We start from the raw sequence: 57671 nt of genomic DNA, 5'->3' as shown, positions 1-57671 counted from the left end.
GAAAGGCTGAGATGACGTCATAGTGGGCATCACCATCCTTATCAGCCGAAAGCGCCTTTTTCTGGAGGCACTCTTCAATAACGGCTAGAGAAATTGTGGTCGTGCCTTGCTTATCTGCCGGCGTTGAGCGAACCGCGAGTTCCAAGGCATTTAAAGCGCTTCGTAAATCACCGTTGGTTGCAGTCACTAAATGATAGCGTGCATTGTCATCTAAATGGATTTTTGTTTGACCCAAACCATTTGTTTTATCTGACAAGGCTCGATCAATTGCTGTACTAATATCAGTCGGTGTCAGGGGATATACTTCAAAAATTTGTGTGCGTGAACGAATCGCTGGATTGATGTTGATGTAGGGATTTTCAGTAGTTGCCCCGATCAAAATAATGGCGCCACTTTCCAGCAAAGGTAGCAGGAAGTCCTGCTTTGTTTTGTCAAGACGATGGATTTCATCCAGCAGTAAAACGACGGTGCCACTCATTTTAGCTTCTTCAGCAACAATTTGAAGTTCCTTCTTACCGTCGGTTGCGGCGTTTAACATTCTAAATGCATACTTAGTTGAGCCAGCGATTGCGCTGGCAATACTCGTCTTGCCAGTACCGGGAGGACCATATAGGATCATTGAAGATAGCATTTTTGCAGTGACCATTCGATTGATAATCTTGCCAGGGCCGACCAAGTGTTGTTGGCCCACAATTTCCTCAATCTTTTGTGGACGCATGCGATATGCGAGGGGTTGCATAGCAAATTTAACCTCCTAGTTAAAAAGAACCCCTTTTAACCGGTCTGGTTAAGTTGGGGGGATAATTTATTGATTAAATAACCGTTGCCAAAAGCTAGGCTTTTTACTTGATTTTGTATTGGTAGGCGATTGTGGGTGTTTAGCAGCGACGTCAATCGGACTAACATCGACGGCCGCTTTTGCGGTGATGACAAGGGCTAAATCGGCATCATCGGTGCCATATTGAGGGTCATTTTTAATCGTAAAAGCAACAGCATGCATCGTTGCAGCGCGAATATAGGGGCCCAGTGTATCCTGACCAAGATTACCATTTAAAAGAATCGTATTGTTTTGCTCATCTTGTTGTTCTAACTCTGTCGTAAAGGCATCTAGGTACTGGCCACTTTTTAATTCGGCAACAGACATGGAAAGTGTCACGCGCTCACGAAATGTCCCCAGATAGTGGCGCTGTTCATCAGGATTTACTTTTGGTGCGCCGTAGATGGCATTGGACAAACGTTGATTAGGATCAACGTTTTGATCAGATTGATCAGACATATGGCGAACCTCCCTCAAATAGTTGTTCATCGGTGAGTATACCATAAATTCAAGCGATTCAGGCAAATCTAACTCGTGAACTTGACCATAAAGCAAAACAACAAAACCCCAGTTACCAGCTGAGATTTTGCTGTTTTGTTTAGACTTGAGTTTCACCTAAATTGTTATCTTATTAGCTACAGATATTTTGCTGGGGCAACAAGGCCACCGAATTCATTGTCATTTGGGGCATCACGTTTAACAACTAACTCCTGATTTGCAAAGCTAAGAATGCCACTTTCGCCCATTTCACGGCCATATCCAGATAACTTAACACCGCCAAATTCCAACTCAGGCAGAGTAGAGAAGAAGGTGTTTACAAAGACCATGCCAGTTTCAATCTGCGAAGCGATTTTAGCACCACGTTCTTTATTACCGGCAAAGACGATCCCCCCAAGACCAAGTTCAGAGTCGTTAGCTAATTCAATGGCCTCTTGGTCATCTTTAACTTTATAAACCATTGCCACTGGGCCGAAGAATTCTTGATAGTAGGCCGGATTATCCTTGGTGATATCGGTTAAAATCGTTGGCAGGAAGAATTGGCCGGTTGAGTCAACAGGATCATGGCGGAAGTAAAGAGTGGCGCCAGCATCGATGGCAGCATCGACTTGTTGCTGGAGCTTTTCTTTAGCCCGAGCAGAGGACATTGGTGCTAATGTGGTCTGAGGATCCATTGGATCGCCCAGCTTGGCATTGCCAAAAGCCTGCTTCAAAGACGTTAAAAATTCATCATAGTGATTTTCAGTCACAATGAAGCGTTTTGAAGAAGTACAGACTTGACCACAATTGTATAACCGCGCGCGAGGTGCGATGGCATTAACTTGAGTCATGTCAGCATCACTAGCGACAACGAACGCATCCGCGCCGCCCAATTCCATCGTGTTTTTCTTCAGATTTTTTCCAGCTGCTTCCGCTACGGAACGGCCACCCCGTTCGGATCCGGTGAGTGCGACGCCAACAATGCGTTTGTCGGCGATCACATCAGCAACCTGATCGTAAGATAGAAATAAATTTGCGAGCGCATCGACTGGCGCACCAGCTTCAATGACAGCTTTTTCAAAGGCTAGTGCGGCACCCGGAGTGTTCGCCGCATGTTTATAAACGATCGGATCGCCAACCGCATAGTTTGGAGCGAAAATTCGCATCATTTGATAATAAGGAAAATTCCATGGTTCAACGGCCAATAAAACCCCTAGGGGATGATTTTCTAATTGCGCTTCGCCAGCAATCGATTTGATCTGACGAGGGGCTAGCAGCCGTTCGGCGTTTTTAGCGTAATATTCGGCGATGTCTGCACAAAGCAGTACTTCGCCTTTAGCTTCGGTGAATAGCTTACCCATGTCGGTTGTTAATACCGTCGCTAGTTCGTCGACTTGGTCACGAAAGAGATCGGCCAATTTTTGTAGGGCCGCAGTCCGACTGCTGACTGGATCATTACGCCACTGCTTGTAACGAGCTTGCGCATTTGCCAACGCTTGTTCAATATCGGCGTTAGTTGCATTTTCATAGGTGTGAATTGTTTTGTTTGTATAAGGATTAATGGTTTGATAAGCCATGATCTGCCTCCTGGTGGTTGCCTGTGATTGAAATCGCTTACATAATGGATATTGTAATGACAGCTCTGACAGAATACTAGCAAAAGGCTTGTGATTTGGTGAATGATCAGCGTTGTTTAAGATTTGTCTAGGGGTGGTGAGGGGCCAAATCGGATGAAATGAGCTACAGTTGGTAGATTCAGATCTAATCGTCTTCACCGAAAAGCCAGCTAGTTGCGCTTGAATATCAGCGAACCGATCTTAACCGGCAACGTAGTGAATTGATGATAGTGGGGTAGGTGGCTTACGAGGAACCAATACTGACACCATCCAACAAAAAAGCAACCTCAACGGATTGAGGTTGCTGCAAAATAGTGTATTTAAATTACAACTTGTTGTAGTATTCAACGATCAGTGATTCATCGATATCAGCATCGAGATCTTCTCGTTCTGGTAAACGAATCAAGGAACCCTTTAAGTTGTCGGCATCAAATTCAACATAAGCTGGGCGACCAACAACTGCTTCAACAGCAGCTTGGATAACAACCAACTTCTTGGATTTGTCGCGAACAGCGATTTCTTGGCCAACTTTGACTTCATAAGAAGGAATGTCAACACGCTTACCATCGACAGTGATATGACCATGATTAACAAGTTGACGAGCCTGACGACGAGTCGTGGCCAAGCCAAGACGGTAAACCATGTTATCAAGACGACGTTCCAATAAAATCAGGAAGTTCGTCCCATGAGTCCCTTTACGAATTTTGCCAGCTTTAACGAAAAGATTAGCGAATTGACGTTCACTCATTCCGTAAGTGAAGCGAAGCTTTTGCTTTTCACGTAGTTGCGTCCCATATTCAGAGATTTTACCACGACGGCCTTGACCGTGATCACCGGGTGCATAAGGACGACGAGAAAGTTCTTTACCAGTACCTGAAAGAGAAACGCCCAAACGACGTGAAATCTTCCAGGAAGGTCCTGTATAACGTGACATAAATAATGTCCTCCAAAGATTTTGTTTGGAGTAAAAAATGCGAATTATAGGCTCGGTATTCGTGCAGCTTGTTTTTACCAGGTTCACCGGAGCAGCCCCGGGTACTAGTTGAACTCATGCTTAACGCATCAGTACCAAGCTGTTGACGAGCTTACCACCTACTGCTGCAAATTTTACAACTAAAATAGTATACCGTGGTTTAAACGGTTGTGTCAAGGTGGGCCACCATCACTTCAGCAACTGCCTCTAAGTCTCGTTGATCTTGTTCAGTAAAACGAGCCAGTGTTGGCGAGTCTAAGTCGATGACACCGACCACTTGATTATTTTTAATGAGTGGCACGACGAGTTCTGAATTACTTTGTGAATCACAGGCGATATGGTCGGCAAATTCATGAACATTGTCTATGCGTTGTGATTGCTTCGTCGCTAATGCAGTTCCGCACACGCCGCGGCCATTTTTTATATGCACACAGGCAACGTTGCCCTGAAACGGACCTAGGCGTAATTCATCGGCATCAGCGTGATATAAGTAAAAACCGGCCCAATTTAGATCAGGGAGAATCTGCTTAAGTAGTGCAGAGGCATTGGCCAAGTTAGCAATATTATCGTGTTCGTCGGTTAGCAGGGCATCAAGTTGTTGGGCAAGTAAAGTGGTTACTGGCATAAGAACCTCCGAGAAATTTAATAAAGGATTGGTAAAGTCATCGAAACGTAATCTAAAGCAAAAAACGCGCTATGCTATACTTTTCGTTAGTAGTAGAGTTTACGGACTTTTCTATTAAAATCAAGTCATGAGATCGTATTGGACAAACGGGGCGGACATACATAATGGTTCAAGTTTTAATCGGTATTATCATATTAGCAGTTATTCTATACGGATCAGTCTTTATCTTTCAGCGGTTTACAACACGTAAAATTCGTAATGTACGCGAACAGGTTAACGTGCTGAAGCAGTTACCGTTGGGTCAAGATATTGAAGCAGGTCACCAAATGAGCCTGACGGGACAGTCATTGACCGCATTTAATGCCTTAGTTGATGAGTATCAACAGGTTAATGAAAAGACTTTCGACGATCTAGATCATTTGATTGATCAGGTTTTATTTGATGTTCGAGGAATTAATTTTGTTAAGACGAATCGGGAGCGTCACCAAGCCGAGGCATTGTTAACCGAGGCGAGTGATCATTTTGATCACGTTCGTAGTGGGCTAGCCGAGTTAAAGAAAGTTGATGGGGAACATCGGGCGGCAGTGGCTCGGTTAGAAAAAAAATATCAGGACTTACGTAAGGTATTGCTATCACAGAATTTAAGCTTTGAACCAAGTATCGATCGACTCGAACAGAACTTAGCCGACTTAGAAGCACAATTTGATGAATTCACCACCTTGTCCCAGCAAGGAGATCATGTGGCGGCGCAAAAAGTTCTAGATACCTTAACTTCTGGCACCACAGCCTTGGAGAATTTGATTGAAACAATTCCGCCACTATATGCGGATTTAAAAACAGGTTTCAATGAACAACTGATGGATATTAGTGATGGTTACCAGCAAATGACTGCCGATAACTATGTATTTGGTAATTTAGACCTACCAGGACAAATCAATCGTGTTCGCAGCGAAATTCAAATGGCAACTAAGCAATTAACTAATCTTGATTTAGCAGCAGTTAGCGCGGCTAATCATAATATAGAAGTGCAAATTGATGATTTGTATAGCGTGTTGGAGACTGAAGTCACTGCTCGACCAGCGGCTGAATCGCAGCAAAATGAACTGCACGACTTTTTAACTCATGCAGAGCGACAAAATCATGCGCTGCAGGTTGAACTTGATCGCTTGAGTCAAAGTTATGTTCTTAGTCAGGGCGAAATCGAGGAAGCCCAAGGGTTAGGAGGTCGCTTGCGCCAAGTGACTGAGCAAATTCGGCACGAGGATAACGCTTTAACGTCACATACTGACAGTTATTCTAATATTGTCAGTCGGCAACGAGAATACTTGCAAATATTGACGGATATTGAAGCGCAACAGCGAACGATTAATGATGGTGTTAAGAATTTAGGGCAGGATGAAAAGAACGCTCGGAAACGTTTCCAACAGTTTGATAATCAGATGCATACATTAAAACGGCAAATTGAGGCCTTGAACTTGCCGGGTCTTCCCCACGATTATTTGGATTACTTTTATGTGGTCAGTGATGAAGTTGATAAGTTAGGGCGGGATTTGAGCCAAACGCAAATTAATATGGAGGAAATTTCCAAGCAATTGATTATGATCCAGGCTGATTTGGGTACGTTAAATGAAAAAAGTCACGACTTGCGTGATAGTGCATTATTGGCTGAGCAACTTTTGCAATATGCTAATCGCTACCGTAACGCTAATGAACAGATGGCAACTGCCAGCCAACGCGCACAACGATTGTTTGATCACGACTTTAAGTATGCCGATGCGTTAGAAATAATGGCTTCTGCATTAGATACTGTTGAGCCAGGTGCTTACCAACGAATTGAGAACAACTATTATGGCAACTCAACGACGACTGATAGCACAGACAAATAACGGTTGACAATTGATGTAGAATTTAAAACGCGATCCCTCGATACCCATTGAATGGTTTGACGACTGCTTAACGGGTACCGAGGGATTTTTTGCGGTAATCCTTCATGGATGGATTCAGGGTTTGAGTAGGTGACTCTGACAAAACGTGCTATACTATTGCAAGTTTTCAATCCGAGTCGAACCGAATTTTAAACGAAGAAGGGACAACATGATTTATTTTGATAATAGCGCGACAACTCAAGTTGATGCGTCTGTTTTAGCGACATATACGAAAGTGAGCCAATCGATATGGGGAAATCCGTCCTCACTGCATAATTTTGGTGAGCAAGCGTATCAACTACTTGAACAATCACGCCAACAAATTGCGGACCTATTAGGTGTTAATCTCAGTGAGATTCTGTTCACTAGTGGTGGTACGGAGGGGGATAATTGGGTGGTCAAAGGAACCGCTATGGAAAAGCGAGCCTTTGGTCGGCATATTATTACATCTTCTGTAGAACATCCAGCCGTGCATAATTCGATGGAACAGTTAACTCAACTTGGGTATGAGATTACTTATCTACCGGTAGATGATGAGGGGCGAGTTAGCGCAGCTGATTTAAAAGCAGCGATTCGACCGGATACGATTTTAGTGTCGGTTATGGCTGTCAATAATGAAGTCGGAAGCATTCAGCCGCTGCAAGAAATTGCAAATGTACTGAAGGATTACCCAACCATTCACTATCACGTGGATGCTGTCCAAGGAATCGGTAAGGGCATTGCTGACTTGATTTTCAATGACCGCGTTGACTTTATCACCTTTTCGGGGCATAAATTTCATGCACCTCGTGGGATTGGGTTCATTTACGCACGTGCTGGTAAACGGTTAGCCCCGCTGATGACAGGTGGTGGTCAAGAACGTAATCTGCGCAGTGGGACAGAAAATCTACCTGCCATTGCCGGGATGGCACGGGCACTACGCTTGTTGTTGGAAAATGAGTCAACTAATGTGGCCAGTGAACGAGCTGTTCGTGAGCAAATTTTGCACCATATTCAAACATTTTCTAAAGTAACTGTCTTCTCCAAAGACAATGATCATTTTGCGCCCCACATTTTGTGTTTTGCCATTGCTGGCGTGCGTGGTGAAACAATCGTGCATGCGTTTGAAGATCGAGATATTTATATTTCGACGACCAGTGCCTGCTCTTCAAAGAAGCATTTGGCATCCAGCACGTTAAGCGCCATGAATGTGCCAGACGATCTATCTACTAGTGCTGTGCGTGTGAGTTTAGACGAACACAACACCTTGGCTGAGGCAGATCAGTTTAACAAGGTCTTTGATGAACTGTATGAACAATTCAAAAAAATCAATTCATAATTGAAGGAGGCGACCCTATGAATTACGATGAAATTATGGTCCGTTATGGTGAATTATCTACTAAAGGCAAGAATCGTAAGTCATTTATTGATCGACTAGGTAGCAATGTTCGCAATGTCTTGCATGATTACTCAGAAGTAAAGGTGCACCCAGACCATGATCGGATGCACTTGACTCTTAATGGCGCAGATGCCAGCGGCGTGATGGAACGGCTTAGCCACGTGTTTGGGATTGAAAACTATTCACCATCCGTTAAGGTACCTTTGGATCAAACAGCAGTGGATGAACAGGCCATTGCGATGATGGCAGAACAATATGAACCGGGCATGACATTTAAAATTGATACTCGACGATCTAACCATCAATTTGCCTTAAGCACCTATGAAATGAATGATCATCTTGGCGGCGTTTTGTTAAATGCTTTTGCTGGGCTACAGGTTAAAATGAAGCAGCCGGACATTACCATCCGTGTAGAAGTCCGTAACAATGGGATCTTCTTGTCTAGCCAAACCTTTGAAGGCGCAATGGGGATGCCAGTTGGAACAGCTGGTAAAGGGATGATGATGTTGTCCGGTGGGATTGATTCACCAGTTGCCGCTTACCTAGCAATGAAGCGGGGGGTTCAAGTGGAAATGGTTCACTTTTTCAGCCCGCCATACACTAGTCAGCAAGCATTGGACAAAGCGATGGAGCTGACAACTAAATTGACCGCATATACCGGTAAGATTCGATTTATTCAAGTACCATTTACCAAGATTCAAGAAGAAGTTAAGGACAAAGTTCCAGAAGGGTACTTGATGACCGTTCAACGACGGATGATGCTTCGGTTGGCGGTGGCTTTAGCAATCCAGCGTCATGGCTTGGCCATTTTTAATGGCGAATCACTCGGTCAAGTTGCTTCTCAAACGATGGAAAGCATGTTGGCCATTAATGACGTGACAACGATGCCAATTTTACGGCCGTTAGTCTCGATGGATAAAAATGAGATTATTGACATTGCCAAACAAATTGATACATTTGACTTATCTGTTTTACCATTTGAAGATTGCTGTACAATTTTTGCACCACCTTCGCCTAAAACCAAGCCTAACCTTGAACGAACGCGTGAATTTGAAAAACGCATCGACGTAGAAGGTTTGATGGCAGAGGCTTTGGCCGGTGTCAAAATGACTGACATTAAATCTGGTGAAACATTCTTGAATCAACAAGCTGATGTGTTTGCAGAGCTCTTGTAAACTATTTGAGTTCAATGATTCATAACTTTGATGAAGTAGGCTGATTTCATGATTACAATTCGCGACATTGCCCGTGAGGCTGGGGTTTCAGTCTCAACGGCTTCCCGCGCTCTGAACAATAATCCGCGGATATCGATGGCGACCCGTCGTAAAATACAATCATTAGCAAGTCGATTGGGTTATGTACCTAACTATAATGCTAAGAGTTTAACCTTGGGCGAAGCTAACGTGGTGGGGGTTATTTTTCCGCCAAACCAAGCCAGCGATCAGGATAATCCATTCTTTATTGACGCTCTGCGAGGCATAAATACGGTTTTGACGGCCCGCCAATATGTGTTGTCAATTGCCATTGGGCAACAGCCTGAAGACGTGCTTGCTAATGTGGTTGCCATGGTAGATCAAGCCAAGGTCAAACGTTTTATTTTGCTTTATACGCATGCGGATGATCCGGTCGCTGATTATTTACGAGTCGCTGGACTGCGCTTTGTGATTATTGGTCGGCCCAATCGGGAACATGATGATGATTTTGTCGATAATGACAACGTGGCGGCAGGGGCCGCGGGGGCCGCGTATTTAATTGATCGATTGCATGCCAATCGCCCAGTCTTTGTGCGTTCGAGTACGAATTGGACCTATGAGCAGAATCGATTCACCGGTTTTCAAAGTATTGCGCAGAAACGAGGTGTACCAGCACCTTATGTAATCCTGAATCAAATTTCTGAACCTGAGCGGATTCAAAGTTGGCTTAAAGACAATCCCCAAATCGATGGTGTACTGGCGACTGATGATCTATTAGGAACAGCCTTTTATCAGCAGTGGCAACAGGTTTATCCTGATCGAACGATTCCAATTGTTGGCTACAACCGATCATCAGCGATTCCGTTGCCTAATGAAAATTTTCACTCGATTGACTTGTATCCAGAAAAATTAGGTGCAGCAGCAGCAGAACTCGTTTTCCGCGCTCACTCGACTGAAGCTGGGCAAGAAAACTGCATTATTCTACCATTTGAACCTTTACAATAGTTTGACTTGCTTTCAAATAACCAAGCATCAATATCCCTTTCAAGGGATGTTGATGCTTTTTTGTTTAGGCATGTCAGTATTTTAGTTGGTTCAATTTAACTAAATGATGCGCTCATTATTGACTTTGGCGGTTAAACGAAAGAAAAATATAAAAAGTTTGTGCAAACGGTTGCATTTAAGTGGAAGCGGTTTCATAATAGAAGCTATTGATTGGTACTTATTTTGATAAACAGTGTGTAAGTGGCTGCTTATTTATTTACGGAGGGAAGCAAGCATGTCAGAAGATAAATCAACTGAGACAACGCCGAAGCAGCATAAACTGCCGGCGCTGCCTGCTAGCACCATTTGGATGATTAGTTTTGGTTTTCTTGGGGTTCAAATGGCCTTTTCATTGCAAAGTTCTAACATGGGCCGGATTTTTCAGACGATTGGCGCTGACCCAACTCGCTTAGGTGCGTTCTTCATTTTGCCACCATTGGCTGGGTTAGTGGTTCAACCTTTAGTTGGCTATTACTCGGATCGTACCTGGATGCCAAAGCTTGGGCGACGCATTCCTTATTTACTAATTGGGGCGGTCGTCGCTGTGATTGTGATGTGTCTATTGCCTAATGCAGGGAGTCTTGGCTTTGGTTATGCATCTGCTGCAGCATTATGGTTCGGGGCGATTACGATTTTATTCATGGATTTGTCCAGTAATGTGGCGATGCAACCCTTTAAGATGATGGTCGGAGATATGGTCAATGATCAACAAAAGGGGTTTGCCTACGGGGTTCAAAGTTTCTTATCCAATACGGGCGCCGTATTAGCTTCGATTTTTCCATTCTTACTCACGGCAATTGGGGTCGCCAACACTGCTAAAAAAGGGGTGGTTCCTCAATCCGTGGTGGTATCATTTTATGTTGGCGCAATTATTTTAATCATTTGTAGTTTATTCACTGTTTTTCGTGTCAAAGAGTATGACCCAACCACGTATGCTCGCTATCATAATATTGATGTGAATGCGAACAAAGAAGGCGGCGGCATGTTTCATTTGCTGGCTAAAGCACCGCGGGTCTTCTGGACGGTCACGGTTGTTCAATTCTTCTGCTGGATGGCCTTTCAATATTTGTGGACTTATGGGACTGGCGCGATTGCTAAAAATGTGTGGCAAGCCATCAATCCAGCCAGTGCTGGCTATCAGGCCGCTGGGAATTGGTTTGGGGTGATGTCAGCGGTACAGTCTATCGCTGCAGTTATTTGGTCACTGGTTATTTCTCGGGTACCAAATAACTTACACAAGCAGGCTTACTCATTAGGACTGGGTTTAGGTGCGATTGGCTTTGTCTCTGTTTTCTTTATCCATAGTCAAGGAATGCTGTTCGTATCCTTTATCTTAATTGGCATCGCTTGGGCTTCAATGATGGCATTCCCATTCACGATTTTAACCAATGCATTATCAGGAGCCAACATGGGAACTTATTTAGGTCTCTTCAATGGCTCGATTTGTTTGCCACAAATCGTGGCCAGTGTTGCTAGCTTTGGTATCTTCCCACTACTAGGGTCTTCAATGCCAACCATGATCTTAGTCTCAGGTATTCTAATGGCTGTCGGTGCGCTATCGGTTGGAATCGTTCATGAAACGTATGCAGAATAAAAACTGATCATTGGTCAGTTGGATTTTGAAAGGATGATTAGTGTTATGAAACAAACATTTGCAGTTGAGCCTTGGCATGTGGTAACACATCAATTTGCCCCAGAGGACAAACGGTTACAGGAGTCCATGACCAGTTTAGGCAACGGCAATATGGGGTTGCGTGGCTTTTTTGAAGAAGATTATTCTGGTGATACCTTACCAGGTATTTATATTGGCGGTGTCTGGTATCCGGATAAGACTCGAGTAGGTTGGTGGAAAAATGGCTACCCAGCTTACTTTGGTAAAGTGATCAACGCGGTTAATTTCATCAAAGTCAATGTGCTGATCAATGGGGAAAAATTGGACTTGGTCACTGATACGATTAGTGATTTTGACTTAGACCTTGATATGCAACGATCGACATTGACGCGTTCGTTCGTTGTGACGAAAGGTGATGCAAAAGTTGCTTTAACGTTTGAACGGTTTGTAAGTGCGGCTCAAAAGGAACTGGTGGTGCTCAGAGTTAACGCTAAAAACGTTGGTCATACTGCGACTAATATTACCTTTGCATCAGCTTTAGATGCTAATGTTCAAAACGAGGATGCCAATTATGACGAGCGGTTCTGGGACGTTTTGGCAACGACGGGTGACACGACAACTGGTGAAATCATTTCGCGGACGAAGCCAAATGACTTTGGTACCCCACAATTTACTGTTGGCATGACCATGAGCAATACTGCAACCTTGCCAGCAGCATCAATCGATGCTGCCGAAAATGAGGTCGTCAATGGTTTTGCTGGTCAACTCGAACCCGGGCAGAATGGTACGTTAGAAAAACGGGTGATTGTGGTTTCATCACGAGACTATGACGATCAAGTTGCATTAACTGCCGGTATGCATCGGTTACGCGATCAAGTTAGTCAAACTAGTTTTGACGACCTATTGCAGGCTCACGTCGCTGTTTGGGCGCAACGTTGGTCAAAGAGTGATGTGACTATCGAAGGGGACGTCGCTGCGCAACAAGGCATTCGGTTTAATCTATTCCAACTTTTTTCGACCTATTATGGTGAAGATTCTCGGTTAAATATCGGACCAAAAGGCTTTACTGGTGAAAAATATGGTGGCGCAACCTATTGGGATACCGAAGCTTTTGCGATCCCTGTCTACTTGGGGGTTACGGATGCCACAGTCAGCCGCAACTTACTGATGTATCGTTATCAGCAACTGGATGGTGCCTTTCATAATGCTAAGATGCAAGGTCTTGCTGGCGCATTGTATCCAATGGTGACGTTTGATGGAATTGAATCGCATAATGAATGGGAGATTACGTTTGAAGAAATTCATCGTAATGGTGACATCGCCTTTGCGATTTACAACTATACACGCTATACCGGTGATACCAGTTACGTTGAACACGAAGGTAGTGAAGTTTTGACTGCAATTAGTCGTTTTTGGGCCGACCGGGTACACTTTTCCAAACGCAACCAGCAATATATGATTCATGGTGTTACTGGACCAGACGAGTATGAAAACAACGTGGATAACAATTGGTATACCAACTATTTGGCCCAGTGGACTTTGCGGTATACATTAGCGATTTTAGAGCAAGTTGACGCTGATCAGGCCGCTAAACTTAACGTTGGCAGCGACGAAAAGGTGCACTGGCAAGATATTGTTGATCGGATGTATCTGCCGCATGATGATGAGTTAGGGATTTTCGTGCAACACGACGGCTTTTTGGATAAAGATATCGAACCTGTGAGTGCTATTCCTGCAGATCAACTGCCAATTAACCAACACTGGTCCTGGGACAAAATCTTGCGGTCTCCTTACATCAAGCAGGGAGATGTCTTGCAGGGGATTTGGGACTTTATTGAAGACTTTACGCCAGAACAAAAGAAAGCTAATTTTGACTTCTACGAACCATTAACGGTTCATGAATCGAGCTTGTCTGCGGCAATTCATTCCATTCTGGCAGCCGACCTTCACGAAGAAGACAAGGCAGTAGAAATGTATGAACGGACCTCACGGTTAGACTTAGATAACTACAATAATGATACCGCGGATGGATTGCACATTACATCGATGACTGGGAGCTGGTTAGCTATTGTCCAAGGCTTTGCGGGGATGCGGGTTCAACACGACCAATTATCCTTTGCACCATTTTTGCCAAAGAAATGGACTAGTTATACCTTCCGGCAATTGTTCCGTGGGCGGTTAATCGAAGTTCACGTAGATCAGAACGATACGCGGGTTAAATTGATCACCGGTGACCCATTAACGATCATGGTGCACGATCGACCAGTTGAACTTGCTTAAAATAGCGAGCTATGAAATTTAGTGACAAAGCATCGTCTTCTAACTGAGAGACGATGTTTTTGTGTTACTTGGCGAATGATTCGGGGCCAAACTTCCGCCAAGTGCTTCTTGATGGGAAATTAGGCGATTTCCTTTACTTAGCAGTCAAATAGGTTAGAATAAAGCGCAAAGCGACTCAATATTGGCGTTTGATTCGTGAGATTTGTTAATGACTGATAATGACAAAGAAATGGAGTGGTCTCTGTGGAAATCGTTGCAAATGACGTAAATGTTCAACTTATCGGCGAACCATTAGCGGTAGGTGATCCATTACCGCACTTTAAAGTGTTTAACGCCGATAACAGTAAGGTTAAAATGGCCGAATTGACTGGCCGACCGCTGGTGATTAGCGTGGTACCTGACTTAAATACACCTGTATGTTCCGCGCAAACCCGTAAGTTTAACCTTGAGGCTGACCAACATTCAGATATTCGGTTCATAACGATTTCTAAGAATACCCCAGCTGAACAAGCTGACTGGTGTGCCGCTGAAGGGGTTAAAAACCTGACAGTCCTTTCTGATGAAGAAGAATCATTTGGTTATGCGACTAAGTTACTCATTCCTGATCTGGATGTTTTGGCCCGGGCTGTTTACATTATGGACGCACAAGGAACTGTCGTTTATCGGCAAATTGTGGCCAATATTGGTGATGAACCAGACTATGCAGGAGCCATTGCTGCGTTAGCGCAGTTCCAACAGTAAGTGTCCCGCCTTCAATTTGTTATGACGACTCCTTTTGGTAGGGACGCGGGTTGTTAGAACTAATTTATGGCATAGTCTGCACTTGTTATCGGATGATTTTTTTCATCCATACGCGCCATTACGGCTTACCGCTTACTTAAGACATTATCGCTGACGATCGGCAGACACCTGTTTCACAGTGAGGTTGGTCTTGACGCATCGTCATGAACAGCTTATGATTAAACAAATTAAAAACCAGTAAATGCGGTGCCCGAGAGAGTAGGATAATTCAGACTTTCAGCAAGCCGACGGTGATGAAAGTCGGTAGCCTGGTTATGACGAAGGTAACTTGGAAGCAATGCTGCTCAATATCTGTGAAAAGATGATAGGCGGTGTCGATTCACGTTCGTTACACGTGCTAAGTGGGGTATTTATGGCCCAATTTAGGTGGTACCGCGAGTTAATCGTCCTAATGTTGTGTTAGGGCGATTTTTATTTTGGTTTTAAAAATGACTGAATTGAAAGGGAATGATGAAATGGCAAAGGATTTACCGACTAAATATGATCCGAATCAGGTAGAAGAGGGACGCTACCAAAAGTGGCTGGACGAAGGGCTGTTTAAACCCTCAGGTGATCAGACCGCAAAACCCTATTCAATTGTGCTACCACCGCCTAATGTTACGGGAAAGCTTCACTTAGGCCACGCATGGGACACAGCGTTACAGGACATGTTAGTGCGATATAAGCGGATGGAAGGCTATGACACGTTGTGGGTTCCAGGGATGGACCATGCGGGCATTGCGACCCAAGCTAAGGTGGAGGCTCGATTACGTGAACAGGGACTAACCCGGTATGATCTAGGCCGCGATAAATTCATTCAACAGGTATGGGATTGGAAGGATGAATATGGTAAGACCATCCATAAGCAATGGGCTAAGCTGGGACTTTCAATGGACTACAGCCGCGAACGTTTTACCCTCGACGATGGGTTGTCAGAAGCCGTTAAAAAGGTCTTTGTTACTCTGTATGAAAAGGGTCTGATTTATCGTGGTGAGTATATTATCAACTGGGACCCGCAGGCGCGAACGGCATTATCTGATATTGAAGTTATTCACGAGGATGATAAAGGGGCCTTTTACCATGTGAAATATCCCTTTACGGATGGCGCCACGTTTGATGGTAAAGATTATATTGAAATTGCCACAACCCGACCGGAAACCATGTTTGGTGACGTAGCTGTGGCCGTTCACCCGAGCGATGAGCGGTACAAAAATTTAGTCGGCAAACACGTCAAGGTGCCATTGGTCGATCGAGAAATACCGATTATTGCAGATGAGTACGTTGATCCAGAATTTGGTACAGGGATGGTTAAAATCACGCCCGCTCACGATCCTAACGATTTTCTCGTGGGGAATCGGCATGATCTAAAACGAATCAATACGATGAACGAAGATGCAACGATGAATGAAAACGCCGGCAAATACAACGGTATGGATCGATTCGACGCGCGGATTGCAATTGTCAAAGATCTGCAGGCCGGTGATTGGATGTTGAACATCGAACCCATTACTCACTCGGTGGGACATTCAGAGCGGACTGGTGTACAGGTTGAGGCTCGTTTATCAACCCAATGGTTTGTCAAAATGAAACCACTGGCCGATCAGGCGTTGGCACATCAGAAGACGGATGATAAGGTTTCGTTTTGGCCAGCACGCTTTGAAGATACCTACGAACAGTGGATGGAAAACGTACATGATTGGGTCATTTCTCGACAGCTATGGTGGGGACATCGGATTCCTGCTTGGTATAATAAACAAACGGGCGAAACTTACGTCGGGATGGAAGCACCAACGGATGCAGAAAATTGGGAACAAGATCCGGACGTGTTAGATACCTGGTTTAGTTCAGCACTGTGGCCTTTTTCAACAATGGGTTGGCCTGACGAATCAGCTCCTGACTTTCAGCGTTATTTCCCAACGGATGCGTTAGTGACTGGTTATGATATCATCTTTTTCTGGGTCTCACGAATGATGTTCCAGTCAGTTGAATTCACGGGTCATCGGCCGTTTAAGGATGTATTGATGCATGGGCTCATGCGTGATTCACAAGGTCGTAAGATGAGTAAGTCGCTTGGTAACGGGATTGACCCAATGGATGTCATTGATCAATACGGTGTCGATGCAATGCGGTGGTTCTTAGCGACGGGATCAACGCCAGGACAAGATGTTCGGTACGATTCAACGAAGCTTGATTCGGCTTGGAATTTTATCAACAAGATTTGGAACGCCAGCCGATATGTCATTATGAATTTAGGGGACATGGAAGCACCTAAACTGCCGCCAAAATCGGAGTGGAACTTGGCTGATCGCTGGATTTTAAATCGCCTCAATCAGACGACGGCCGATGTCCACCGATTATTTGATAAATATGAATTTGGTGAAGTGGGCCGCGCGTTGTATAACTTCATTTGGAACGACTTTTGTGATTGGTACATCGAAATGACTAAAGAAGTTCTATCCGGGAATGATGAGGCGGCTAAGCAAGCAACGCAAAATGTTCTGGGGTATGTGTTGGATCAGACCTTGAAATTAATGCATCCGATCATGCCATTTGTTACTGAGGCTTTGTGGCAAGAGATGCCACACCAAGGCAAATCAATTATGATCGCCGATTACCCAATCGTGCATGATGAATTGGCAGATAATCAGGCTCAAACAGATATGAGCAAATTAATTGAGCTGATTAGCGCGGTTAGAAATATTCGTGCGGAGGCTAATGCCCCAATGAGTAGTGCCGTTGATTTGCTCATCAAAACGAACAGTGCTGATTTGAAAGATTTGTTGATTAACAATGAAGAGTTTGTTGCCCGATTCTGTCACCCACAAGAATTAAAAATTGGCGCAGATGTCGTCGCGCCAAAATTGGCCATGTCAGCGATTATTACAGATGCAGAAGTTTATATGCCACTTGCTGAACTGATTAACTTAGATGACGAAATTGCTCGCCTGGAAAAAGAAGTCGGGAGTCTGCAGCAGGAGGTGAACCGTTCTGAAAAGAAGCTAGGCAATGAGCGCTTTGTCAAAAATGCGCCTGTTGAAGTGGTTGAACAAGAACGTGCCAAACAAGTGGATTGGCAACAAAAATTGGCAGCGGCTAGCAGCCGACTTTCCGCTGTGAAGGCTAGTCGAGAGGCTAAATAAATGTTAACGGTTATCTGAGTTATGCGAATGTAACGGACCCCTATCTCCCAAAATTCGGGACCAGGGGTCTTTCGTTTTAAAAGTCAGCAAAATAACTTATAGTTACATTTGGTAGGCACGCTGGATCTTAAGTAATCGATTGCCAGGAGGATATTAATGATTGAAACATACGATGAAGCCGTGGCCTACATTCATGGCCGGTCGCGATTCAAAAAATCACCTGAGCTTACGCGAATGCGAGCCCTGTTAGCGGCCCTGGATCATCCGGAAACAGACGTCAAAATGATCCATATCGCTGGTACAAATGGCAAAGGCTCGACTTTGACGTTTTTACGTGGACTATTGGCGGCTGATGGATTAACGGTAGGCACCTTTACGTCGCCATTTTTAATTGAATTTAACGAACGCATTAGTGTTGACGGTCAACCGATTAGTGACGCCGACATTTTAAGGCTTGTTCAAAAAATTGCGCCGATTGAAGCGAAGTTAGATGCGACCTTACCCGATGGTGGGCCAACCGAATTTGAAACATTAACGGCGATGATGTTGCTCTATTTTGCTGAAGGACATGCAGATATTGTGTTAGTGGAGGCAGGATTAGGTGGCCGGTTTGACTCGACTAATGTGATCACACCACTAGTTAGTGTGATTACGACGATCGGGTTAGATCATATGAAAATGCTCGGTGACACGCTGGCACAAATTGCGTGGCATAAGGCCGGTATCGCGAAGCCAGGTGTTCCCCTCATCACAGGGAACATCACGAACGAAGCTGCACTAGCACAAATTAAGCAGGTTCTTCAGGAAACACGAACTCCCTGGTTAGCAATGAATCGTGATTTTGCCACTGTTGATCAGAATGCGACTGGTTGGCAAGAGCGCTTTACATTTGATGGGTTCGGCGTTCATTTAAAAGGCTTAACAATCAAGATGTTGGGACGTTATCAAATTGATAACGCCGCAACAGCCATTGCTACCTATTTGACTTACCATCAGCGGCTGAATTTACCCGTAGATGTTAAAACAATTCGGAGCGGACTAAAACAGGCGATTTGGGCGGGGCGATTTGAAAAAGTCAATGACCAACCATTAGTGGTGATTGACGGGGCACACAATGAACCGGCCATTGAGGAATTAGCCCAACTGATCACATCACATTTTGCCACGCAACAAGTCACGGTTATTTTTGCCGCCTTAGCAGACAAGGCTTATCAAGCGATGACGCATACGTTAATTGGCTTACCTAATGTCAGGTTGGTGTTAACTCAGTTTACCGGACCTGCCAATCGGCAAGCTGCCAATTTACATGAATTAACGTCCGGCTTGCCTGTTGAGGTGCCGACTTTTGAACATTGGCAGCAAGCGATCGCGGATACCGCTGAGCAACTTTCAGCCGATGATGTTTTGATTATCACTGGTTCGTTATACTTCATCAGTGATGTGCGCCGTTTGTTTAAATGAATTAGTGAATGGTTGATTTTTTCGTGGTTAATTGATGAATTCCCGTATGTATGATTAACGTCATAAAGGGAGGATTTTAATCAAATGGTGGAAAAATTAACGCGCCAAATTGGTCTAAAAGTTGGACAGATGGCCGGTTCCAGTCGAAGCGTCGGGGTTGCACTGAGTGAGGAATTAAGCGGTTTAAGGCAAGAAACATTATTGTTGCTGACGTTAAATGTTAAAAATCAAGTTACGACTCGACATGAAATTTTTCGTGGAACGGTGGACGCTTGCATTGCTCATCCACGGGATATTTTTTACGAAGCAGTGACCGCGAACGCAGCGCGGATTATCATTGCTCATAACCACCCTAGTGGCGTGGCCACGCCATCACCTAGCGATGAGGCTTTTGGGCAACGACTATGGTTAGCTGGTCAATTGATGGGGATTGATTTGCTGGATTGCTTTGTCGTTGGTGTTCACGGGTACTTCAGCTTTAGTGAACATGATTTATTTAGCAAATTGACGATGCCGACACTACCGATGTGAGCAACTGACGTAAGATCTTAATCAGTCTTAAGGAACGTTAAAATTGTAACCGACAGCGGAAACCATCTGTTTTCGCTGTTTTTTGTATGGTATACTTTTTCCGATATGATTTGGGCCAAGGGTCTTTTGTGAAGGGAAGAAATACTGTGTTTGGATTAGGACAAAAAAACATCGGCATTGATTTAGGCACGGCGAACACACTCGTTTATATCGAGGGTAAAGGGATCGTGCTGCGTGAACCATCAGTGGTTGCACGTAATACGAATACTGGGGATGTCGTCGCTGTTGGTCAAGAAGCACGGAAAATGCTTGGTCGAACACCAGGAAGCATTTCAGCAATTCGTCCCATGAAGAATGGGGTCATTGCGGATTATGATACGACTGTCGCAATGATGAAATATTATATTGAAAATTCCCTCGGCCGTACGACCGAGAAACCATACATTATGGTTTGTGTGCCAAGTGGTATTACCGAAGTTGAAAAACGGGCGGTAATTGATGCGACGCGGGTCGCCGGTGCACGTGATGCATACGTGATTGAGGAACCATTTGCCGCCGCAATTGGCGCTGGTTTACCAGTAATGGATCCAACGGGGAGTATGGTTGTCGATATTGGTGGTGGAACGACTGATGTTGCCACTATTTCCTTGGGCGGTATCGTGTCTAGTCGCTCTATTCGAATGGCTGGCGATAAGCTAGATGAGACGATTGTGGCGTTTGTCCGACAGAAGTATAATCTACTGATCGGTGAAACGACGGCGGAAAATCTTAAGATTAAGATTGGTTCTGCGTCCATTGAAGAAACTGCTGGCATGGATAGTGAATCCGTCCGCGGGCGCGATTTAATCTCTGGTTTACCAAAAACCATTGAAGTCACGGCTGAGGATGTGGCGACCGCGATTCATGATACGATCGAAGAAATTATCGAAGCCATTAAAGAAACATTGGAAGAAACTTCACCCGAAATTGCCGCCGATGTAATCGATCATGGCATCGTGCTCACGGGTGGTGGCGCATTGTTGAAAAACTTGCCCGATGTCATTTCTGCCGCGACAAAAGTTCCAGTATTTGTGGCTAATGAACCGCTTGATTGTGTCGCAATCGGAACCGGGGAATCACTCAAGAGTATTGAAGTTATGAAACGGCGTAATCGATAGGCATTAATAGGGGTGGAACAAAGGCAGTGGTGGCTTTTTAGAAAGGCCATCATAGTGAACAAATTAAGGTTCACGGCTATTTTGTTCCACTTTTTTGATGGCAGCCTAACGTGGAGGGAACACATGCACAGATTCTTTTCAAACCGACGATTAGTGATCATTGCATTGGCCGTTATTACCTGTCTGGGATTAATGACGGCTTCGGTTGCGTTACGCAATCGTCGCAATACACCACCGCTGATTCAACAATTCGGCAATGACGTGGCTGGCTTTGCTGATCGAGTCATTAGTATTCCAGCCGGGGGGATTGGCTCTGGTGTGAACAGTATTTCTCAACTATTGAGCACATATGATGAGAACCAACAATTAAAACAACAGGTTGATCAATTAGCTCAAGATAAAGTTCGCCTCCAAGAAATGACAAAGGAGAACCATGAGCTGCGCCAGGAGTCTAAGTTGGATGCAAGTTTGTTGGATTATACGAGTATCACGGCTAACGTTATCGCACGAACACCGTCTTCTTGGCAAAATCAACTAGTTATTGGTAAAGGGCAAGTGAGCGGGATTAAGAAGAATATGCCAGTTTTATCTGGCAAGGGACTGGTCGGTCGGGTCACAGAGGTTAACCAGACCAACAGTAAGGTTGAACTGATTTCTGATGATAATGATGCTGCTAATCGATTCGCAATCCAAGTGACGGCTGACAATGGTAAAACGGTTAATGGCATTGTGACTGGCTACGACAGTACCAAGAACCTAATTGAAATGGGACAAGTGACGACAAAAGTAGCCGTTAAGAAAGGCGATAAAGTGATTACCAGTGGTTTAGGCGGTATCACGCCAAAAGGGCTTCTAGTCGGCCAAGTTGATCATGTTCAAGCTGACGATTATGGTTTGGCTAACAAGATCTATATTAAGCCGGCTGGAAATTTAGATACGGCTAATGTTGTGACCGTCGCTGCAGAAAAATAAAACCCATTTTACGAGGAGGTCACCAACATGAGCCAATCCAGACGGCGCTGGATTTTTGTTTTAGGTTTAGTCCTGTGTATTTTTTTGGATGGCGTTTTAAGCCAATTGTTTTCGGGATTGTTATTTAGACCCACAGTCAGTGCCGTGCCAGAATTGACGACACTGTGGTTAACGTGTGCGGCCTTTTTTGAAGATGACACACATTTGCCGACTTATTGGTTTGCAGTGGGAGCCGGCGTTGTCTTCGATCTCTTTTACATGGGTTATTGGGGCGTTTATCTATTTATTTTTCCAGTCATCGTTTGGCTGGCGCGTATCTTGCGCCAGTACTTGCCAGTGAACCTTTTTGCGACGCTCCTGGTCGGATTCCTTAGCTTCGGTTTGCAACCATTATTGAGTTGGCTGGCACTTCAAGTTGTTGGACTGACTAGTGCAACATTAACGGATTTTCTAGTGACCGCGTTAGCGCCGACCTTAGCTCTTAACGAAGTTTTATTGGTAATTTTATATTGGCCTGTGCGTCAAATTTACTTAAACCATTAAAAGCCTCTTGACAAGGGTAGTGACGACGATTATATTAGTCTCAACTTTTAATTGATGAATGACGATGAACAGAAGAGTAGATGGACAGATTTCTACAGAAAGTAACCGATGCTGTGAAGGTTGCGAAGTTGACCATTGAAACACATCTGTGAGTTGCTGACCTGAAGGCTTTGAGTTGAAGTTGTAGGGACAGTCGGGCGGTCCGTTACCCCAAGGAGTTTTTTAACTCGCTGAGCCAAGCATTGTGAGATGTTTGGAAACGATGAGGTGGCACCGCGGTAAGACGCCCTCACTGATCTAATTGATTAGATCAGTGAGGGCGTCTTACTTTAGCATCCATTTCGGTTGGCAAGTTAAAAAACTCCCCGAGTTTGTCGTTGTGAGGCGACAATAAAATGAGGTGGCACCGCGTTAACCAACGTCCTCTAGTTAACATATATTGTTAGCTAGGGGATTTTTTATTGGAATAAACGGAGGATTGAAGATGTCATTAACCTATATCAGTGAAATTTTGCCGTCCTTATTGAGTGGCGCCGTTATGACGATCAAGATATTTTTTTGGACATTGGTGGGAGCTTTACCACTGGGAATTCTGGTTAGCATGGGCCTAAGGTCTCGCTTTGTAGGACTTCGTTGGGGATTGAATTTTTATGTGTGGCTTATGCGTGGGACGCCATTGTTATTGCAGTTGATGTTTATCTTCTATGGCTTGCCAGATGTCAACATCGTGTTCGCTCGCTACCCGGCGGCCCTTTTGGCCTTTATTTTAAATTACGCCGCCTACTTTGCTGAAATTTTTCGGGGCGGCTTTGCCAGTATCAATGCGGGACAGTATGAAGGTGCCCGTGTTCTTGGCTTGACCTACGCACAAACGTTACGTCGAATTGTGCTGCCGCAAGTCGTGAAATCAGTGATCCCAGCTGTGGGAAATGAAGTGATTAACCTGGTCAAAGACTCCTCATTAGTTTATGTCATTGGATTAGGCGACTTGCTTCGCGCCGGTAACGTAGCATCTGCTCGAGACGTGACATTAGTGCCCCTGATTTTAGTGGGGATTATCTACTTGTTATTAACCTTAGTCTGCACTTGGGGGCTTCGTTCTTTAGAGCGTCATTATAGCTATTATCGTTAACGGTGAACGAAGAGAGAAAGGAATTTTATCATGCTCGAAATTAAAGCAATTAATAAGGCGTTTGACGGTCGAACCATTTTAAAAAATTTCTCAATGATTGTTCCGGATGGCCAAATTGTGAGTGTCGTTGGTCCCTCTGGCGCTGGGAAAACAACCCTTTTACGTTGTATTGCGGGATTAGAAAAGCCTGACAATGGACGATTTGTGTTAGACGGGCAGCCATTTGACCCGGTTGTTGATCGGGGTCGAGAACGCAAAATCGGAGTGGTCTTTCAAGATTTTAATTTATTTCCTAATTTAAGTGTATTGGATAACGTCACGTTGGCGCCGGAACTAGTGAGTGATTTAAAAAAGAACCAGGCAGTCGCTCAAGTTCATGGATTAATGGTCTCTCTAGGAATCGCGGCCTTAGCTGAACAGTACCCCTTTCAACTTTCTGGAGGCCAAAAGCAGCGAGTTGCGATTGCCCGTGCACTGGCGATGCAGCCCGAAGTGCTTTGCTATGACGAGCCGACCTCTGCACTAGATCCGACGTTGCGTGACACGGTTGGTGAGTTGATTTTAGACTTGAAACGGCAAGGAATCACGCAAATTGTGGTGACTCACGATCAAACATTTGCACAACAGATCGCTGATCAAGTGGTCACGGTTAGCCCAGTTAAGGCGCCTGTGGAGGATTAAATATGCAAAGAAGATTGCGTCGGATTTGGTGGCGATGGCTGATCCTGATCGCATTATTAGGTAGTTTGCTGTCGTTAACAGGCTGCCAGAGTGTCACCTGGCGAGCTGATCATGAGGACACATGGTCGCGAATTGAACGACGTCATAAGATTGTGATTGGACTAGATGATAGTTTTGTCCCAATGGGATTTCGTCAAAAGGACGGACAGTTGGTGGGCTATGACGTGGACTTAGCTCGGGCAGTATTTGCTCGCTATGGCATTAAGGTTGATTTTCAAACGATTGATTGGTCGATGAAAGAAACTGAGTTGCGTAATGGTACGATCGACGCAATTTGGAATGGTTATACGGTGACCCCGCAACGAGCAAAAAAAGTTGCGTTTTCCGAGCCTTACTTACGTAATCACCAAGTACTAGTCACCAGACGTTCACAAAACATCACGCAATTTTCGCAAATGCGTGGCAAAATTTTAGGCGTGCAAACTGGGTCCTCTGGTCAGTCGCTGGTCAACGCGCAACCTAAGCTATTGAAACAATACATTAAAGGTGCGCCAGTTCAATATGACACATTTAATGACGCGTTCATTGACTTAAATGCCGATCGGATTCAAGGACTTTTAATTGATCAAGTTTATGCGGACTATTACATCAAACATGAAAACAATCCGGCGGCTTATCGAACCATTGTGGGTCAATTTGCAGGGGAAGATTATGCAGTCGGCCTGCGTAAAGGAGATGTTACCCTGCGAAATAAAATAAACCAAGGTTTAGATGCGGTGGCTAAGGATGGACAGTTGCAACGGATTAACCATAAATGGTTTGGCCGTGATGCCGATAGTTTAGTTAAGTAAACGTTAAAGATGAATACGAACTAATAGAACGGGACATAAGTCAGTGGTGACTTATGTCCCGTATTTTGACAATTTGGTTTTTGAAAATCAGATTTAGTTTTTACTTTCGCTCTCGGCCTTGATTGATCAAGATATGAACAGATCTTTGGTGATCCCTAATTCATCAGCTGACGGACATGTCCAGCATTGTGTTCCCACGCATTTTCAGCTAAGATGAATCAATGACAATGAAGATGAAAGGTAGGCGGGATTGATGACCATTGATTTAGCAGCGGGCGTTCATTTGACCGTTCTGCCAACAACCCAATTTAAAACGATTAGCACGTTAGTTACCTTTAGTTCACCGGCATCGCTGTCCACGTTAACCGCGCGTTCATTGCTGGCTGATCTGCTAGAGACGAGTACGGCAGCGTATCCCACACAAACGGACTTAGCTAGTGTTTTGAGTGATATGTACGGCGCTAATTACAGTACGAATGTGACTAAAAACGGTGAGCAAGCCCAATTTCAATTTGCCTTAACAGTGCCTAATGGACGTTACTTGGCGGACCAACCGGATTTATTAACAGCAGGTTTTGATTTTTTGAATGAGGTTATTAATCGCCCTTTGTTACAGAACGGTTTACCAGCCTTTGATTCGGTTACGTTTGCCCGGCAGCAACACAATTTAGCCGTCGCTTTGCGGGCGGTTGATGAAGATAAAGCCTTGGCCGCACGATTAGCCGCTCAACGACTCCACTTTGGTGAGGTTGTTGCCGGTTATCCGAGTGCTGGGCGATTGAGTGATGTGGCTAGTTTGACTGCTAGTGAAGTGTTCAATGTGTATCAGCAGATGGTAACGGACGATGAGGTTCATATTTATGTACTCGGAGATGTTGAGGAAGCTAGCGCTAGGACAGCGGCCACAAAACTCCAATTACCGGATCGGACCCCAGCTATTAGCGGTCTTTTTTATCATAATAAACCAGCGGTATCGGTAAAATCTGCCGTCAAACATGAAAGTTTAACGCAAGCAAAGTTAGATTTGATTTATCATTTTCCTGTAGATTATGGTCAAGCTCTGTATTATCCAGCGCAAGTTTTCAATGGTTTATTTGGGGGAACGCCATTATCATTGCTATTCACTAATGTGCGAGAAAAACATAGTTTAGCTTATTATGCTAATTCTAGTGTCAACTTTTTCAATCAAACGTTAACGGTTCAAACTGGCATTGACGGACGACAGGCTGAGCAGGTTCAATCGATTATAGCTCAACAACTTGCTGACCTGACAGAGGGACGGTTCAGCGATCAGCGGTTCCATCAAGTTCAAGAAACGCTCATTAATGCGCGAGAGGCGGCCCAAGACAGCCCACGGGTGGTGATTGGTAGTCAGTTACTTGATGATTTGTCCGGACAAACGGTTTCAGTTGCGGATTGGGTGAATGGCATTAACGCAGTGACACCCGCCGATGTCACGATGGTTGCGCGTTTGGCCACGCTAGCAACCGTGTATTTATTGACGAATTAGGGAGGCTAGCCTTGGAGAGACTCGAGTATCAACAACTAGGAGAAACGTTGTTTGAGGAAACACTGGCAAATGGGTTATTAGTTCAACTATTACCAAAGACTGGTTTTCATAAAACTTATGCTGTCTTGACGACTGACTTTGGATCAACAGATCGTATGTTTGTGCCACGAGGCAGTGATCAAGTGATGACGATCCCAGATGGCGTCGCCCATTTCTTGGAGCACAAAATGTTTGAGAAGGCTGATCATGATGCGTTTGATTTATTCGGTGAGTTTGGTGCAGATGCTAACGCATTCACCAGTTTTACTCGAACGAGTTATCTGTTTTCTGCCAGTCGGCATCTGCACGAAAATCTAAATGTCTTATTGGACTTTGTTCAAACACCTTATTTCACTTCGGCAACTGTGGATAAGGAAAAAGGCATTATTGGACAAGAAATTCAAATGTATGACGATGATCCTAATTGGCAATTATTTATGGGCATCGTTGGCAATTTATATCCAACTGAACCCGTACATATCGACATTGCGGGAACAGTTGATTCGATTAGTCACATCACTGCTGATCAACTCATGACAACGTACCGAACGTTCTATCATCCATCCAATATGAATTTATTTATCGTAGGTGGCTTTGAACCAAATGAGATGATGAGCTGGATTCGTGAAAACCAAGCGACTAAGGAATTTCCAGCATCAGAGCCGATCAATCGAACCGTGATTGAAAATGCCGATGCGACGGAAATTTTGCCATATCGAAGCCGTCATCTAGATGTGACCATGCCAAAATCAATTGTTGGTTTGCGTGGTTTAGACGAGGTGCCATTAGGGCGGGCAGGTTTGAAATATCGCATGGCGGCGACGATGTTATTAGATATTTTATTTGCGGATACTAGCCCAACATATTTAAGTTTGTACGATCAAGGCATTATTGATGATAGCTTTGACTATGATTTTTCATTAGAGCGGGGATTTCATTTCCTGACCATCAGTAGCGATACCACTAATCCAAATGCTTTTTCGGAAGCGATTATTTCAGTTCTTGAACACACAGACGATTATTTGACTGATCAGCAAGCTAGTCGACAGTTTGAACTGGTTAAACGGGAAGCAATTGGTCATCATATTATGATGATGAATTCGGTGGAAGCAATTGCCAATGCTTACGAAGGTCGCTTATTCGACCAGGCCAATTTAATGGATGAAATGACAATACTTCAGTCGATGACATTGGCAGATGTTCAATCTGTTGGCATTCAACTGATTCAGTCGGCTGGTATTAGTGTATTTGATATTTTACCAACCGATGAAACCAACAGTAATCTTTAAAAATCCTTGCGGTTTTTGACGATACAGAACATCGGCTTTTCGGTATGCTATACTCAATATAGCGGCTTGCGTCGTATTTTAAAATAAATGGAGTTTTAACGTTATGAGTGATGAAACACCAACGATTGGTCAAAAACTGCAAGAAGCGCGCAGTGAAAAAGGTTTAACGATAGATGATGTCCAACAAGCGACCAAAATTCAACGACGATATTTAATTGCGATTGAAGATGGCCAATTCGATGAACTGCCAGGCGATTTTTACGTGCGTGCGTTTATTAAACAGTATGCGCAAACAGTGGGCTTGGATGGGGATGAATTATTAAGGGATTACAATGATCAATTGCCGCAGGCTGCTGCGACAAATGTAATGCCGGTTACCGAAGAACAGCCTGCTACTCGTGAACCTAAGACCGCTAAAATCGGCCAAGAAAGCTCCGGATTGGATCGCTTACGTAGTTTACTGCCAATTATTATTGTGAGTGTGATCGTGGTGATTATCTTAGGGACAATCTGGGCATTCGCTGTTCGTAGTGGTCGTCAGTCGAGCAATAATAGTGCAGTCTCGAGCAGTCATGTGGCCGTTAGTTCCAGCAAAACTGAGTCGGCTAGTTCACATAAATCATCATCTTCGACAAATCGGTCGAGCTCAAGCTCTTCCAGTAGTGAGACGACTAAAGCAAATACAAAACAAACTTTGGTTCCAGTGACAACGACTGGTGCCAATGCCACATACCGAGTTGAAAATGCACCTGCGACTAACAAACTTGCGATTACAGCAAAGGGCGCTGACTCTTGGATCCAAGTTACGCCAACAGGTGGTCGGGCACTATACGTCGGTACCGTTACAACCGGAACGAATAAAGAATTAACATTACCAGCAGGAACAACTGGTGTTAGTGTTTCCTTTGGGAATCGGACAGCGACAAAGGTAACGATTAATGGCAAGGCAGTTGATCTGACTAAAGGAACCGGCACAACTGGAGTCTTGACGTTACAATTGCAATCGGCTACCAGTGCGGCCAAATAGAAATGAGCAGTGTACCTACTCTTAAGTGAGAGCGGTGCACTTTTTGCTTGGAGGTTAACTCGTGAATTTACCAAATAAATTAACTGTTTTTCGGATTATTTTAATTCCCATTTTCTTAATCATTTTGGCTGTCCCGTTCCATTGGGGTAGTGTTATTTGGTTGGGGACGACCATTCCATTAGTGAATGTCATCGCCACGGTGATCTTTATCGTGGCCTCACTCACCGACCTGCTAGATGGCAAAATCGCCCGCGGGCAACATTTAGTTACCAATTTTGGCAAATTTGCTGATCCATTGGCCGATAAAATGCTTGTGATGACTGCGTTTGTTGTCCTCATTGAAATGGGAAAGGCACCGGCCTGGGTTATTGCAATTATTGTTTGTCGTGAACTGGCGATTACTGGCCTACGGTTATTGATTGTTGAAAACAACGGTACTGTGATGGCAGCCGCCTATCCGGGCAAGATTAAGACCACGACACAGATGTTAGCGATCATCTTATTATTGCTGAATAATGTTTTCTTCAATAATATTCATCTGCCGATGGCTGGGATTTTGCTGTACACTTGTCTGTTCTTCACCATCTACTCTGGGATTGATTATTTTGTTCAGAATCGCAGTGTTTTCGGTGATGGCTTTAAGTAGCTCTTAACAGACCAAAAGAAAGCTAGTTTCTAAGCAAAACGGAAACGCACATAAAATTAGGCAGTGACGAGTATTCAAGACGAATTTCGAATGATGATGGTTTATTCATCGTTTGAAATTCGTTTTTTAAGACTATGCGTTATTTGACTAATTTCCACACTTTTAATATAAGAGCAAGATCAATCTGCCTTGTGATCGTATTTGATTCGGCCTGAGATCAAAATTTAGATTTTACTTTTTTCGCGGGCTTGTTGGCGTGAAAAGGAGTCTTTGAGACTTATAGATTTAGGCGAACAATTGCGAGAAACACGAGAAAAAGCTTTATAATGACTATAAATGTCTTTTCGGTAGTTTATACGTATGTAAACTTTGTTCAATGGGTTTAGTCGGAGGGAGAAACATGCAGGCAGAGATTATTGCAGTGGGCACGGAGATCTTACTTGGACAAATTGATAACACAAATGCGAGCTATGTTGCGCGTGGTTTAGCTGACCTTGGTATCTCAGTGTTCCATCAGCAGGTTGTCGGTGATAATGGCCCGCGATTGGATGATGCTGTGTCGCTGGCAGAACAACGCAGTGACCTAGTTGTGGTGATGGGCGGCCTAGGACCAACGAAAGATGATCTAACGAAGCAAATTGTGGCACGGCATCTTGACAGAACGCTAGTCGAAGATGAGATTGCCATAAAAAAAATAAAATTGCACTATCAACAGTCCGATCGATTGATGGGAGATAGCGATCGTCTACAAGCTCTGTATATTAGTGGGGGCCACCCATTATCAAATCCTACCGGAATGGCAGTTGGCGATTTCATTCACCAAGAAAATTGGGCCGATTTTTTGGTGTTGCCGGGGCCACCACGCGAATTGATGGCGATGTTTTCCTCAGAAGTAGTGCCGCTTTTAAAACAGACTTATTTGCAATTAGACCATTTAACTTCTCGTGTGTTACGCTTTTTTGGCATCGGCGAAGCAGCATTGGCACGAAAATTGGATGATTTGATCAGTGAACAAACAAATCCAACATTGGCCACTTATGCTAAGGACGCAGAGGTGACATTACGGCTAACGGCGTCGGGCCCTTCTATCCAAACCAATGAAGCGCGCTTAGATGAACTTGAACAACAGGTTAAGGCCCGAGTTGGCGATTTTTTGTATGGTTACGGAGATGATAATAGTCTGGTCGAAGTCGTGATAAAGCGGCTCATTAAGGCTAATTTGACCTTGACGGCGGCAGAGAGTTTAACCGCTGGGTTATTTCAAAGCACCATTGGTGAAGTTCCCGGTGTTTCGGCCATTTTTCCCGGTGGCTTTGTGACTTATGCTGCCGCTGCAAAAACACAACTAATTGGGGTTCCCCAAGCGACGATTGCGGCTCATGGGGTGGTAAGTGAAGCGACAGCCAAGGCGATGGCTCAACAAGCGCGCCACGTGTTAAAAACAGATATTGGCATTTCGTTTACTGGTGTAGCTGGTCCTGAGGCATTGGAAGGTCAGCCGGCGGGCACTGTGTGGATTGGACTTTCAATGCTAAATCAGCCGGTGATCGCACGTGAATTTCATTTTAGTGATGATCGCCAATTGAATCGCCGGCGGGCAGTAATGAATGGATTGAATTTAATTTTACGATCATTGCCAACTGAAAAATAATACGAACTTTTGTTCGCTTTTTGCTTGATTTTGTTGAATTGAATCGGTATGATTGGGTCACTAGGTTACGTGATTAAAGGAGGATCTGCCCTTGGCTGATGCACGTCAGACAGCATTAGATGCTGCGTTAAAGAAGATTGAAAAGAATTTTGGTAAGGGATCTATCATGCGGTTGGGTGAAAATGCCAACACGCAAATTTCAACGATTTCTTCGGGATCATTAAAGTTAGATGATGCACTTGGCGTCGGTGGTTTTCCCCGTGGCCGAATTGTAGAAGTGTACGGACCTGAATCGTCCGGTAAGACGACAATTGCGCTACATGCTGTTGCCGAAGTACAGAAGCAGGGCGGTACGGCTGCGTACATTGACGCTGAAAACGCGCTTGATGCTCAGTATGCTGAAGCACTTGGCGTCAATGTTGACGACTTATTGTTATCGCAACCGGATACGGGTGAACAAGGTTTAGAGATTACTGATGCACTGGTTTCATCCGGTGCCATTGATATTGTTGTCATTGACTCAGTGGCGGCACTGGTGCCTCGGGCTGAAATTGAAGGCGAAATGGGTGACGCTCACGTTGGACTACAGGCTCGTTTGATGTCCCAAGCGTTGCGTAAATTATCAGGAACAATTAACAAAACCAAGACGATTGCGATCTTTATCAACCAGATTCGGGAAAAAGTTGGGGTTATGTTTGGTAACCCTGAAACGACACCTGGTGGTCGAGCATTGAAGTTTTATGCAACTGTTCGTCTTGAAGTTCGCCGTGCTGAACAAATAAAGGATGGCACGGAAGTGATGGGGAATCGAACCCGGATTAAAGTGGTGAAAAACAAGGTGGCTTCACCGTTTAAAGTGGCCGAAGTTGACATCATGTATGGACATGGGATTTCTCAATCTGGGGAATTGCTAGATATGGCAGTTGACAAGGATATTGTTGACAAATCTGGTGCTTGGTACGCCTATAATGGCGAACGAATCGGGCAAGGGCGCGAAAACGTTAAAGCTTATTTAGAAGCAGCCGAACATGAACAAATGCGTCAAGAAATTTATGATAAAGTCCGCCAGGCTTATCACATGGATGGCGTTGCTGAAGAGACGGATACGTCTGATAATGAAAAGGCGACGACTGACGATAGTAAAGCTAATAAGAGTAAAACTAAGTCAAAAGAGAGTGAAACATCTCTCGATGTTTAAATGATCGATCAAAAAATTCGCTGCCAAATTCGGCAGCGTTTTTTTTGCGATCGGTGCTAACTAAGTTTTTTAACAGATGTAGGGGGCGATCGACTGTAGCGAGGACCTGCGAGCCAACGCATAGATTAAGGGGAATTTATGAATGAATGAGTTGACTTTTTGGTGGGTTACCTATATGGTTAGTTACACAAGTAATTAACCATATAGGTAACCGAGGGAGGAATCATTTATGCAAATGACACCAGTTGTTAAAGTTGCTGATCTACACAAGACATATGGACGCAAAAATGAAACGCAATATGAGGCTTTAAAAGGAATCGATCTGACGGTTGCTGAGGGAGAGTTTGTCGGCATCATGGGCGCTTCAGGTTCTGGTAAGACGACATTGCTAAATTTGTTGTCAACATTAGATACACCCACTAGTGGCAGCGTTGAGGTCAATGGCAAGGAAATCACTCAGTATCGGGGCAAGTCATTATCAGATTTTCGTTCCGAAGAAATCGGGTTTATCTTTCAAGATTTCAATTTACTGGAGAGTTTAACGGCCCGCGAAAACATTGGGTTACCGTTATCATTACAGGGACGAGCAAAACAAGAAATCCGCAAGGCGGTTGAAGAAGTTGCATATAGCCTATCAATTGCCAACCTGTTAGATAAATATCCAGCTGAATTGTCTGGTGGACAGAAACAACGTGTGGCCGCTGCCCGTGCGATTGTGCATCATCCGGCTATTGTAATGGGTGACGAACCAACTGGAGCCCTTGATTCAAAATCGGCGCGCGATTTATTGGATTTGTTGACAGATATCAACAAGAAGCAGCATGTATCTGTCTTACTTGTCACCCACGATCCTTTTTCGGCCAGTTTCTGTGATCGGATTATGTTCATTGCAGACGGACAGATTAATGACCAGCTCGTTCGCGGTGATGCGACGCGGAAAATATTTTATCAACAAATTCTTGATCAGCTTGGCACATTTGACAAATAGGAGGGCGCAAATATGTTAACAAAACTCGCGCTCGCGGGCATTAAGCATCGACTAAAAGATTATCTAGTGCTCTTGACGGGACTAGTGATCTCCTCGGCAATCTTTTATATGTTCGCTAACTTAGCAACAAATCAAGCCTTTATCAATGCCAACACGACCATTAATGTGGCCGGTCAAGTATTTAAATTTGGTATGGTCTTATTGATGATCATTACCGTTGTTTATTTGGGATATGCAAATTCCTTCCTACTTAGTATGCGTCAACATGATTATGGCCTGTTCATGATGCTGGGTGCTAAGAAAAATCGGATTGGCCAGCTTGTCGTGCTTGAAACACTTCTGCTAGGAATTGTGGCCACGATTATTGGAATTGTCGTAGGTATTGGCTTAAGTGCCGGCTTGTCAGGATTACTGTTTAGGCAGCTGGATTTGACGGTCAAACACTTTAGTGTGATCTATGGACCAGCCATCGTTACGACACTTTGCTTATTTGTTGGCTTGTTTTTAATCGCTGCGCTGTTCAACTTGGCTAAGCTGGTCAAAACGCCTGTTTTAACGTTGTTGCATAGTGATGATCAAGCATTTGTACCACGCAATCAGCCGATGGTTCAGGCTTTAGAGATTATCGGTGGCGTCCTGTTACTTGGTAGTGGTTATTTAGCGATGGCGAAAATTAATGTACTGCAACTTTCGGCCATTCCAATTGCTTTGGTGACAATTACAACAGGTACTTACTTTCTGTTTAATGGTTTAGTCATTGGTATAATTCAACTATTAAAGCGGTCTAACTTTGCTAACCATGCCTTACACAATTTCACTTTGGGGCAAATTATGTTCCGAATTCAAAGCTATACTCGTATTTTAACCATCGTCTCTTTACTATTTGCATTGGCGTTAGGGGCGATCAGTGTTGGAACTCAACTGCATCGACAGGTTCCCCAAATGGCTAGATCAGTGGGCGCTTATGCGGTCGCTATTAATGATGCTAGTCCTAAACAACAGCGACAAATGAATCAATTGGATGATGCTAAGCAGGTAACCTATACGCAAAAGATTGTTGGTCAAAAAGTTTATTACTCCGAACAAGAATTTTTAAAACAGCCATTTAAGATCGCTAAAACAACAGGCGAGACGAACGGTCAGCGACAACTTGAGACACTTTCGATTGCTCAATTGAAAGCGGATGGCGTGAATCAACCAGAATTCGCTAGCTTAGTTCCGAAAAAAGGGCAACAGATCAGTGAAGTCGTGAGTCAATCAGCATTTAATCGATTAGAAGCACCAACGCACCATGTTACGTTGGTCAAAGTTGATGATTTAACGAGTCAACGCAATCAACCATTGTTAACGCAGCTCGTTAAGACTCAGCAACAACGTTTTGCTCAGGATGCCAGTCAAATGGTAGGTACTTTTGAGTGGTATCAATTCTTTAATTCCATGTTTGGTGGAATGGAATTTATGGGCTTTTTCCTCGGCTTTGCATTCTTAGCAATGATGGCTAGCTGCTTAATGTTTAAGATTTTGTCGGGAGCAACAAAAGATGTTGTACGCTACAAGATGTTAAATAGAATTGGTGCACGCCAGCAGTTAATGCGCTCGGCTGTGCGTGGTGAGGTACTGACCTTGTTTGCAATTCCAGGTGTACTTGGAATTGTTGATGTCTTATTTGGTTTACGGATGTTTAAGGGACTCCTATTGGATCCATATGCGATAATTGGCTGGATTATTTTGGGATTCTGCGCCATGTATGCAATTTACTACTGGATTACCGTTGCGCTATACATTCGCTTAGTTATTCCTAAAGAACGGGTGGAGGCTTAAGCACTAATTTCAGGGCATAAGTCCATTAGCTCGAGTATGGTTTTAGTCCAGGTGTTACCTTGATTTTAGATTGACGTGATCGAAGACGTCGCTTATTCTTTTTGCTAAAGCAGAACTTTTATTGTCTAGTGGTTGGAGATGAAAACATGCACTTTGACTTTGACGGCACCACGCCCCTTTATTTGCAGGTGGCTGAACAAATTGAAGAGGCCATTTTAAGTGGGACTTATGATGCTGGCGAACAAGTGCCATCTACAACTGCCATTTCGCGAGAATTTCACATTAATCCCGCGACGGTTTTGAAGGGGATGAATATTCTCGTTGACCGAAAAGTTTTAGAAAAGCGACGTGGTATGGGAATGTTTGTGCTAGATGGAGCCAGAGAACGGGTGACCTTTAACCGACGAACTGACTTTTTCGAACAACAAGTGTCGCCACTTGTAGAGGCTGCCAAACAGATTGGTTTGACTGAGGCAGAACTCGCCGCGTTGATCGAACGGGGGTACGGCATTAAATGACAATCAATGTTACAAATCTGACTAAAACGGCTGGTCGGCATGACCGATTACATGACTTGAATTTAACAATCCAGCCTGGCATGATCTATGGTTTACTCGGCCGTAATGGTGCTGGAAAAAGTACTTTATTGAATATTATGGCCAATCGTGTCCTCCCTAGCCAAGGTAAGGTGACCATTGATGGGCAGGCATTGGCTCAGTCGGATCGAACCCTACAGCATCTTTATCTGATGAGTGAGGATAATTTATATCCGAGTCGGGAGCGGGTGAGTGATTTATTTAAGCTAACTACCGCGTTGTATGGCTCTTTTGATGACAAGTTGGCGGAACGATTAGCCAAAGCCTTTGATTTAGATGTGAACGCTCGATTTGGTGGTTTATCGACCGGCTATCGCACCATTTTTAAGGACATCGTTGCGTTATGCGTCCCAGCCGACTATATCTTACTGGACGAACCGGTATTAGGACTGGACGCTAGTCATCGGGATTTATTTTATCAATCACTGATTGAGACCTACGCACAGCATCCCCGTACATTTGTCATTGCAACGCATCTTATCGAAGAAATTTCTGGACTGTTAAACCAAGTTATTGTGATGGATCAAGGGCGCATTTTAGTTGCGGAAGCAGCGGAAGATTTATTGGCCCGTTCATATCAGTTAAGTGGTCCTAAAGAAACGATGGCTGCTTTTTTGCCCACTGTAACGACATTACGAACCCATCAATTTGGTAAGCAAACGCAAGCGGTCGTAACCACGGCTGGGACACTGGACTTACCCGCTGGGGTAACAAAAGAAGCACTGGATTTACAACAGCTGTTTGTTGCGTTAACGGAGGATCATCATGAAGTTTAAACCGGTCTATCAGTATCGTTTACGACACGATGCAAGTCTGTTGGGTTACGCTTATTTAGGCATCTTTGCTGGTATCTGGTGGTTGCCGACGTTATTGAGTCTGTTACTGACTGGTCGTCAATCAGCGCTGGCGCCAAGCCAATATCTAGCTAGTTTATTTCCTCAATTTGCCATGCAAATATTGTTTTTCATTGCAAGTGGCATGGTTTATCGTGGCTTCACCGTTTTAATTCAAAATGGCATCACACGAAGAACTTATTGGTGGGCAAAATTAGCCAGTTTATTAACCTATGCGGGTCTGGTTTCGGTCTTAAACGTTCTTTATCGATTAACGATTGCCCAACCGCTCGGACTTAAAACGTATCAAGCCTATGGTCGCCTTGAATTTGGCTCATTTACAGCACATGGCGTCAGTGATATTTGGTGGTTTTGGGGGCGTGATTTAAGTACCCTTGTCCTGCTTATCGCGGCTGGTATGATGGCGGGGGCAATTCTAGCGTTGTTGAACTGGCGATGGAAAGTGGTCACGTTAATTGCAGTTCCTTGTGCGGGTGCCGGTCTAATCGCTATTACATTGGCGTCAGTCGGCAATACGTCAAATGCCTTCTATAACTCTTGGGCCGGAGCATTATTACGTTTGATGTATGGCTTTGATGGTCATTTTCGTTATCACGCGCCGGGAAATTCAATTGTGACAAGCTTGATTTTAACGCTCATTTGCTTACTGATTAGTTACGCCTTTAATCGATTACTGGCGATTCGCCGCAGTTAGGTTGGGCTAAATGAGGGCATAGCGATTCAAACGAAAGCACTGCTTATGTTGACAGTTGCCCTGAAGATCAGTAAACTAGCAATGTGTAATGAACCAATACAAACATCTGTAATTAGTTTGCGGCTGGCTTAACGGTCAGCCATTTTTTGATGAAGGGCGGGAATTTTAATGGTCATAGTAACCATCATCCTCGTGCTCATCGCAGTTATTGCTGGTTTATACGCTGGCTTAACGATTGCTAAACAACGTCAAGCTCGTGACATTGAAGATGCAACAAAGTCAGCGGGGGCAATTCTCGAAAAAGCCAATCAGGACGCAAAGACAGCCAAGAAAGAAGCTTTGCTTGAGGCTCGTGAAGAGAGTCATAAGTATCGAACCGACGTCGAGACCGAATTGAAAGAACGACGCGCAGAGGTTCAAAAGCAAGAAGACCGGTTATTGCAACGTGAAGAGGCTCTAGATCGAAAAGATAATACGTTTGAAAAACGTGAGACTCAGCTAACCGCCAAAGAGGAACAGTTGAGTCGCGATCGCGAGGTTGTCCAACAGCAACAACAAGCAGCAACAGATCTCATCGATAAGCGACAACAAGAAGTGCAGCGCGTGGCTGATCTCTCACAAGATGAAGCTCGTGATTTGATTATTGAGGAAACCAAGAGTGAGTTAGCTCATGAGCGGGCTGTTCTCATTAAGGAAAGTGAAGAGGAAGCTAAGGCCAGTGCTGACAAAGAAGCCAAGAATTTGATTGTGGCGGCTATTCAGCGCAGTGTCGCGGACACGGTCTCAGACAACACGGTTACGGTCGTCACTTTGCCAAATGATGATATGAAGGGTCGAATTATCGGTCGTGAAGGTCGAAATATTCGAACGCTTGAAACGTTGACCGGAATCGATTTGATTATCGATGACACTCCAGAAGCAGTCGTGTTGAGTGGATTTGATCCAGTTCGGCGCGAAATTGCTAAATTGGCGTTAGAGAAGCTAATTGCCGATGGTCGGATTCATCCAGCTAGGATCGAAGAAATGGTGGAGAAAGCCCGCCGTGAAATGGATGAGAAGATCCGTGAAATTGGTGAACAGACCGTCTTTGACTTGGGGATTCGGGCGATGAACCCTGATTTAATTAAGATCATCGGTCGGATGAACTATCGGACTAGCTATGGTCAGAATGTTTTAAATCACTCAATTGAAGTTGCAAAATTGACGGCTGTAATGGCCGCCGAGCTTGGTGAGGATGTTGCGCTGGCGAAGCGCGCAGGATTATTACACGATATTGGTAAGGCAGTGGATCATGAGGTCGAAGGTTCCCATGTGGAGCTGGGAGTTGAATTGGCCACGAAGTATCACGAAAACCCAGTTGTGATTAATACAATCGCTTCACATCATGGTGATGTAGAACCAACTTCGATTATTGCCGTGTTAGTGGGGGCCGCTGATGCAATTTCATCAGCGCGACCGGGGGCTCGTTCAGAATCACTAGAAAATTATATCCAACGATTGAAACAATTAGAGGAAATTGCAAACAGCCACGAAGGTGTGGCTCAAAGCTATGCGATTCAGGCTGGTAGAGAAGTTCGCGTCATTGTAAAGCCACAAAATGTTGATGATTTGCAGGCAGCTGTGATTGCCAGAGATGTTAAGAATGAGATTGAAAGTGATCTTGACTATCCCGGCCACATTAAGGTGACGGTCATCCGTGAAACGCGTGCCGTTGAATACGCGAAATAAAATTTCTAAATATTGTTTTAGTTCAATAAAGTAGCCGACATTCTCATTTTAGGAGTGTCGGCTACTTTATTGTTGATTTACACTCAGACGGACTGAGACCTATGAGGTCAACTCAGACAGTTGAGCAAAAAAATGTTAAAATTATCTCATTGTTTCAGTGCGAAATTCGATAACAACCTCTCCATAAGTAGTTATTATCGATCAAAAGGAGTTTATTGAATGGCCAAAAAATCGGCGCAAGAGAGTATGGAAACCCCGATGATGAAGCAGTATCAGGAGATTAAGGATCAATATCCGGATGCTTTTTTGTTTTATCGGATCGGTGATTTTTATGAATTGTTTAACGACGATGCAGTGAAAGGATCACAGCTGCTAGAATTAACCCTAACGGCACGTAACCATAATGCAGCGGACCCAATTCCGATGTGTGGAGTTCCACATCATGCAGTTCAAAATTATATTGATATCTTAGTTGATCATGGTTATAAGGTGGCCATTTGTGAACAAATGGAAGATCCCACCCTAGCTAAGGGGATGGTTAAACGAGAAGTTATCCAACTTGTTACCCCAGGGACTCGGATGCAGACGGGGATCAGTGGTGCGAAGGACAATAACTATCTTGCTGGGATGGTTCAACACGAGCATCAGTTTGGGTTTGCTTATACGGATGTATCGACTGGTGAATTGAAGACGGCTAATTTAACCACCATTGAAGCAGTCATGAATGAGATCATGGCGGTTGAAGCAAAAGAAGTGGTTGTTAATGACACGATTGATGAGTCGATTCGCGCGCGGTTTAAACCATTAGGAATCTTAGTTTCACAACAAGATACGGCTGTAGCAGCGAATGCAGAATTAAGTTTTCTAACGCAAGATTTAGACGATCAAGCAGAAAATAATGCTGTTTCTCTATTATTGACTTACATGGAGTCGACCCAAAAGCGCAGTCTAGCTCACTTGCAGCGAGCAATTGCCTATGAACCGTCCTATTATTTGAAGATGGATCATTATGCAAAACGCAACCTAGAGCTTTCAGTGAATATTCGAACTGGCAAACGTTCGGGCACACTGTTGTGGTTAATGGACGAGACGAAAACCGCGATGGGTGGACGTTTATTGAAGCAATGGTTAGACCGGCCACTGTTGTCACAAAGTGAAATCATCGCCCGTCAAGATAAAGTACAGTCATTATTAGATCATTATTTTGAACGCTCGAACTTACAAGATGAATTAACTAAAGTATATGATCTGGAACGATTGGCCGGTCGGGTCGCTTTCGGCAGTGTGAATGGGCGTGACTTGATCCAGTTGAAGACCTCACTTCAACAGGTCCCGAAAATTAAGTACGTTTTGCAAGAACTGGACGATCAGGTCTTTGGCGAGATGTTGGCCCATTTAGATCCGGTGGATGATGTGGCTGAATTGATTGAACGGGCCATTGATGATGAACCACCGATTTCTGTGACGGATGGTGATGTGATCAAAGACGGTTACGACAAACAATTGGACGCTTATCGAGATGCAATGGCCAATGGAAAACAATGGATTGCCGAACTGGAAGCTAAGGAACGAGCAGCGACTGGAATTAGCACGTTAAAGATTGGCTACAATCGGGTGTTTGGCTATTACATCGAAGTCACCAAAGCCAATTTGAGTAAATTGCCCGAGGATCGCTATGAACGCAAACAAACATTGACGAATGCTGAGCGTTTTGCGACTCCAGAATTAAAAGAAAAAGAGCAACTCATTTTGGAAGCCCAAACGAAGTCGACTGCTCTAGAATATCAGCTGTTCACTAAAATTCGCGAGGTGGTGAAAGCTGCCATTGCTCGCTTGCAGCGTCTGGCAAAAACATTGGCCAGCTTAGACGTACTGCAGAGTTTTGCCGTGGTCGCCGAAAATTATCGGTTCAGCCGGCCAACTTTAACGGATGGACATGATTTAGAAATCGAATCGGGCCGGCACCCTGTAGTGGAAAAAGCATTGGGCAAACAAGCCTACGTCCCCAATGACGTACGGATGGATGAACAGACAGCTATTCTACTGATTACTGGTCCCAACATGTCAGGAAAGAGTACCTATATGCGCCAATTGGCACTTACCGTCGTTTTAGCTCAGATGGGAAGTTTTGTGCCAGCAAAATCGGCAATGATACCAATTTTTGATCAAATTTTCACCCGCATCGGGGCCGCTGATGACCTAATCTCCGGAAATTCCACGTTTATGGTTGAAATGCAGGAAGCTAATGATGCTTTGGCACATGCCACCGCAAATAGTTTGCTGTTGTTTGATGAAATTGGTCGGGGTACTGCAACTTATGATGGGATGGCCTTAGCCCAAGCGATCATTGAATATGTGCACGATCATGTCCATGCGAAAACGTTATTTTCAACGCATTATCATGAATTGACAGGGTTATCGAATGAATTGACGGGGTTGAAAAATATTCATGTCGGAGCGGTCGAGGAAAATGGTGAACTAGTATTCTTACATCAGATCCAACCAGGCCCGGCTGATAAGTCGTATGGGATTCACGTGGCTAAACTAGCGGGGATGCCAGAAAAATTGTTGGCGCGGGCCAGCACAATATTGCAACAGCTCGAAGCAAACGCCGGAGAAAACCCGATGCCAGTAGATGTTGATCAACCATTGACTGAGCCAGCTACTGATGTACTGCCGTTAGATGAAACGCAGTCGACGCAATTAGCCTTATTTGACACACCAAGTCAGGACCCAACGACAGCAAAGATTTTGGCTGACTTAAAGTCGATGAATTTGATGGCGATGACACCGATGGATGTGATGAATAAGTTTTATGAAATTCAGCAACAATTGAAATAGAGGTAAGAGGTCAAGCAATGAGCAAAATTCAAGCTTTAGCAAGCGTTTTGGCTGATCAAATTGCGGCCGGTGAAGTCGTTGAACGCCCTGCGTCAGTAGTGAAAGAACTCGTGGAAAATTCGATTGATGCGCATGCGACCACTGTGGATGTGTTGATCGAAGCATCCGGTTTAAAAACGATTCAAGTGATTGATGATGGTAGTGGTATCGATGATGAAGAAGTTGAGCTAGCCTTTGCCCGACATGCGACCAGCAAAATTAGTTCACGGGCAGATTTGTTTCGCGTACACTCGTTAGGTTTTAGAGGCGAGGCGTTACCAAGTATTGCCTCGGTCGCGGATGTATGGTTAAAGACGGCTACTGGCGTCGGTGCAGGTAGCCAAGTACATTTCAAGGGTGGACAATTAGTTAGTCACACGGCAGCACAGGCTCGACCTGGCACTGAGGTAACGGTCAGCGACTTATTCTTTAATACACCGGCGCGGTTGAAATATTTAAAATCCGCACAAACTGAATTAGCTAACATCGTGGATGTTGTTAATCGAATCGCCTTAGGCCATCCAGAAGTCGCGATTAGTTTACAACACAACGGTCATGAATTACTTAGAACGGCGGGCCGCGGTGATTTGCAACAGGTGATTGCGGGAATTTACGGCGTTCAAACCGCGCGTAAAATGGTCGAAATTAAGGGGGAAGACGCCGACTTTACCTTGGCTGGCTTTGTTTCCCGCCCCGAATTAACACGTGCTTCGAGAAATTATTTGACGGTATTGATTAACGGACGGGCGATTCGCAATAGCCAGATAACTAAAGCACTCATTAAAGGATATGGTTCTAAGCTGATGGTTGGTCGGTATCCACTAGCGGTAATCAACTTACAGATGGATCCTTTTTTAGTTGATGTGAATGTGCATCCGACTAAACAAGAGGTTCGTTTGAGTAAAGAACCTCAACTGGTCAAGTTGATTGACCAGGTTGTATATCAACGATTGGCACAGGAAAACCTAATTCCTGATGCCTATCAAAATCTGACGGGAACGGTGCAATTTGACGCCGATCAAGTTGCCAGCCGACTGACCGAAGCGTCAACGCTTCATGACGAAAGCGTAGCAGTCCGACCAGTGTCACCAGTTTCAAGTGGTGCAACTTTTGCTCAATCCGAGGCGGCTGCCTCCACACCGCCACTACCTGACGCGTTGCCAAAGCAAGTATTAACGCCAATTGTGGTACACCATCGTGAGGAGATAGCCAGCCAACCAGTGGTGGATTTTGAGGCACGCTATCAAGCTGAACCAGTGGAACCGTTTGATGATGAGCCAATGAGTGATTCTTTGAAACCGAGTCAACCTAAAACGATGGAAATGTTACCTGAGGATCAAGAGCAGACTGGGCAACGGTTCCCAACCCTTTCTTATATCGGTCAAATGCACGGTACATTTTTATTCGCCCAAGCAGCCGATGGTTTGTACCTAATTGATCAGCATGCAGCCCAAGAGCGGATTAAATATGAGTTCTATCGTGTTAAAATCGGTGAAGTTGCTCGCAATCTTCAAGATTTATTGGTCCCCATTGTGTTAGATTATCCGACCAGCGATGTGTTGAAGATCACGGCAGCAAAACCACAATTAGAGCAATTGGGTTTGTTTTTGTCGCCATTTGGACATAATTCTTTTATTGTCCGGCAGCATCCAACGTGGTTTATTGAAGGGCAAGAAGCGTCTACGATTCGTGAAATGGTTGACTGGGTGCTCAGTGATCGACAGCTAACCGTTGCTAAATTTCGCGAAAAAACGGCCATTATGATGAGCTGTAAACGATCAATCAAGGCCAATCATCACTTAGATGAGCGCCAGGCCAAAGCTTTATTACATGACTTGAGTCAAACGGAGAACCCATTTAATTGTCCCCATGGGCGACCAGTTTTGGTTCATTTTACTAATGCCGACATGGAAAAAATGTTTAAGCGGATTCAAGATTCTCATGAGTCTTGGGCTGAATTTGATGAACATGAATTTTAATTAGCTCATGAAAGGGTCACAGTATGTATGAATATCTAGTTGGTCAAATTACGGAAGTTACACCCACCCATGTCGTTTTGGAAGTTAATGGGACGGGATATTTGATTCAAACCGCCAATCCTTACCGCTTCCAAGTCGATATGGAGACGTCAATCCGAATTTACGTTCATCAGGCGATTCGGGAAACCGAAGTGAGTTTATTTGGGTTTGTTGATCAAGCAGAAAAACGTCTTTTCTTAAAACTGTTGAACGTTTCTGGAATCGGACCTAAGAGTGCGCTAGCCATCTTAGCTAATGAGGACCATGATGGCCTCGTGAACGCGATTGAAACGAATGATGTTACTTTTTTGACCAAATTTCCCGGAATAGGCAAAAAAACGGCGCAACAAATCGTCTTAGACTTAGCCGGTAAGTTGGCTGATCTAGGAATAACACCAGTAGCTGCGTCATCAGTTAACGTTTCAGATAACGACGCTTTAGACGACGCACTGGCCGCCTTGACAGCTTTAGGGTACAGTAGTCGTGAGGTTAAGCGCGTCTCGAACAAGTTGGCGAACTTAGATCAGTTAACGACTGATCAGTATCTGAGTGCTGCCTTGCGAGAGTTGACCCATGCGTAGCTGAGGATATCATGAGTAAGAGAGGAGCTGGATCGTGGACGATGAATTAATGTCAACGCAACCCATGGATGACCAAGAGGCCTCATTGGAACGGTCCTTGCGTCCGACGACGCTGGCTCAATACATTGGGCAAGATGCGGTTAAACAACAGTTAAACGTGTATATTAGCGCAGCGACCAGTCGGGAAGAATCTTTGGACCATGTCTTGTTATATGGACCGCCTGGTTTAGGTAAAACCACCTTAGCGATGGTCATTGCTAATGAGATGCATGTTCAAATCAAGACGACTAGCGGGCCGGCGATTGAACGGCCTGGAGATGTCATTGCCCTACTAAATGAACTACAACCTGGGGATATTTTATTCATTGATGAAATTCATCGCTTACCTAAAATTGTCGAAGAAATGTTGTATTCGGCGATGGAAGACTTTTTTATTGATATTGTCGTGGGGCAGGGGCCAACCGCTCACCCCGTTCATTTCCCACTGCCGCCATTTACCTTGATTGGGGCCACAACTAGAGCAGGATTATTATCGGCGCCACTTCGGGACCGTTTCGGGATTGTGGAACACATGGATTATTACACGACGGCTGATTTAGAAGAGATTACGCTACGTTCTGCGGATATTTTAGCTACCCAGATCGTGAAGGCGGGGGCTCATGAAATTGCACGTCGCTCACGAGGCACACCGCGAATTGCTAACCGCTTATTAAAACGGGTCCGCGACTTTGCTGAAGTCGCCGGCCAGTCGGCAATTGATGCACCGATGGTCGATCATGCCTTAACTGTGTTGGGCGTAGATGACTGGGGACTAGATGAAGTGGACCTAAAGCTATTGGCAACCATGATTAAGTATTACAATGGTGGACCAGTAGGGTTAACGACTTTGGCAGCCAATATTGGTGAAGAGGCAGATACAATTGCAGAAGTGTATGAACCATATTTATTACAGGTGGGGCTGATTAAACGGACGCCTCGGGGTCGAATGGTGACTACGGCGGCTTATGAGCACTTAGGCCTATCAAAACCAGAGGCTTAATCAACGGAATCCATTTGGCAAGGGTTCGTAAGTTTGGTACAGTACTCTACAGAGTAAATTAAATGAGGTGGATGAATTGACAAGTTTAGTGAATTTCGATTTGATGGGTGCAAGTGGCGCCGCTGGTGGTAGTCTTTGGAGCACCGTTTTGATGGTTGTTTTGTTTGTTGGGGTCTTTTATTTTTTCATCTTGCGGCCTAACCGCAAGCAACAAGAACAACGTAAAGAAATGATGAATGGCATGCACATTGGCGATCATGTGGTCACCATTGGTGGCCTACATGGAATTATCGATTCAATGGATGCTGCTAAAAAAATTGTGACAATTGACGTAGATGGTATTTACTTACCATTTGATCAACAAGCGATTCACCACGTTGAAACGCCAGCGACAGCAGTTGCACCAGCGACAACTACTACGGCTAGCGCTGCTTCAGCAACTCCAGCCAGCGAAGCCACAAGCGCCGTAGATAGCGTTGTTGATTCTGCTGCAGACTCGACGACGGTGACCAGTGCTAGTGACACAGCAAGTGAAGCTAGTGACAGTCAGGCTAACTAGCTGTTAGGTAAGTTTAATTATGTGAATTATCTGCGATCATCGTATTCTGCGATGATCTTTTTTTGATTTAACTAGGGATCGCTGGTGAAGAGAACATATGTTTGCTAAAATAGGCTTATCAAGCTAGCGCGAGGAGAGTTGACAATGGCGGCCTTCATTCAAATTCCGGTGCGGGTCGATGCCAGCCGGAAAATCATTCATGTGGATATGGATGCTTTCTACGCTTCTATTGAAGAGCGTGATGAGCCACAATTAAAAACGCAACCATTGATTATTGCCCGTGATCCGCGGCAAACGGGTGGACATGGGGTGGTGACGACGGCTAACTATCGGGCCCGAGCGTTAGGTGTTCATTCAGCTATGGCGGCTAATGAAGCGCAAAAATTAGCGCCCCAAGCGGTATTTAAACGACCAGATTTTCCAAAATATCGGGCAATTTCTGCTCAGATTCACGAAATTTTTCATGAGTACACCGATCATATTGAGCCGATTGCCTTTGATGAAGCCTATCTAGATGTCACTCGGAATAAGCAGAACTTTAAATCGGCCGTTGCATTGGCGCATAAATTACAAACAGAGATTTGGGATAAGGTTCATTTAACCTGCTCCACTGGCGTTTCTTATAACAAATTTCTAGCTAAACTTGCTTCTGACTATGCGAAGCCCGTGGGGGTCACCGTCGTTTTGCCTGGAGATGCGGAGCGGTTTTTGGCACCATTACCGATTGAAAAATTTCGCGGCGTAGGCAAAAAAACAGTTCCGAAGATGCATGATTTAGATATTTTAACGGGCGCAGATTTGTTGACCTGGTCTGAGACTGATTTGATTCAGCATTTCGGTAAACTAGGTTATGGATTATATCGGCACGTTCGTGGTAGTGATGATCGTCCAGTTGAATGGCAACGCACGCGTAAATCGATTGGCCGTGAAGAGACATTCGATCAACCCTTGACCAATGAAACGGATGTCAGCGATCAATTGCAACATTTAGCGAACGACTTGACGGCGCATCTAAATGCACAGCAGCGTCATGGTAAAACGATTGTTCTCAAAGTTAGAGATGCCGACTTCAATACGGTGACGAAACGACAAACGCAGGCCGAGTACTACGAAAATATGGCGACTCAATTGTATGAGGTTGCTAAAGATTTGTTTGACGCCACGGCTGATTTAACTAAGGGGGTCCGTTTGTTGGGAATTACGATGACCAATCTTGATCCTTTAACATTTGAAAATTTAAGTTTGCCGTTGTTCTCGCCGGCCTCGTCCAAGGCTTTTTGAGGTCCATGGCACCGGATGCACTTTGTAATCGACGCGGCACTTCGTTATACTTGCAGATACCAGATTGACAAGAGGGGATTCATGCATGGATGTTCAAAAAGTAATTTTTGAGGAAATTAAACGTAAACAAATTATCATGATTCATCGTCATCAACGACCAGACCCAGATGCGGTTGGTTCACAAGTGGGGTTAGCGACAATTTTACAGGCGGCATTTCCAACCAAGCAGATTTACATCGTTGGCAAACAAGTCCCAGGATTGGCTTGGTTGGGTGAAATGGAGTCCGTTAGTGATGAATTGTTTGACGAAGCACTTATCTTGGTGTTAGATACTGCCAACGAGCCGCGAGTTGACGATCAGCGATGGCGGCGTGGGCAAGAAGTGATCAAAATCGATCACCATCCTGATGATGAACCTTTTGGTGATCTTAGCTGGGTGAATGAGACTGCTTCCTCAACATCAGAAATGGTGACGGACTTTGCTAATCGCTTTGAACTTTCGATTGACAAAGTGGCTGCTGCGGCTTTATATGCTGGGATTGTCGGGGACACAGGGCGTTTCTTGTATTCAGATACAACCCCCCATACGATGACGGTTACCGCGCAGTTGATGGCCACTGGGATTGACGCGGTAACTATCAATCAACACGAGGACGAAATGACTTTACCAGTTGCGCGATTGACCGCTTATTTATATGAACAGGTCCACGTGTCAGAAGTTGGAGCGGCCCATGTGATTTTAAGTGACGCAACGATTAAATCGTTTGAACTAGGTGACGCTGGGACCGCTAGTTTGGTCCCGATGCTAGGTAAGATTGCGACTGTCAAGACTTGGGCAATTTTTGAGGAGCAAGATGATCACAGTTATCGTGTTCGTTTGCGTTCCAAGGGACCTCAGATTAATGGATTGGCTCGGCAACATCACGGCGGTGGGCATCCGCTGGCCAGTGGTGCCAAGGCTCAAGATCTCAACGAGGCTAATCAAATGATCGCCCAGCTAGAGCAATTAACCGCCGATTTTAAGGAGACGATATGACAGAAACCTTTACAGATTTACAACTGCGGCCGGAGTTATTAGCGGCCTTAAAAGACATCGATTTTGTTCAGCCAACACCGGTTCAGGCTAAGCTAATTCCGGTGATTTTGGCAGGCCGGTCAGTGATCGGTCAATCCCAGACTGGAAGTGGGAAGACGCATGCTTTCCTGTTACCAATCTTCAACCGCTTAGATTTAGAAGCTAACGAAGTTCAAACCATTATTGCAACGCCATCACGAGAACTCGCGAATCAGATTTATGCCGACGCGAAACAGTTGGCTGAGCATTTCAACCAACCGATTCGGATTGCTAAATATGTCGGTGGTACGGATCGAGCTCGCCAAGAACGGCAATTAGAGAAGCATCAACCGCAAATTGTGATTGGGACGCCGGGACGTCTGCGTGATTTCATGGATGAGCATGATCTCGACTTGCATACGGCGCACCAATTTGTGGTCGATGAGGCTGACATGACTTTAGATATGGGCTTTTTAAATGATGTTGACCACATTGCGGGGGCCTTACCAAAAGATTTACAAATGTTGGTCTTTTCTGCGACAATCCCACAGAAATTGCAGCCGTTTTTGCGCAAGTATCTGACCAATCCGGTCATTGAAGAAATTCCGGTGACTTCAATTATTAGTCCGACAATTGATAACTGGTTAATTTCGACAAAGAGTCAGCAAAAAAATGAGCTCATCTATAACTTATTGACGATGGGTGAACCATACTTGGTTCTGATTTTTTGTAATACTAAGCAGCGGACAGCTGAATTGACTGCCTATCTGAAGGGTCAGGGGCTGAAAGTTGCAATGATTTCTGGGGATGTGCCAGCTCGTGAACGTAAACGGGTCATGAAACAGGTTCAGAATTTAGAGTATCAGTACGTCGTCGCGACAGATTTGGCCGCCCGAGGAATCGATATCAAGGGTGTTTCACACGTCATCAATGATGGCATTCCGGCGGACTTGGATTTCTTCATTCATCGTGTCGGCCGGACAGGCCGTAATGGGATGCCTGGGATTGCAATCACGCTGTATCAACCTGGCGAAGAAGACCGAATCGCTGAAATTGAGCAACTTGGGGTGACGTTTAAGCCGAAGACGATTCGAAATGGTGAGATTGTCGATTCTTACGATCGTAATCGACGCCAGCAGCGAACAGCCACGCATGCTAAATTAGATCCAACCCTTGTTGGCTTGGTCAAGAAAAAGAAGAAGAAGGTTAAACCTGGTTATAAGCACCAGATCAAAAACGCAATTAAGCGAAAAGCGCAACAAGATAAGCGGGTTGAGCAAAGAGAATCAGCTCGTTCGCAACGGCGTCAACACCGGCACCAAGGCGAGGCAAATCGCCAGCAACGTGGTGAGTCGTAGCTGGGCGCTGATCACCAGCTGTCCTTGTTTGCTGTCGCTTGAATTCAAAACGGCTTTGTCAAGGATCCTCGCAGAATAAACAGGTTAATTGGTTGATAGTGAATAACCTTGTAAAAGCTTGATCTGCACTAATTGAAGATTTTAAGCATGCAATCCGGACCTAGATCAGGCTTGCTTGTCAGACCCGGACAATGCTATACTGTTGGACGTCGAGGATATGCAATGATGTGACACTTTCAGCGACGCCCTGGTTGGTGAGAAGGACGAATGAAGCATCAGCGCGCTCCCTCACAGTAAAATTACACAAAATCTTGTTTAACCAACACGCGACTCGGCGTTATGAGTGAGAGGTTAACGATCAACATCGTTGCAAGCAAAGTGGAACCGCGGCTATTGAGCCGTCTTTGCAGGCAGCGGTGTTGTTTTTGTTGGGGCAAGCTTCATGAAAGGAATGCTATGAAAGAATTATCAAGTAGTCAGATTCGCCAAATGTATCTGGACTTTTTTGAACAGCATGGTCACAAAATCATGCCTAGTGCCTCATTAGTTCCCGTCGATGACCCGACCTTACTGTGGATCAACTCTGGGGTGGCCACGATGAAGAAATATTTTGATGGCTCCGTTGTGCCAGATAATCCGCGGATGACTAGTTCACAAAAGAGTATTCGAACTAATGATATTGAAAATGTCGGACGGACAGCTCGGCACCATACCTTATTTGAAATGTTAGGTAACTTCTCAGTGGGGGACTACTTTAAACCGGAAGCCATTCACTGGGCGTGGGAATTATTAACCGGTGATCAGTGGTTTGGCTTTGATCCTGATAAGTTGTATATCACAGTTTATCCTAAGGACAACGATGCCAAGGAACAGTGGTTAGATGCAGGTGTGGCTCCTGATCACATCTTGGCTGCCGAAGATAACTTTTGGGATATCGGTCAGGGCCCTTCTGGTCCTGATTCAGAAATTTTTTACGATCGCGGTCAGGCAATGAACAATGTTGCCGAAGATGATCCTGAAAATTATCCTGGTGGTGAAAACGAACGTTACTTAGAAATATGGAACATCGTGTTTTCACAATTTAATCACACACCTGAAGGCACTTATGAACCACTACCACATAAAAACATTGATACTGGCATGGGATTGGAACGCTTAGTTTCCGTCTTTCAACACGCCAAAACTAATTTTGAAACGGATCTATTTTTACCAATTATTCGCGCCACGGAACAGTTGTCTGATGGGAAACATTATGGCGATAATGCAGCCGATGATGTGTCCTTTAAAATCATTGCCGATCATGCACGGGCGGTGACGTTCGCGATTGGCGACGGTGCGTTACCTTCCAACGAAGGTCGCGGATACGTCATTCGGCGCTTGATTCGACGGGCAATTTTAAATGGTAAAAAGCTCGGGATTAACGAAGCCTTTTTGTATCAATTGGTTCCGGTGGTCGGAAAAATTATGCAAAGCCATTATCCAGAGGTTTTGGAACAAGCTGATTACATTGCCGGTGTTATTCATTCAGAAGAAGATCGCTTTAACGTGACGTTAGACACTGGTCTGTCCTTATTGAATGATACAATCGCAGCAACGAAGGCGGCAGGAAACACGCAATTAGCGGGTACAGACGCGTTCAAGTTGTTTGATACGTATGGTTTTCCAATTGAGTTGACGACTGAGTATGCGAGTGACGAAGGCTTGGGTGTTGATCAAGCCGGCTTCAAGGCCGCTATGGAAGAACAGCGTCAGCGAGCTCGTAATGCACGGTCTTCAGCGAAATCGATGGGTGTTCAGCGTGCGTTATTGACCGATATCAAGACACCAAGCCAATACGTGGGTTACACGCAATTGACAGTCGATCACGCTAAATTAATGGATATCATCGTTAATGAGGCACTTGTCGATGAGGCCAAAGAGAAGAATGAAACGGCCGAATTGATTTTCGATCAAACACCATTCTATGCGGAAATGGGTGGTCAGGTTGCTGATACTGGCACGGTCCTTGATGAAGATGGTAATGAAGTTGCTGAAGTGACCGATGTGCAGCATGCACCGAATGGTCAAAATCTGCATACGGTTAAATTGACTGGTACACTGAAGAAAAATGCCACTTATAAGTTGATTGTGAATCAGATGCGTCATCGCAAGATTGAGAAGAATCATTCGGCGACGCATTTACTGGACCAATCTTTGCGCAATGTATTAGGTGATCACACGAGTCAAGCCGGATCGTTAGTGGAACCCAACTATCTGCGTTTTGACTTCACGCATTTTGGTCAAGTCACTCAGGCAGATCTGCGCAAAGTTGAACAGATGGTTAATGACCAAATCTTTGCCGAATTGACTGTGAAGACAGTGGAGACGGATTTAGCAACCGCGAAAAAAATGGGTGCGATCGCGATGTTTTCGGAAAAATACGGGAAAACAGTCCGCGTTGTGTCAATGGGTGATTTCAACGTTGAATTTTGTGGTGGCGATCATGTCGCTAACACTAATGAAATCGGGTTGTTCAAGATTGTTTCTGAAACTGGGGTTGGTGCCGGTGTTCGCCGTATTGAAGCAGTAACGGCAGCAGAAGCCTTCGATTTCTTGAATAATGAAGAAGTACTTTTGCAACAGACGGCTGATTTAGTGAAGTCACAACAAGTCAAAGAGGTGCCGCATAAAGTGGCTGCGTTGCAGACTGACATTAAGCAGTTGGAGAATGAACAAACAGCGTTACAAGCGAAAATGGCGTCCCAACAAGCAGCCAATGCCTTTACTAATATTGAGGAAATTAATGGCGCTAAAGTCATTGCCCAAGCTGTTCAGGTCGCTGGTATGGGTCAATTACGTCAATTGGCAGATGATTGGAAGCAATCCTTGCCTTCTGATGTGTTAGTCTTAGCGACGGCTGCGGACGGTAAAGCTAACTTGTTAGTAGCCGTCGCACCGAATTTAGTGAAGACTGGGATCAAAGCTGGCGATTTAATTAAAGCGATTGCACCGGCCATCAACGGTGGTGGTGGTGGTCGTCCGGATATGGCTCAAGCCGGCGGTAAAAATCCGGAAGGGATCGACACGGCTTTAACTCAAGCTAAGCATTGGTTGGTCGACGCGATTAAGTAATTAGGTTTGAATGTTTACAGCGTTTCAATGACGTCATTATCTTCAATTTATTGAAGGTGATGGCGTTGTTTAATTCGTGAGCCTTGAATCTTTCAAAATCGTTACAACGCTCAAGATAATTGTTATTTGACGTCTGATTCAGTAGAATAGGTATCAGTCGGAGTGTGTTATCGACCAAAGTCAATCAGGATTTATTAGCGAAAACAAGCCGGAAAAACCAATCATGGAGGGAATGTAGATGGGGACCACAGACAAGACCATGTTTTTTGATTTCGACAATCAACAACAAAAAGATGTGCGTGAGACCCTCACAACGGTTTATCAAGCACTAGAAGAAAAGGGCTATAATCCAATTAATCAAATTGTTGGATATTTATTGTCCGGGGATCCAGCCTACATTCCACGCCTAAACGATGCGCGAAATTTAATTCGCAAACATGAGCGTGATGAGATCATTGAAGAACTGGTTCGAGCATACTTGAATGCGGGGCCAGCGGCTAAATGAAATTAATGGGACTTGATGTAGGCTCAAAGACGGTTGGTGTGGCGATTAGTGATGCCTTCGGGTGGACAGCTCAAGGCGTTGAAATCGTCAGGATTGATGAGGCCGCCGGAGAGTTTGGCTTGGATCGAATTGGCGAGTTAGTCACGAGTTTACAGGCCGGTGGATTCGTCCTCGGATTACCTAAGAATATGAACAACTCGTTAGGCCCTCGTGCCGAGGCCGCTCAACACTATGGTGAATTATTGACCGAACGTTTTAAGTTACCTGTTGATTTCATTGATGAGCGCTTAACCACGGTTGAGGCAGAACGAATGTTGATCGAACAGGCCGACACATCACGACGTAAACGTAAGCAAGTGATTGATAAAATTGCGGCGGCTCTGATTTTACAAAATTATCTGGATGCCCATGGTAAATTGACCCAGTTAGCATAATAACTTGAGTAACTAAGAAAGTAGGCAAAACATGGCAGACACAAATAACCAAGATGAACAACAAATTACGTTGGTGGATAACCAGGGCAACGAAACGTTATACAATGTCTTGTTTACCTTTACTTCGGAAGATTACGGTAAGTCATATATCTTGCTCTATCCAGCTGATGCAGCTGAAGATGAAGAAGTTGATATCCAGGCGTACGCCTTCGATCCAGAGGAAGAAGGTTCAACGGAAGGTGAACTTTCACCGATTGAAGATGACGCTGAATGGGATATGGTTGAAGAAATGTTAAATACATTTTTGGATGAAGATTCTAACCTATCCTAGTGGTTAACAATGACGTCAACGGCGCTGTATTCCATTTTGGAGTACAGCGCCGTTTGGGTGAAGCATACTATTTATTGTAAGTAGGGAATGAAACTATGATTTTATCGCTGATTGTTATTTTTCTATTATTAAGCGCATTGGGACGCGGATATCGACGCGGTTTTGTGGCCGAACTAGTTTCAACCATTGGCTATCTGGTCGTTTTGATAGTCGCTAAGATCCTAACGCCAAGCGTGTCGGCCATGATTCAGACTTGGTTGCCAACAAACCATCAGCACAGCGTCAACGATCAACTTCTGAGTACCCAAGTCAATCATTTTTGGGCCAGCGGTATTGCCTTTTGGGGCCTGCTGATTGTTGGGTTTGTGTTGTTACACTTTGTGATGCGGTCATTGAATCTGTTTACTCATTTGCCGGTCATCCACGGGATCAATGCGTTCGCTGGGGCCATTATTGCCGGTTGTTTAATGTACGGGTTGATTTTTTTTGGCCTTGCGGTTGCGTCTGTATGGCCGTCAGCTTGGCTACATCAACAGATCGCTACAGCGCCCATTTGCCAGTGGATTTTACACCAGACCCCACTGTTGTCGGAACAGATTTACCAGTGGTGGTTAACTCGATAAATTAAAGGAATGAAGAAAATTGATGAATAAACGTGGGTTAAAAACCCTCGAATTTGATAAAGTGAAGGCAAAATTGACAGGAATGTTGACGTCACCTGGTGGTCGGCAGGAGCTAGCAGCACTACAGCCAGCTACTGATCCCCAAATCATTCAAACCTGGTTAGATGAGACAAAAGACGGCGCAGATTTACTGCGATTAAAGGGAGGCATTCCTTTACCTGAATTAGCTGATTTGACGCCACATATGAAACGGTTAGCCATTGATGCTGCGTTAAATGGGTCCGAATTAGCGGCTGTGGGCAAGGTTTTACAAACCGCCGCCGCAACACGAGACTTTTTTAATCAATTGGCTGAGGATAAGTTAACTTTGCGACGATTAGATTATGTGGCTCACCGGATCGTGACATTACCTGACTTAACTAAGCGACTGAATACGGCAATCGAACCGGATGGCCGTGTGAGTGACGCAGCTAGTGAGGACTTGGCCGCGATTCGGTCACGAATTAAAAGTACCGAAGATTTGATCCGTTCCCGGATGCAAAACTATGTTCGCGGTAAGCAAGCTAAATATTTGAGTGAACCGATTATTACGATGCGTAATGATCGCTATGTTGTCCCGGTTAAAACAGAGTATCGTAGTCGTTTTGGCGGCGTTGTTCACGATGAGAGTCAATCGGGACAAACCCTCTATGTTGAACCTGAAGATGTCGTTGATTTAAATAATCGATTACGCCAAAGTCAGGTTCAAGAACGTAATGAAGAAGCGCGTATTTTACAAGAGTTGTCCGCTATTTTGGCGCCACATCGTGAAGAGATCATGGCAAACGCGCAAGTACTGGGACATCTCGATTTTGTTAATGCCAAGGCCACTTATGCTAAACAACTCAATGCCAGTGAACCGTTATTGAGTCAAGAAGGGCAAGTTAATCTCCGTCAAGCATGGCATCCTTTGTTAGATCCCCAAACGGCAGTTGCCAATGATATCAGCCTAGGTGCAGATTATGATGCGATCATTATCACAGGGCCTAACACAGGTGGGAAAACGATCACCTTAAAAACACTGGGTTTAACACAACTGATGGCTCAATCTGGTCTGTTCATTCCCGCCTTTGAGGATAGTACAGTGGCCGTGTTTGATAACGTCTTTGCGGATATTGGGGATGAACAATCGATTGAACAGTCGTTAAGCACCTTTAGTTCTCACATGGATAATCTGATCACAATTTTAGATCAGGCAACAGCGACTAGCCTAGTTTTGGTTGATGAAATTGGTGCTGGGACGGATCCCAAAGAAGGTGCCGCCTTGGCGATCGCCATCTTGGACGCTTTCGGTGCGATTGGAACTGACATCGTGGCCACGACTCATTATCCAGAGCTAAAGGCTTATGGTTATGACCGCCCGAGAACGACGAATGCTAGTATGGAGTTTGATGCGGAGACGTTGCAACCTACTTATCGACTTTTATTGGGGATTCCAGGGCGTTCGAATGCTTTAGAGATTTCGCAACGGTTGGGCCTACGATCAGATATCATTGCAGCAGCTCGTTCATTGACCAGTCAAAATAGTCAAGACCTTAATGCAATGATTGGCGATTTGGTGGAACAACGGCGGCGGGTGACCGAAACTGCGGAAGAACTCGATCAACAATTGTCGTCTGCCACGACCTTGCATGAAGAACTTGTTCAGCAGTTTGACCGGTTTACAGAACAAAAGACGCACCAACTGGATGTGGCGAAGCAAGAGGCAAATCACATTGTAGCGGATGCCAAAAAGCAGTCCGATAAGATCATCCATCATTTGCGACAGTTGGAAGTTAAGCAAGGAGCAGGCGTCCAAGAAAACGAATTGATTGATGCCCAGGGACGTCTTAATGCATTGAGGCAAGATCCTACCTTGGCTAATAATAAAGTGTTAGCTCGAGAACGGAAAAAGCATGATTTCCATCCCGGCGATAATGTGGTTGTTAAATCCTATGGACAACATGGCGTGTTAAATCGACAGACCAACACTCATGAATGGGAAGTTCAGTTAGGGGCGCTGAAGATGAAGGTTGATGAACGCGACTTAGAAAAGTCTAGCGCCCCAACTGTTAACGAGCGGCAACAACGTACCGCCCGTACTGTAGTTCACAGCAACATTGGTGCGCGGGCACAAGCTCAGTTAGATTTGCGTGGAAAACGTTATGACGCTGCGATGGCTGAAGTGGATCGCTTCATCGATTCGGCGTTATTAGCCAACCTTGGTGAGGTGACGATTGTTCACGGCAAAGGGACGGGAGCTTTACGCCAGGGCGTCACCCAATATCTCCAGAGTAATCCGCGAGTGGCAAGCTTTGGCTTTGCGCCAGCTAACGCGGGTGGAGATGGAGCCACAGTGGTTAAGCTGCGTTAATCGTTTTTGTAAGCGTGCTTGCGAAACTCAGATCTTATGTACCGCAGATCCAAATTGATCTTACGCACACGCGGCGGGCAAATTCGTTGCAACATTTATAAAAAAGCGTACACTTTGATTACGAACAAAAAGTTAGTGAATATGGAGGCCGTCGATATGACAGTTAAAGAAACAACAGATCAGACTTTTGAAGCCGACACCAACACTGGGGTTAGCGTTACTGATTTCTGGGCGACTTGGTGTGGCCCATGTAAGATGCAATCACCAGTTGTTGAA

The 57671-nt window shown here is 44.7% G+C and carries 48 protein-coding genes and 2 other annotated features (2 of these 50 cut by a window edge); of the genes, 43 read left to right on the top strand and 5 right to left on the bottom strand.

The window, feature by feature from the left end:
- From ACKTR2_RS06335 to ACKTR2_RS06315, 5 genes are all read right to left on the bottom strand, one after another.
- A protein-coding gene (locus ACKTR2_RS06335) for a replication-associated recombination protein A (protein WP_407883665.1) crosses the window boundary here: on the bottom strand, positions 1-739 show its 5' portion. Its footprint begins 569 nt before the window's first position; the window shows 739 of its 1308 coding nt (coding positions 1-739); it begins with the start codon at positions 737-739; the stop codon falls past the left edge of the window.
- 66 nt (positions 740-805) lie between these two features.
- Positions 806-1276 carry a YueI family protein gene (locus tag ACKTR2_RS06330; protein ID WP_407883663.1) on the bottom strand — a complete coding sequence of 157 codons (471 nt, stop codon included), beginning with the start codon at positions 1274-1276 and terminating at the stop codon, positions 806-808.
- 176 nt (positions 1277-1452) lie between these two features.
- Positions 1453-2871, bottom strand: a complete 1419-nt coding sequence (locus ACKTR2_RS06325; RefSeq protein WP_407883661.1) for an NAD-dependent succinate-semialdehyde dehydrogenase — start codon at positions 2869-2871, stop codon at positions 1453-1455.
- A 364-nt stretch (positions 2872-3235) separates the two neighbouring features.
- A complete protein-coding gene (rpsD, locus tag ACKTR2_RS06320) occupies positions 3236-3844 on the bottom strand; it encodes a 30S ribosomal protein S4 (RefSeq protein WP_407883659.1) in 609 nt (202 codons plus the stop codon).
- 199 nt (positions 3845-4043) lie between these two features.
- The gene (locus tag ACKTR2_RS06315) at positions 4044-4508 is read right to left on the bottom strand and encodes a GAF domain-containing protein (RefSeq protein ID WP_407883657.1); all 465 of its coding nucleotides are present in this window, start codon (positions 4506-4508) and stop codon (positions 4044-4046) included.
- A 164-nt stretch (positions 4509-4672) separates the two neighbouring features.
- On the opposite strand from ACKTR2_RS06315, the gene ezrA reads away from it, so the two are divergent.
- From ezrA to trxA, 43 genes are all read left to right on the top strand, one after another.
- A complete protein-coding gene (ezrA, locus tag ACKTR2_RS06310) occupies positions 4673-6394 on the top strand; it encodes a septation ring formation regulator EzrA (RefSeq protein ID WP_407883655.1) in 1722 nt (573 codons plus the stop codon).
- A gap of 208 nt (positions 6395-6602) precedes the next feature.
- A complete protein-coding gene (locus ACKTR2_RS06305; RefSeq protein ID WP_407883653.1) occupies positions 6603-7751 on the top strand; it encodes a cysteine desulfurase family protein in 1149 nt (382 codons plus the stop codon).
- A gap of 17 nt (positions 7752-7768) precedes the next feature.
- On the top strand, positions 7769-8986 hold the full coding sequence (thiI, locus tag ACKTR2_RS06300) for a tRNA uracil 4-sulfurtransferase ThiI (RefSeq protein ID WP_407883651.1): 1218 nt from the start codon (positions 7769-7771) through the stop codon (positions 8984-8986).
- 48 nt (positions 8987-9034) lie between these two features.
- Positions 9035-10009: a LacI family DNA-binding transcriptional regulator gene (locus ACKTR2_RS06295; protein WP_407883649.1), complete on the top strand. Its 975-nt coding sequence runs from the start codon at positions 9035-9037 to the stop codon at positions 10007-10009.
- Between the two features lie 274 nt (positions 10010-10283).
- Entirely contained in the window at positions 10284-11642 is a 1359-nt protein-coding gene (locus ACKTR2_RS06290) for an SLC45 family MFS transporter (protein WP_407883647.1), read from the top strand.
- Positions 11643-11687: 45 nt separating this feature from the next.
- On the top strand, positions 11688-13940 hold the full coding sequence (locus ACKTR2_RS06285) for a glycoside hydrolase family 65 protein (protein WP_407883645.1): 2253 nt from the start codon (positions 11688-11690) through the stop codon (positions 13938-13940).
- A 243-nt stretch (positions 13941-14183) separates the two neighbouring features.
- Positions 14184-14681 (top strand): thiol peroxidase, encoded by a 498-nt coding sequence (gene tpx, locus ACKTR2_RS06280; protein ID WP_407883643.1) that lies wholly within the window; start codon positions 14184-14186, stop codon positions 14679-14681.
- Positions 14682-14918: 237 nt separating this feature from the next.
- Positions 14919-15135 (top strand) — a binding site (T-box leader).
- 61 nt (positions 15136-15196) lie between these two features.
- A complete protein-coding gene (locus ACKTR2_RS06275; protein ID WP_407883641.1) occupies positions 15197-17860 on the top strand; it encodes a valine--tRNA ligase in 2664 nt (887 codons plus the stop codon).
- A gap of 156 nt (positions 17861-18016) precedes the next feature.
- A complete protein-coding gene (locus ACKTR2_RS06270; protein ID WP_407883639.1) occupies positions 18017-19321 on the top strand; it encodes a bifunctional folylpolyglutamate synthase/dihydrofolate synthase in 1305 nt (434 codons plus the stop codon).
- Positions 19322-19405: 84 nt separating this feature from the next.
- Positions 19406-19852 (top strand): JAB domain-containing protein, encoded by a 447-nt coding sequence (locus ACKTR2_RS06265; RefSeq protein WP_407883637.1) that lies wholly within the window; start codon positions 19406-19408, stop codon positions 19850-19852.
- Positions 19853-19998: 146 nt separating this feature from the next.
- A complete protein-coding gene (locus ACKTR2_RS06260) occupies positions 19999-21009 on the top strand; it encodes a rod shape-determining protein (protein WP_407883635.1) in 1011 nt (336 codons plus the stop codon).
- Between the two features lie 123 nt (positions 21010-21132).
- Positions 21133-21981 (top strand): rod shape-determining protein MreC, encoded by an 849-nt coding sequence (mreC, locus tag ACKTR2_RS06255; RefSeq protein WP_407883634.1) that lies wholly within the window; start codon positions 21133-21135, stop codon positions 21979-21981.
- Between the two features lie 27 nt (positions 21982-22008).
- The gene (gene mreD / locus ACKTR2_RS06250; RefSeq protein ID WP_407883632.1) at positions 22009-22524 is read left to right on the top strand and encodes a rod shape-determining protein MreD; all 516 of its coding nucleotides are present in this window, start codon (positions 22009-22011) and stop codon (positions 22522-22524) included.
- 55 nt (positions 22525-22579) lie between these two features.
- Positions 22580-22818, top strand: a binding site (T-box leader).
- 190 nt (positions 22819-23008) lie between these two features.
- The gene (locus ACKTR2_RS06245) at positions 23009-23656 is read left to right on the top strand and encodes an amino acid ABC transporter permease (protein WP_407883630.1); all 648 of its coding nucleotides are present in this window, start codon (positions 23009-23011) and stop codon (positions 23654-23656) included.
- Between the two features lie 30 nt (positions 23657-23686).
- Positions 23687-24337: an amino acid ABC transporter ATP-binding protein gene (locus tag ACKTR2_RS06240; protein ID WP_407883628.1), complete on the top strand. Its 651-nt coding sequence runs from the start codon at positions 23687-23689 to the stop codon at positions 24335-24337.
- 2 nt (positions 24338-24339) lie between these two features.
- Positions 24340-25188, top strand: a complete 849-nt coding sequence (locus tag ACKTR2_RS06235) for an amino acid ABC transporter substrate-binding protein (RefSeq protein WP_407883626.1) — start codon at positions 24340-24342, stop codon at positions 25186-25188.
- Between the two features lie 253 nt (positions 25189-25441).
- Positions 25442-26698 (top strand): EF-P 5-aminopentanol modification-associated protein YfmF, encoded by a 1257-nt coding sequence (yfmF, locus tag ACKTR2_RS06230; RefSeq protein ID WP_407883624.1) that lies wholly within the window; start codon positions 25442-25444, stop codon positions 26696-26698.
- A gap of 11 nt (positions 26699-26709) precedes the next feature.
- Entirely contained in the window at positions 26710-28026 is a 1317-nt protein-coding gene (gene yfmH, locus ACKTR2_RS06225) for an EF-P 5-aminopentanol modification-associated protein YfmH (protein ID WP_407883623.1), read from the top strand.
- A 103-nt stretch (positions 28027-28129) separates the two neighbouring features.
- Positions 28130-29053 carry a helix-turn-helix domain-containing protein gene (locus ACKTR2_RS06220; RefSeq protein ID WP_407883621.1) on the top strand — a complete coding sequence of 308 codons (924 nt, stop codon included), beginning with the start codon at positions 28130-28132 and terminating at the stop codon, positions 29051-29053.
- Between the two features lie 61 nt (positions 29054-29114).
- Positions 29115-29699 (top strand): CDP-diacylglycerol--glycerol-3-phosphate 3-phosphatidyltransferase, encoded by a 585-nt coding sequence (pgsA, locus tag ACKTR2_RS06215; protein ID WP_407883619.1) that lies wholly within the window; start codon positions 29115-29117, stop codon positions 29697-29699.
- A gap of 400 nt (positions 29700-30099) precedes the next feature.
- Entirely contained in the window at positions 30100-31350 is a 1251-nt protein-coding gene (locus ACKTR2_RS06210) for a competence/damage-inducible protein A (RefSeq protein ID WP_407883617.1), read from the top strand.
- 91 nt (positions 31351-31441) lie between these two features.
- Entirely contained in the window at positions 31442-32548 is a 1107-nt protein-coding gene (gene recA / locus ACKTR2_RS06205) for a recombinase RecA (RefSeq protein ID WP_407883615.1), read from the top strand.
- A 229-nt stretch (positions 32549-32777) separates the two neighbouring features.
- Positions 32778-33536 carry an ABC transporter ATP-binding protein gene (locus ACKTR2_RS06200; RefSeq protein ID WP_407883613.1) on the top strand — a complete coding sequence of 253 codons (759 nt, stop codon included), beginning with the start codon at positions 32778-32780 and terminating at the stop codon, positions 33534-33536.
- A 12-nt stretch (positions 33537-33548) separates the two neighbouring features.
- A complete protein-coding gene (locus ACKTR2_RS06195) occupies positions 33549-35357 on the top strand; it encodes an FtsX-like permease family protein (protein ID WP_407883611.1) in 1809 nt (602 codons plus the stop codon).
- A 146-nt stretch (positions 35358-35503) separates the two neighbouring features.
- Positions 35504-35875, top strand: a complete 372-nt coding sequence (locus ACKTR2_RS06190) for a GntR family transcriptional regulator (RefSeq protein WP_407883609.1) — start codon at positions 35504-35506, stop codon at positions 35873-35875.
- Positions 35872-36729 carry an ATP-binding cassette domain-containing protein gene (locus ACKTR2_RS06185; protein WP_407883607.1) on the top strand — a complete coding sequence of 286 codons (858 nt, stop codon included), beginning with the start codon at positions 35872-35874 and terminating at the stop codon, positions 36727-36729. Before ACKTR2_RS06190 ends, ACKTR2_RS06185 begins: the two co-directional genes overlap by 4 nt.
- Positions 36719-37501: a hypothetical protein gene (locus ACKTR2_RS06180; protein WP_407883605.1), complete on the top strand. Its 783-nt coding sequence runs from the start codon at positions 36719-36721 to the stop codon at positions 37499-37501. Before ACKTR2_RS06185 ends, ACKTR2_RS06180 begins: the two co-directional genes overlap by 11 nt.
- A 168-nt stretch (positions 37502-37669) precedes the next feature.
- Positions 37670-39229, top strand: coding sequence for a ribonuclease Y (rny, locus tag ACKTR2_RS06175; protein WP_407883603.1), 1560 nt, complete (start codon positions 37670-37672; stop codon positions 39227-39229).
- Between the two features lie 219 nt (positions 39230-39448).
- Entirely contained in the window at positions 39449-42070 is a 2622-nt protein-coding gene (gene mutS / locus ACKTR2_RS06170; protein ID WP_407883601.1) for a DNA mismatch repair protein MutS, read from the top strand.
- 17 nt (positions 42071-42087) lie between these two features.
- Positions 42088-44088 (top strand): DNA mismatch repair endonuclease MutL, encoded by a 2001-nt coding sequence (mutL, locus tag ACKTR2_RS06165; protein WP_407883599.1) that lies wholly within the window; start codon positions 42088-42090, stop codon positions 44086-44088.
- 23 nt (positions 44089-44111) lie between these two features.
- Positions 44112-44708: a Holliday junction branch migration protein RuvA gene (ruvA, locus tag ACKTR2_RS06160; protein ID WP_407883597.1), complete on the top strand. Its 597-nt coding sequence runs from the start codon at positions 44112-44114 to the stop codon at positions 44706-44708.
- Positions 44709-44739: 31 nt separating this feature from the next.
- Complete coding sequence (gene ruvB / locus ACKTR2_RS06155; protein WP_407884021.1) at positions 44740-45747, top strand: Holliday junction branch migration DNA helicase RuvB; 1008 nt, start codon at positions 44740-44742, stop codon at positions 45745-45747.
- Positions 45748-45823: 76 nt separating this feature from the next.
- On the top strand, positions 45824-46306 hold the full coding sequence (gene yajC, locus ACKTR2_RS06150; protein WP_407883596.1) for a preprotein translocase subunit YajC: 483 nt from the start codon (positions 45824-45826) through the stop codon (positions 46304-46306).
- Positions 46307-46450: 144 nt separating this feature from the next.
- Complete coding sequence (dinB, locus tag ACKTR2_RS06145; RefSeq protein ID WP_407883594.1) at positions 46451-47587, top strand: DNA polymerase IV; 1137 nt, start codon at positions 46451-46453, stop codon at positions 47585-47587.
- 85 nt (positions 47588-47672) lie between these two features.
- On the top strand, positions 47673-48623 hold the full coding sequence (locus ACKTR2_RS06140; RefSeq protein WP_407883592.1) for a DHH family phosphoesterase: 951 nt from the start codon (positions 47673-47675) through the stop codon (positions 48621-48623).
- Entirely contained in the window at positions 48620-49999 is a 1380-nt protein-coding gene (locus ACKTR2_RS06135; RefSeq protein ID WP_407883590.1) for a DEAD/DEAH box helicase, read from the top strand. The genes ACKTR2_RS06140 and ACKTR2_RS06135 overlap by 4 nt, the downstream gene beginning before the upstream one ends.
- Before the next feature lie 456 nt (positions 50000-50455).
- On the top strand, positions 50456-53110 hold the full coding sequence (gene alaS, locus ACKTR2_RS06130; protein ID WP_407883588.1) for an alanine--tRNA ligase: 2655 nt from the start codon (positions 50456-50458) through the stop codon (positions 53108-53110).
- A gap of 238 nt (positions 53111-53348) precedes the next feature.
- The gene (locus ACKTR2_RS06125) at positions 53349-53615 is read left to right on the top strand and encodes an IreB family regulatory phosphoprotein (RefSeq protein ID WP_407883586.1); all 267 of its coding nucleotides are present in this window, start codon (positions 53349-53351) and stop codon (positions 53613-53615) included.
- Complete coding sequence (gene ruvX, locus ACKTR2_RS06120; protein ID WP_407883584.1) at positions 53612-54049, top strand: Holliday junction resolvase RuvX; 438 nt, start codon at positions 53612-53614, stop codon at positions 54047-54049. The genes ACKTR2_RS06125 and ruvX overlap by 4 nt, the downstream gene beginning before the upstream one ends.
- Before the next feature lie 31 nt (positions 54050-54080).
- Positions 54081-54380 carry a DUF1292 domain-containing protein gene (locus ACKTR2_RS06115; RefSeq protein WP_407883582.1) on the top strand — a complete coding sequence of 100 codons (300 nt, stop codon included), beginning with the start codon at positions 54081-54083 and terminating at the stop codon, positions 54378-54380.
- A gap of 95 nt (positions 54381-54475) precedes the next feature.
- Positions 54476-55003, top strand: a complete 528-nt coding sequence (locus tag ACKTR2_RS06110) for a CvpA family protein (protein ID WP_407883580.1) — start codon at positions 54476-54478, stop codon at positions 55001-55003.
- A 22-nt stretch (positions 55004-55025) separates the two neighbouring features.
- Positions 55026-57395, top strand: a complete 2370-nt coding sequence (locus tag ACKTR2_RS06105) for an endonuclease MutS2 (protein WP_407883578.1) — start codon at positions 55026-55028, stop codon at positions 57393-57395.
- 156 nt (positions 57396-57551) lie between these two features.
- Positions 57552-57671, top strand: partial view of a thioredoxin gene (gene trxA / locus ACKTR2_RS06100; protein WP_407883576.1) — the start only. It continues 198 nt past the right edge of the window; 120 of the gene's 318 nt are visible here — the first part of the coding sequence; it begins with the start codon at positions 57552-57554; its stop codon lies off the right edge, out of view.

The organism is Furfurilactobacillus curtus, from assembly GCF_045862785.1.
Classification (GTDB): Bacteria; Bacillota; Bacilli; order Lactobacillales; family Lactobacillaceae; genus Furfurilactobacillus; species Furfurilactobacillus curtus.
This window is presented reverse-complemented; position numbering and strand designations above follow the sequence as displayed.

What these genes read in the sequence shown, in the direction of transcription:
- mreD (WP_407883632.1), top strand. Translation starts at nt 22,009, where the DNA reads ATGAGCCAATCCAGACGGCGCTGGATTTTTGTTTTAGGTTTAGTCCTG.
- rpsD (WP_407883659.1), bottom strand. Translation starts at nt 3,844, where the DNA reads ATGTCACGTTATACAGGACCTTCCTGGAAGATTTCACGTCGTTTGGGC.
- ACKTR2_RS06185 (WP_407883607.1), top strand. Translation starts at nt 35,872, where the DNA reads ATGACAATCAATGTTACAAATCTGACTAAAACGGCTGGTCGGCATGAC.
- ruvX (WP_407883584.1), top strand. Translation starts at nt 53,612, where the DNA reads ATGAAATTAATGGGACTTGATGTAGGCTCAAAGACGGTTGGTGTGGCG.
- ACKTR2_RS06325 (WP_407883661.1), bottom strand. Translation starts at nt 2,871, where the DNA reads ATGGCTTATCAAACCATTAATCCTTATACAAACAAAACAATTCACACC.
- ruvA (WP_407883597.1), top strand. Translation starts at nt 44,112, where the DNA reads ATGTATGAATATCTAGTTGGTCAAATTACGGAAGTTACACCCACCCAT.
- ACKTR2_RS06195 (WP_407883611.1), top strand. Translation starts at nt 33,549, where the DNA reads ATGTTAACAAAACTCGCGCTCGCGGGCATTAAGCATCGACTAAAAGAT.
- ACKTR2_RS06200 (WP_407883613.1), top strand. Translation starts at nt 32,778, where the DNA reads ATGCAAATGACACCAGTTGTTAAAGTTGCTGATCTACACAAGACATAT.
- ACKTR2_RS06330 (WP_407883663.1), bottom strand. Translation starts at nt 1,276, where the DNA reads ATGTCTGATCAATCTGATCAAAACGTTGATCCTAATCAACGTTTGTCC.
- ACKTR2_RS06135 (WP_407883590.1), top strand. Translation starts at nt 48,620, where the DNA reads ATGACAGAAACCTTTACAGATTTACAACTGCGGCCGGAGTTATTAGCG.
- mreC (WP_407883634.1), top strand. Translation starts at nt 21,133, where the DNA reads ATGCACAGATTCTTTTCAAACCGACGATTAGTGATCATTGCATTGGCC.
- ACKTR2_RS06140 (WP_407883592.1), top strand. Translation starts at nt 47,673, where the DNA reads ATGGATGTTCAAAAAGTAATTTTTGAGGAAATTAAACGTAAACAAATT.
- ACKTR2_RS06180 (WP_407883605.1), top strand. Translation starts at nt 36,719, where the DNA reads ATGAAGTTTAAACCGGTCTATCAGTATCGTTTACGACACGATGCAAGT.
- ACKTR2_RS06305 (WP_407883653.1), top strand. Translation starts at nt 6,603, where the DNA reads ATGATTTATTTTGATAATAGCGCGACAACTCAAGTTGATGCGTCTGTT.
- ACKTR2_RS06295 (WP_407883649.1), top strand. Translation starts at nt 9,035, where the DNA reads ATGATTACAATTCGCGACATTGCCCGTGAGGCTGGGGTTTCAGTCTCA.
- ACKTR2_RS06105 (WP_407883578.1), top strand. Translation starts at nt 55,026, where the DNA reads ATGAATAAACGTGGGTTAAAAACCCTCGAATTTGATAAAGTGAAGGCA.
- dinB (WP_407883594.1), top strand. Translation starts at nt 46,451, where the DNA reads ATGGCGGCCTTCATTCAAATTCCGGTGCGGGTCGATGCCAGCCGGAAA.
- ACKTR2_RS06265 (WP_407883637.1), top strand. Translation starts at nt 19,406, where the DNA reads ATGGTGGAAAAATTAACGCGCCAAATTGGTCTAAAAGTTGGACAGATG.
- ACKTR2_RS06110 (WP_407883580.1), top strand. Translation starts at nt 54,476, where the DNA reads ATGATTTTATCGCTGATTGTTATTTTTCTATTATTAAGCGCATTGGGA.
- alaS (WP_407883588.1), top strand. Translation starts at nt 50,456, where the DNA reads ATGAAAGAATTATCAAGTAGTCAGATTCGCCAAATGTATCTGGACTTT.
- rny (WP_407883603.1), top strand. Translation starts at nt 37,670, where the DNA reads ATGGTCATAGTAACCATCATCCTCGTGCTCATCGCAGTTATTGCTGGT.
- ezrA (WP_407883655.1), top strand. Translation starts at nt 4,673, where the DNA reads ATGGTTCAAGTTTTAATCGGTATTATCATATTAGCAGTTATTCTATAC.
- ACKTR2_RS06210 (WP_407883617.1), top strand. Translation starts at nt 30,100, where the DNA reads ATGCAGGCAGAGATTATTGCAGTGGGCACGGAGATCTTACTTGGACAA.
- ACKTR2_RS06270 (WP_407883639.1), top strand. Translation starts at nt 18,017, where the DNA reads ATGATTGAAACATACGATGAAGCCGTGGCCTACATTCATGGCCGGTCG.
- ACKTR2_RS06315 (WP_407883657.1), bottom strand. Translation starts at nt 4,508, where the DNA reads ATGCCAGTAACCACTTTACTTGCCCAACAACTTGATGCCCTGCTAACC.
- ACKTR2_RS06240 (WP_407883628.1), top strand. Translation starts at nt 23,687, where the DNA reads ATGCTCGAAATTAAAGCAATTAATAAGGCGTTTGACGGTCGAACCATT.
- yfmF (WP_407883624.1), top strand. Translation starts at nt 25,442, where the DNA reads ATGACCATTGATTTAGCAGCGGGCGTTCATTTGACCGTTCTGCCAACA.
- ACKTR2_RS06275 (WP_407883641.1), top strand. Translation starts at nt 15,197, where the DNA reads ATGGCAAAGGATTTACCGACTAAATATGATCCGAATCAGGTAGAAGAG.
- mutL (WP_407883599.1), top strand. Translation starts at nt 42,088, where the DNA reads ATGAGCAAAATTCAAGCTTTAGCAAGCGTTTTGGCTGATCAAATTGCG.
- mutS (WP_407883601.1), top strand. Translation starts at nt 39,449, where the DNA reads ATGGCCAAAAAATCGGCGCAAGAGAGTATGGAAACCCCGATGATGAAG.
- ACKTR2_RS06115 (WP_407883582.1), top strand. Translation starts at nt 54,081, where the DNA reads ATGGCAGACACAAATAACCAAGATGAACAACAAATTACGTTGGTGGAT.
- ACKTR2_RS06190 (WP_407883609.1), top strand. Translation starts at nt 35,504, where the DNA reads ATGCACTTTGACTTTGACGGCACCACGCCCCTTTATTTGCAGGTGGCT.
- thiI (WP_407883651.1), top strand. Translation starts at nt 7,769, where the DNA reads ATGAATTACGATGAAATTATGGTCCGTTATGGTGAATTATCTACTAAA.
- ACKTR2_RS06125 (WP_407883586.1), top strand. Translation starts at nt 53,349, where the DNA reads ATGGGGACCACAGACAAGACCATGTTTTTTGATTTCGACAATCAACAA.
- ACKTR2_RS06285 (WP_407883645.1), top strand. Translation starts at nt 11,688, where the DNA reads ATGAAACAAACATTTGCAGTTGAGCCTTGGCATGTGGTAACACATCAA.
- ACKTR2_RS06290 (WP_407883647.1), top strand. Translation starts at nt 10,284, where the DNA reads ATGTCAGAAGATAAATCAACTGAGACAACGCCGAAGCAGCATAAACTG.
- ACKTR2_RS06220 (WP_407883621.1), top strand. Translation starts at nt 28,130, where the DNA reads ATGAGTGATGAAACACCAACGATTGGTCAAAAACTGCAAGAAGCGCGC.
- ACKTR2_RS06245 (WP_407883630.1), top strand. Translation starts at nt 23,009, where the DNA reads ATGTCATTAACCTATATCAGTGAAATTTTGCCGTCCTTATTGAGTGGC.
- ACKTR2_RS06235 (WP_407883626.1), top strand. Translation starts at nt 24,340, where the DNA reads ATGCAAAGAAGATTGCGTCGGATTTGGTGGCGATGGCTGATCCTGATC.